This window comes from Leclercia sp. M50 (genome assembly GCF_037150775.1).
Classification (GTDB): Bacteria; Pseudomonadota; Gammaproteobacteria; order Enterobacterales; family Enterobacteriaceae; genus Enterobacter.
On sequence record NZ_JBBCPK010000031.1, the window covers coordinates 1 to 46,674 of the forward strand.

Sequence of the window (46,674 nt, forward strand, 5' to 3'; positions counted from 1 at the left end):
TGAAACGCCGTAGCGCCGATGGTAGTGTGGGGTCTCCCCATGCGAGAGTAGGGAACTGCCAGGCATCAAATCAGGCCGAAAGCCCATCCTCACGGATGGGCTTTTTGCGTTGGGCGTTAGAAAAGCCGGATGGCGGCTTCGCCTTACCCGGCCTAATACGACCTCATCCATTGTTGAATGAACCCGACGATCTCCTCCGCATTATTGATATCCAGGACCGGTACCTGAAGCGACAGTGAAATATCACTGGCCACCGCGATAACATGCTCATCAAGCGTTAACTCATTAACCTCATGTCCGGTATCGCTGCGAAACAGCAGGATCTTTGCCACCGGTTCATGCTTAAAACCCTCTACCAGGACCAGATCCAGCGTCGAATGATCCATCCGGCTGATAAGGTAAGGCAGATCGATGGCCTTTTCATCCGGTGTCTCGGTCATTAAGGCCCAACGCTGGCTGCTGGCGACAAGCGTTTGTGCCGCACCCGCTTTGCGCAGCTCATAGCTGTCCTTGCCGGGTATATCCACATCCATATTGTGATGAGTGTGTTTGATAAGCCCGGGGCGTACACCTCTGGCGCAGAGCGCCGGGATAATGGCTTTTAACAGGGTGGTTTTCCCCGTACCGCTCCAGGCGGCGATCGCTAAAACAGGTATCATTTGTGCCTCTGCATAGTGTCTATCTGCTCGAGAGTATTGATGTTAATAAACGCCTGTTTCATATCGCTAAAATCGACAGAATGTCCGCCAGCTTGTCGCATAAAGACCATCACCCGACGCTCTCCCGCCGCCAGGTAGTTCTTTAATTCCGGAATCAGCTGGCGGTGCATTAGCGCAATGGTTGGATGATCGCGTTCGCCGTCATGCGCCCAGACAATCGCTGACGTTTCCCTGTGTTTAACAAAGCGCTCAGCCAGACAATCGGGGATAAACGGTGTATCGCAGGGGCAAAACAGAAACCACTCGGCATCGCACTGCTGCATAACAGAAAGCATCCCCGCCAGCGGCCCCGGGTAATCAGCCAGCGAGTCGGGATAGACGGGGTGTCCACTTTCCCGATAAACGGCGAGGTTTTTGTTAGCACTGATGGCTAGCGTACTCACTTGTTTACTCAGCTTGTGTGCCACGTGCTGCCATAACGGTGTGCCGTTCAACGTCTGCAGGCCCTTATCGACTCCCCCCATGCGGGATGCCTTGCCGCCGGCTAACACCACACCCGTGATCGTGCTTATCTGGCTCAACAATATCGCCTCTTTTATTGTGGGATTGACCCTGCTAACGTGTCACTCTCAATGAAAGGAGTATTACCATGAAATGTAAACGTCTGAATGAAGTTATTGAACTTCTCCAGCCAGCCTGGCAAAAAGAGCCAGAGCTTAACCTCGTGCAATTCTTACAGAAACTGGCGCAGGAGTCAGGTTATGAAGGCGAACTGGCCGACCTTTCCGATGACATCCTGATCTATCACCTGAAAATGCGCGATTCTGGTAAAGATGCTGTCATTCCCGGTATTCAGAAAGATTACGAAGAGGATTTCAAAACAGCCCTGCTGCGCGCACGTGGCGTAATTAAAGAGTAAAAGCTTGTAAGAGGCGCCACCGTAATCGTCGTTAAATGATATCCTCAATCATTCGTATAATTTCCGGATGATCGGATGAACGACCAGGCCTTTACTTTCCAGACCTTACACCCGGATACCATTATGGATGCTCTGTTTGAGCAGGGCATCCGGGTGGACTCAGGTCTGACCCCATTAAACAGCTATGAAAACCGCGTCTACCAGTTTCAGGATGAGGATCGTCAGCGCTTCGTCGTGAAATTTTATCGCCCGCAGCGCTGGTCAGTCGATCAGATCCAGGAAGAGCATCAGTTCGCCCTCGACCTGGTAGCCGATGACGTTCCCGTTGCCGCACCTCTTCAGTTCAATGGTCAGACGCTACTGTCGCACCAGGGTTTTTATTTTGCCGTTTTCCCAAGCCTCGGTGGCCGGCAATTTGAAGCCGATAATATCGATCAGATGGAATGGGTTGCCCGTTATTTAGGGCGCATACATCAGACGGGTAAGAAAAGCGCCTTTACTTCGCGTCCTACAATCGGCATTGCGGAATATCTGCTCGAACCGCGTCAGATATTTGAAACCTCCACGCTCATCCCCTCAGGGCTGAAAGCTGAATTTCTGGCCGCAACGGATAATTTAATTAACGCCGTCACAGCGCGCTGGGATAACAACGTCAAAACGCTGCGCCTGCACGGTGATTGCCATGCTGGAAATATCCTCTGGCGTGACGGACCATTATTTGTCGACCTCGATGATGCGAGAATGGGACCGGCGATTCAGGATCTCTGGATGCTGCTGAATGGCGATAAGGCTGAGCAGCGGATGCAGCTTGAGACGATTATCGAAGCCTATGAGGAGTTCACCCCTTTTAATTCAGACGAAATTGCATTAATCGAACCTTTACGCGCCATGCGTTTTGTTTATTATCTTGCATGGTTAATCAGGCGTTGGGACGACCCCGCGTTTCCCAGAAACTTCCCGTGGCTTACCGGAGAAGATTACTGGCGTAACCAGATATCCACATTTATTGAACAGGTAAAGGTTCTGCAGGAACCCCCTTTGCAATTAACGCCAATGTATTAATCGAACACATCCAGGAGAGAGTTGATCATGAAAAAAATATGGCTGGCGCTGGCAGGTATGATTCTGGCATTTAGCGCTTCGGCTGCACAGTTCACCGATGGTAAACAGTATATTACCCTCGACAAACCTGTAGCTGGAGAACCTCAGGTACTGGAGTTCTTCTCATTCTATTGCCCGCACTGCTATGAGTTCGAGCAGGTTCTGCATGTTTCCGAAAACGTGAAGAAGAAGCTGCCTGAAGGCACCAAAATGACCAAGTATCACGTTGAGTTCCTTGGCCCGCTGGGCAAAGACTTAACGCAGGCGTGGGCAGTCGCTATGGCCCTGGGCGTGGAAGACAAAATCACTGCACCGATGTTTGAAGCCGTGCAGAAAACCCAGTCTGTACAGACCACTGCCGATATCCGTAAGGTATTCGTTGATGCAGGCGTTAAGGGTGAAGAATACGATGCAGCCTGGAACAGCTTTGTCGTGAAATCTCTCGTGGCACAGCAGGAAAAAGCGGCCGCCGATCTGCAACTGCGTGGTGTTCCAGCCATGTATGTTAACGGTAAGTACCAGCTGAATATGCAGGGGATGGATACCAGCAGCATGGACATCTTCGTGCAGCAGTATGCCGACACCGTGAAGTATCTGGTTGAGAAGAAGTAATAAAGAAAACGCCGGTCAATGACCGGCGTTGTTGTATTGGGCTTTAATCCTGTCGATTAGCGCGTCTTTTTCCGTCCACAACGTATTCAGCCAGAGTTGGAAACGTCGCTTAAAGTTCTTATCGTTAACATAGTCCCCATGTAGTTCTTCTGCCACAGGCACCAGATCAATACGCACCACAATCCGGGTTAACTTGCCGCTGAGCATATCGTAAAACGGCGTCCTGTCGTTCTCCGGATAACAGAGCGTCACGTCCAGTAATTTGTCGAACTGTTGGCCCAGTACGTTAAGCGCCATGGCGATCCCCGCCGCTTTTGGCGGCAGCAGGTTGCTGTACGGTGAGCGGGTTTGCTGCTTTTTCTCTTCGGTAAAGCGAGAGCCTTCCACAAAATTGACGATGGTGGTGGGGTGCGCGCGAAACTTCTCGCAGGAGCGGCGTGTCGTTTCAACATCTTTGCCGCGGCGTTCAGGATGGCGGATCAGATAGCTACGGGAATAGCGCTTCATAAACGGCATATCCAGCGCCCAACAGGCCAGCCCAATAAAGGGTACCCAGGCGAGCTGCTGTTTAAGGAAGTACTTATTCATGGGAATGTGTTTGCGGAACAGTACGCATAACACCACGATATCGGCCCAGCTATGGTGGTTGCAGATAAGCAAATACCAGTTTTTCTTGTTAAGTCCTTCCAGACCCTGAACATCCCATTTCAGATGTGGATTAAGACGCAGAAGCACCGCCAGACCTTCACACCAGCAGTACATCATAACGTTACAGAATGCAGATACGGCACGCCAGACAACGGGGATCGGTAATAGCAGTTTAACTATTCCGGCGATGATGATCGGCACAGAACAGGCGATGGTGACCAGAATAGTTAATGCGATACTTAAGAAGAGGGTGATCGCAGCCAGGAGTCTAGACATGATGAATTTTTTCAGGTAGTTAGCTATGGATGGCGCCTGATAAACAGGCACCGGGCGCTGATTTTACCAGAAAACGGTTAAAGGATGGCGCTTTAACTTGGCGGGCAAGCTGATTTGTATGCGCTGTGGAGAAAAATCCTGTTATGTCGATCCTGCGTGGCTTATATCCACATGGAGTAAATTGTCATCAACCGAAAATATGAGATCGTGATCAAATCATAACTTATTGATTATTAAGTTTAATAATTATCTCATCGATCCTCATTAAGCACATTTAATCCAGGTTACAGAAAATATTCACAAACTTATCCACAGTTTTAATTTGCGAGCGATCCTCAGGATCACAAAATCTTTGGCTGTATTGGCCGTGAAAAACTGATGTTTTCATCCTTCTGTGGCATCCTTTATTCATAAATTACTTAAAGGCACGGACATTATGGTTCAGATCCCCGAAAATCCGCTTATTCTCGTCGACGGCTCGTCTTACCTCTATCGGGCATATCACGCATTTCCTCCGCTGACCAACAGCGCAGGAGAGCCTACGGGCGCAATGTATGGTGTGCTGAACATGCTGCGTAGCCTGATCATGCAGTATCAGCCAAGCCATGCCGCCGTGGTCTTCGATGCGAAAGGCAAAACTTTCCGGGATGAGCTGTTCGAACATTACAAATCTCATCGTCCGCCGATGCCGGACAATCTGCGCGCGCAAATTGAGCCTCTGCATAAGATGGTAAAAGCGATGGGGCTGCCTTTGATGGCCGTCTCGGGCGTTGAAGCGGACGATGTTATCGGTACGCTGGCGCGTGAAGCAGAGAAAATGGGCCGCCCGGTCCTGATCAGCACCGGCGATAAAGACATGGCTCAGCTGGTCACGCCGGGGATCACCCTGATTAACACCATGACCAATACCATTCTTGGGCCGGAAGAGGTCGTCGCTAAGTATGGCGTGCCGCCGGAACTGATCATCGACTTCCTCGCGCTGATGGGTGACTCCTCCGATAACATTCCTGGCGTACCGGGCGTGGGCGAAAAGACGGCCCAGGCGCTGCTGCAAGGTCTGGGCGGGCTGGATACGCTGTATAGCGAGCAGGATAAAATCGCCGGGCTGACCTTCCGCGGTGCCAAAACCATGGCCGCTAAGCTTGAGCAAAACAAAGAGGTGGCCTACCTCTCTTATCAGCTGGCAACCATCAAAACAGACGTCGAACTGGATCTGACCTGTGAACAGCTTGAAGTGCAGCAACCTGCCGTTGAAGAGCTGCTAGGCCTGTTTAAGCAGTACGAGTTCAAACGCTGGATAACCGATGTCGAAGCGGGGAAATGGCTGCAGGCGAAAGGGGCTAAACCAGCAGCTAAGCCAAAAGAGACCCTGGTGATCGATGCAGAAGAGGAGCCGGAAGAAGAAGCCAGCGTGCTCTCTTCTGAGCATTACGAAACCATTCTGGATGAAGCGCAGCTGCAACGCTGGATTGAAAAGCTACAGCAGGCACCGGTATTCGCTTTCGATACCGAAACCGACAGCCTCGATAATGTCTCCGCCAATATGGTGGGCCTGTCATTTGCCACAGAGCCGGGCGTTGCCGCCTATGTGCCGGTTGCCCACGACTATCTGGACGCGCCAGAGCAGCTTACCCGTGAGCGCGTGCTCGAACTCCTTAAGCCGATCCTTGAAGATGAAAAAGCGCTGAAGGTGGGGCAAAACCTGAAGTTCGATCGCGGTATCCTGCAAAACTACGGTATCGAACTGCGCGGCATTGCGTTCGATACCATGCTGGAGTCCTATATCCTCGACAGCGTCGCCGGTCGTCACGATATGGATTCGCTCTCCGACCGCTGGCTGAAGCATAAAACCGTCACCTTTGAGCAGATCGCCGGTAAGGGCAAGAATCAGCTGACCTTTAACCAGATCGCCCTGGAAGAGGCGGGGCACTATGCGGCAGAAGACGCTGACGTCACGCTGCAACTGCATTTAAAGATGTGGCCGAAGCTGCAAAAACACGCCGGGCCGCTGAACGTGTTCCAGAATATCGAGATGCCGCTGGTGCCGGTTCTGTCCCGCATCGAGCGCAATGGCGTGAAAATCGATCCGGCTGTGTTGCACAAGCACTCAGAAGAGATCGCCCTGCGTCTGCACGAGCTGGAACAAAAAGCGCATGAGATCGCCGGCGAGCCCTTTAACCTCTCGTCCACTAAACAGCTGCAGACCATCCTGTTTGAAAAGCAGGGTATCAAGCCGCTGAAGAAAACGCCGGGCGGCGCGCCGTCCACCTCTGAAGAGGTACTTGAGGAGCTGGCGCTGGACTATCCTCTGCCAAAAGTGATCCTTCAGTATCGTGGGCTGGCAAAGCTAAAATCGACCTACACCGATAAGCTGCCGTTGATGATCAACCCAAAAACGGGCCGCGTACACACCTCTTACCATCAGGCGGTAGCGGCTACCGGGCGACTCTCCTCAACCGATCCTAACCTGCAAAACATTCCGGTGCGTAATGAAGAAGGGCGCCGTATCCGTCAGGCGTTTATTGCGCCAGAGGATTACGTCATAGTCTCTGCTGACTATTCACAGATTGAGCTGCGCATCATGGCGCACCTCTCCCGGGATAAAGGGCTGTTGACCGCCTTTGCTGAAGGGCAGGATATTCACCGGGCCACGGCAGCCGAAGTGTTTGGTATGCCGCTGGAGAGCGTCACCGGGGAACAGCGCCGCAGCGCGAAGGCGATCAACTTTGGCCTTATCTACGGCATGAGCGCCTTTGGCCTCTCCCGCCAGCTCAATATTCCGCGCAAAGAGTCGCAGAAGTATATGGATCTCTATTTCGAGCGCTACCCGGGCGTGCTGCAATATATGGAGAACACGCGCGCCCAGGCAAAAGAAAAAGGCTATGTCGAAACCCTGGAAGGGCGTCGCCTCTATCTGCCGGACATCAAATCCAGTAATGCGGCCCGCCGTGCCGGTGCCGAACGTGCGGCAATCAACGCCCCGATGCAGGGGACGGCGGCAGATATCATCAAACGTGCGATGATCGCCGTTGACGCCTGGCTGGAGAAAGAGCAGCCGCGGGTGCGGATGATCATGCAGGTACACGATGAACTGGTGTTTGAGGTGCATAAAGACGATCTGGAGCCGGTCTCGAAAAAGATCCATGAACTGATGGAGAACAGCGTCAAACTGGATGTGCCGTTGCTGGTGGAAGTCGGCCAGGGAGAAAACTGGGATCAGGCTCACTAACGCTTTCTGGGATATGAACACTTTCTGTAAGTAAGCAACATATCCATGAACGTTTTGTGACGATCATTAGAATTCCCTATGTAAAGAATGAAAAAAAACTACAAAAAGTGCTTTGTCTGTAGTTCAAAAAAGGGTAGAGTTATCCACGTAGGGTACAGAGGTAAGATGTTCTATCTTTCAGACCTTTTACTTCACGTAATCGGATTTGGCTGAATATTTTAGCCGCCCCAGTCAGTAATGACTGGGGCGTTTTTTATTGCGGCAAAGATAAGGTCAGCGCAAAAAAAAGCGCGGACATCGCCGCGCCCATCTTTACTCATCCGCTTCTGACGCGGGTTCCAGCTCGCTGTACCAGATATCCAGTTTCTCACGCAGTTTGTCCACGCCTTGCTTCTTCAGCGAAGAAAACGCCTCTACCTGGATATCGCCGTTAAACGCCAGCACGGCTTCACGCACCATATTCACCTGCGCTTTACGCGCGCCGCTGGCCAGCTTGTCGGCTTTAGTGAGCAGTACCAGCACCTGGATCCCGCTCTCTACGGCCCAGTGGATCATCTGCTGATCGAGATCTTTAAGCGGATGACGAATATCCATCAGGACGACCAGGCCCTTCAGACACAGACGTTTTTCAAGATATTCCCCCAGCGCGCGCTGCCACTTGAGTTTCATCTCTTCCGGAACTTCTGCATAGCCGTAGCCTGGTAAATCCACCAGGCGCTTGCCCGGTGCGACTTCAAACAGGTTAATCAGCTGGGTGCGGCCAGGCGTTTTAGAGGTACGCGCCAGGCTTTTCTGATTGGTCAGGGTATTCAGAGCGCTGGATTTCCCCGCGTTGGACCGGCCAGCAAATGCCACTTCAAGACCCGTATCGGCGGGTAAATGGCGAATATCAGGCGCACTGAGGAGAAAATGCGTCTGGTGATAATTCAGGTTGGTCACGTGGTTGTCTCCAGAAATTCGTAACGTTGGGGGGATTATACCTGAACAGAGAGAAAAGGCTTTTCCCATCGGCAACCCGGCTGTAAGTAAAAACCCTGAGCTTTGTGAGAGATCTGCCATTTTTACTATGGGATATTTAAGAAGAATCGCAGCGCATTAAAAAATCAAAACGATTAAAATCAACCTATTAACTTTTAGTCTTAGTCTGAAATACTCGGTAAAAGCGCGTTTGTGGCTTGTGCGTTTAGCCGGAAACGGTAAAGTAGCGTTCAACGGCGAGGATGCCGACAGGAACCAGACTTAAGGATTAGGGTCAGGAGCGCCAGGAGGCGAAGACACAGGAAAGTCAGGAAGACGTACGCCTTGGAGGCGTTACAAAGGGAAATGGAACCTATCACGGACGGTACCTGCTAATGGATAGACAGGGTGAGTCGTAAGCAAACAGGGATTGTCAGACCCGTAATGGGTTGTGAGTCAGGAAAAAAGGCGACAGATTGCTCTGTCGCCTTTTTTCTTTGCTTGCTTTCTGCTAGATTTCGCCGCAATTCTATACTCAAGAAAACGACTTTAAGACAAAACACATGAAAAAACCGACCTCCGCTGCAGGCGCTAAACGTCCTGCTAAAGCACGCCGCAAAACGCGCGAAGAACTGAATCAGGAAGCGCGCGATCGCAAACGCGAGAAAAAACATCGTGGTCATGCTGCGGGTAGCCGCGCGAGTGGCGGTACTTCGGGCGCGTCTGCGAATAACAAGCAGCAGAAAGACCCGCGTATCGGCAGTAAAAAACCGGTTCCATTAGGCGTGACCGATGCCCCGGTCACCAGGCAGCACAAACCGAAGAGCGAGAAACCTATGCTTTCACCGCAGGCTGAGCTGGATTTGCTGGAGAATGATGAGCGCCTGGACGCGCTGCTGGAACGTCTTGAAGAGGGCGAAACCCTGAATGCCGAAGAGCAGTCATGGGTAGATGCCAAACTGGATCGCATCGATGAACTGATGCAGAAGCTTGGCCTCTCTTACGACGATGAAGACGAAGAGGAAGAAGAAGAGAAACAGGAAGACATGATGCGCCTGTTGAAAGGTGGAAACTAACATTTGCACCCGGCAGGTTCTATTGTCCTGCTAATAACCCTTCCGGTTATATGTTATCTGGTGTGGTTATTCGTTAAACTACGGCGGTTGTCGCGGCGACAGAAGTGGCTGCGCACCCGATTCATGGCCCGCACAGGGGGCAGAACGGGCCGCCGTATACGAACGCGACACCAACGGAAGGAGTGAGCATGTCTGTAGCAACCATCGACTGGGATCTGGCCCTGATCCAGAAATATAACTATTCCGGGCCGCGTTATACCTCGTATCCCACTGCGCTGGAGTTTTCCGACGCGTTCGGTCAAACCCAGTTTCAGCAGGCGGTAGCGCGTTACCCTGACCGCCCGCTCTCTCTGTATGTTCATATCCCGTTCTGCCACAAGCTCTGCTATTTCTGTGGCTGCAACAAAATTGTGACCCGCCAGCAGCACAAGGCGGATCACTATCTGGATGCGCTTGAGCAGGAGATCCTGCATCGCGCGCCGCAGTTCGCCGGTCGTCACGTCAGCCAGCTCCACTGGGGCGGCGGTACGCCGACCTACCTGAATAAAGCGCAAATCAGCCGTCTGATGACCCTGCTGCGGAATAACTTCCGCTTCAATGGCGATGCTGAAATCTCTATCGAAGTGGACCCGCGGGAAATCGAGCTGGATGTGCTCGATCATCTGCGTGCCGAAGGGTTTAACCGGCTGAGTATGGGCGTGCAGGACTTTAATAAAGAGGTCCAGCGGCTGGTTAACCGTGAGCAGGATGAAGAGTTCATCTTCGCTCTGTTAAATCATGCCCGGGAGATTGGCTTCACCTCCACCAATATCGATCTGATTTATGGCCTGCCGAAGCAGACGCCAGAAAGTTTCGCCTACACGTTGAAGCGCGTGGCGGAACTCAACCCGGACCGCCTGAGCGTCTTCAACTATGCGCATCTGCCGACGCTGTTTGCTGCCCAACGCAAAATCAAAGATGCCGATCTGCCATCCGCGCAGCAAAAACTGGATATCCTGCAGGAAACCATCACATCGTTAACCCAGACCGGCTACCAGTTCATCGGCATGGATCACTTTGCCCGACCGGATGACGAGCTGGCGATTGCCCAGCGAGAAGGCGTTCTGCATCGTAACTTCCAGGGTTACACCACCCAGGGCGATACGGACCTGCTGGGGATGGGCGTGTCGGCCATCAGCATGATTGGCGACTGCTATGCGCAAAACCAGAAAGAGCTGAAGCTCTACTATCAGCAGGTGGATGAAACCGGCAACGCGCTGTGGCGCGGCATCGCGTTAACCCGCGACGACTGTATTCGCCGGGACGTGATCAAGGCGCTAATCTGTAACTTCCGTCTCGACTTCCGCGCGGTGGAAGCGCAGTGGGATCTCGTTTTTAAAGATTACTTTGCGGAAGACATGAAGCTGCTGGCGCCGCTGGCGAAAGATGGGCTGGTGGAGGTGACGGAGAGTGCGATTGAAGTTACGCCGAAAGGGCGTTTGTTGATTCGTAATATCTGTATGTGCTTCGATGCCTATCTGCGGCAGAAAGCCCGTATGCAGCAGTTCTCGCGGGTGATTTAAGCCGCATTGCCGGGTGGCGGCTTCGCCTTACCCGGCCTACATTTCGCGCTTTCGTAGGCCGGGTAAGCGAAGTGCTAGCTAAAAAACCCCACCAGCGCCGCACACAGCACAGCTGCAATGGCCGTTTGTGGTGTATGTCCCGCTGCTGCGCTGGCTTCAAGGCCGCCAGACAACAAATTCACGATTGATTCCAGCATGATGACCCCCCCTTTTCCGGGCAAGATCATACTCAACTCATCAGTACAGTAAAGCGCAAAATAGCATCACTTTGCGCTTAATTAACTCTCTTTACACAGGGGGGAGGCGATCACTCCATCCCCAGTTCTTTTAACTTACGCGTCAGGGTATTGCGCCCCCAGCCGAGCAGGCGTGCCGCCTCCTGCTTGTGGCCCTGGGTATGGCGCAGCGCGGTGGTCAGCAGCGTGCGCTCCATTTCGGGCTGCGCCTCGGAGAGCAAGTCCTGATGACCGGAGCGCAACGCGCGATCGGCCCATTGCGCCAGCAGTGTCGCCCAGCTGTCGGGCAGGCTCTGGCCGGTGCTGCTTTCCGGAACGTGGGTTTCGAAAAGCTCGGGCGGCAGATCCTGAATCAACACCTCCTGGCCGGCGGCCATCACCGTCAGCCAGCGGCAGGTATTTTCCAGCTGACGCACGTTACCCGGCCAGGCCAGACGCGTCAGCGCCGCTTCGGTTTCCGGGTGCAGCAGCTTGGCTTCCACGCCCAGTTCCCGGGCGGCATCCTGCAGGAAATGACGCGCCAGGCGCGGGATATCTTCCCGGCGCTCACGCAGCGGCGGCAGGTGTACGCGAATGACATTCAGGCGGTGGAACAGGTCTTCACGGAATTTGCCCTCCTGGACGCGCAGCTCCAGGTTCTGGTGGGTGGCGGCGATAATACGCACATCCACTTTGACCGGGGCGTAGCCGCCCACGCGGTAAAACTGGCCGTCCGCCAGCACGCGCAGCAGACGTGTCTGAACGTCGAGAGGCATATCACCGATCTCATCCAGGAACAGCGTCCCGCCGTCGGCCTGCTCAAAGCGGCCCTGACGGATGGTGTTAGCGCCGGTAAAGGCCCCTTTTTCATGGCCGAACAGCTCGGACTCAATCAAATCCTTGGGGATCGCCGCCATATTCAGGGCGATAAACGGGGCTTTGACGCGCGGGCTGTGGCGATGCAGGGCATGCGCGACCAGCTCTTTCCCGGTGCCTGACTCGCCGTTAATCAGCACGCTGATGGAGGAGCGTGACAGGCGACCAATGATGCGAAACACATCCTGCATCGCCGGCGCTTCACCAATGATATCGGTGGTAGGCCCGAAAACCGGGGCATTACGCGGCTGCTGCTGTTCCTGATAGTGGCTAATGGCGCGTTCAACCAGCGCCACCGCTTCGTCAATATCGAACGGTTTTGGCAGATAATCGAACGCCCCCTGCTGGTAGGCGCTGACGGCAGCATCCAGATCGGAGTGGGCGGTCATTATGATGACCGGAAGCATCGGATGACGCTGCTTGATCTGTTTTAACAGCGCGAGCCCATCCATCCCCGGCATACGGATATCGGACAGCAGCACATCCGGGGTTTTGGTGGTGAGTGCATCAAGCACGTCGGCACCGCTCTCAAAAGCGGTGCAGCTTAAACCTGCTCCGGTAAGCGCCCGTTCAAGCACCCAGCGGATGGAGCTATCGTCATCAACTACCCAGACTATCCCTCGTTGCATAACCTAACCCTCTATTTCCTGATTGGCAGGTAAACCGAAAACTCGGTATGACCCGGCCAACTGGTAAATTCAATTTTGCCGGAATGCTGATCTATCAAATTACGGGCAATCGATAAGCCAAGCCCGGTCCCGCCTTCACGGCCGCTGACCATCGGGTAAAACAGCGTGTCCTGTAAATGGGAAGGAATGCCCGGGCCGTTATCTTCCACATCAATGCGGGCCGCCAGACGGTAGCGCGTACCGTGCAGGGTGAGCTGAAAGGCGGTGCGGGTACGCAGAATAATCTCTCCGCCTTCCGCCCCCAGCGCCTGCAGGGCGTTGCGCACGATATTCAGTAAAACTTGTTCAATCTGGTCGGGATCGTGCGGCAGTTCCGGCAGGCTGGGATCGTAATCCCGAATTAACCTGACGTTATCCGGCAGTTCCATCGACACCAGCTTGACGACGCGCTCCGCCACTTTGTGAATGCTTTCAGTGATATGCATCCCGGGTTGCTGCGGTCCCAGCAGGCGATCCACCAGGTTCCGCAGGCGGTCGGCCTGTTCAATGATGACGTTGGTGTATTCCGCCAGCGCCGGGTCGGGCAGGGCTTTGGTGAGCAGCTGCGCTGCGCCGCGCAGGCCGCCGAGCGGATTTTTGATCTCATGGGCGAGGCCGCGCACCAGATCGCGGGCCGCAATCTGCTGAGCATGCTGGAGCTGCTCCTGACTCAGGCGACGCTGGTTATCCATCGGCGCCATCTCCAGCAGAATGAGCCCTTCCGGCAGCCGCTGTGCGGTCAGCGACAGAATATGCGAGCGTCCGTCAATCACCAGCGTCACTTCGTTATCGGTAAAACCTTGCCCCGCCTGCAGACTCTCCTGCATCAGGCCGATATTCAGGGAAAAATAACTCAACAGCTCGGGCAGCGGCGCGCCAAACAGTTTGCGTGAACTTTGCGCCAGTAACTGCTGGGCCGCGGGATTGGCGTAATGCACCGCCAGATCGTCATCGACCAGTAAAATGCTGTTGATAAGAGAATTGAGGATCTGCCCAGCATCGGGCAGCGTGCCAGTTGCCATTCAGCAGTCTCCTGGAGTTGTTTGCACTATTTTAGTGCAGTATAGCGTTTTTACGGCGAAAAACGCGTCAGATCAGCTTGTTGGCGGTGAAAAAAGCCCATCCGAAGATGGGCTGAAAAGTTTCCACGGCAACAAAAAAAACGGCTATCAATCTCGCGCGGAAAAGGCCGCGCGACAGGGATTGAAGATTAGACGCTGTAGTACAGTTCGAACTCAACCGGGTGCGGAGTCATGCGAACGCGGTCGTTCTCTTCCATACGCAGTGCGATGTAAGCATCGATCGCTTCGTCAGTGAACACGCCGCCCGCAGTCAGGAACTCGCGGTCTGCGTCCAGCGCCAGCAGGGCTTCTTCAAGAGAACCGGCAACCTGTGGGATCTCTTTCGCTTCTTCTGGCGGCAGGTCGTACAGGTTTTTGTCCATCGCTTCGCCCGGGTGGATCTTGTTCTTGATACCGTCCAGACCCGCCATCAGCAGTGCTGCGAAGCACAGGTATGGGTTAGCAGCTGGGTCCGGGAAGCGCACTTCGATACGACGTGCTTTCGGAGAAGCTACCACCGGAATACGGATAGAAGCAGAACGGTTACGGGCAGAGTAGGCCAGCATTACTGGCGCTTCGTAGCCTGGGACCAGACGCTTGTAAGAGTTAGTGGTTGGGTTCGCCAGGGCGTTGATCGCTTTAGCGTGTTTGATAACACCACCGATGTAGTGCAGTGCCTGCTCGGACAGACCCGCATACTTGTCGCCAGCGAACAGGTTAGTCCCGTTCTTGGACAGGGACATGTGGCAGTGCATACCGGAACCGTTGTCGCCAAACATTGGTTTTGGCATGAAGGTCGCGGTTTTACCGAAGCGGTGCGCAACGTTGTGAACAACGTATTTGTAGATCTGAATTTCGTCCGCTTTCTTGGTCATGGTGTTGAAACGGGTGGCGATTTCGTTCTGGCCAGCAGTTGCAACTTCATGGTGATGGGCTTCAACAACCAGACCCATCTCTTCCATAATCAGACACATGGTAGAACGGATGTCCTGGGAAGAGTCAACCGGTGGAACCGGGAAGTAACCGCCTTTAACGGCTGGACGGTGACCTTTGTTACCGCCTTCGTATTTGGTGGAGGAGTTCCATGCGCCTTCGATATCATCGATAGCAACGTGGGAACCGGAAGTGGTCGCACCAAAACGGATGTCGTCGAACAGGAAGAACTCTGGCTCTGGCCCGAACAGAACGGTGTCTGCGATGCCGGTGGAGCGCAGATACTCTTCAGCGCGTTTAGCGATAGAGCGTGGGTCGCGGTCGTAACCCTGCAGGGTGCCTGGCTCAAGAATATCGCAACGGATGATCAGGGTAGACTCTTCGAAGAACGGGTCAATGAGGGCAGTAGATGCGTCAGGCATCAGAACCATGTCGGATTCGTTGATACCTTTCCAGCCACCAATGGAGGAGCCGTCAAACATTTTGCCTTCTTCAAAGAATTCGGCATTCACCTGATGAGCAGGAATAGTGACGTGCTGTTCTTTACCTTTGGTATCGGTGAAGCGCAGATCAACAAACTTCACTTCATGTTCGTTCAGCATCGTCAAAACGTGTTCAGCGGACATACTTAACTCTCCAGATTGGTCATTGTCGTCGTGGTAACGAGGTCTTCAAATTCTGTATAAGGCAGGCGGTGGTGCCTTTTGTTGCCGTATTTTTTATAAAGCGAAATCTGTGCCAACTTTTAAAACACCCCAAAAAGGCGCTATCATGCGCACCGTAGTGCAAAAGGGCTGCACCACGGTGGTTTTGTTGCACCATTATAGTGCTTCAATGTGAACATTGAGCACCATATTGGTGCAATTTACGTTAAAGTGCCCTTTTACCGCTCCGTGAAAGCGATCACAAAGCATCTCTGCGATACTTGTTTGCGGGGGATGTTTGTGATCCTGTTTTGTAGTGCGATTAATCCGTGTACAATAACGCGCTATTTCTAATGCCTGAGGCAAAGTTGTGATCGAAAATCTGCGTAATATCGCCATCATCGCGCACGTTGACCATGGTAAAACTACCCTGGTTGATAAGCTGCTGCAGCAATCCGGTACGTTCGATGCGCGTGCCGAAACTCAAGAACGCGTGATGGACTCCAACGATTTGGAGAAAGAGCGTGGGATTACCATCCTCGCTAAAAACACCGCGATCAAATGGAATGACTACCGTATCAACATCGTTGATACCCCAGGGCACGCCGACTTCGGTGGTGAAGTTGAGCGCGTGATGTCCATGGTGGATTCCGTGCTGCTGGTGGTTGACGCATTTGACGGCCCAATGCCGCAGACGCGCTTCGTAACCAAAAAAGCATTCGCCCATGGCCTGAAGCCAATCGTGGTAATCAACAAAGTTGACCGTCCTGGCGCGCGTCCTGACTGGGTTGTTGATCAGGTCTTCGACCTGTTCGTTAACCTGGATGCGACCGACGAACAGCTGGACTTCCCGATCGTTTATGCGTCTGCGCTGAACGGTATCGCTGGTCTGGACCACGAAGACATGGCTGAAGACATGACCCCGCTGTACCAGGCGATTGTTGACCATGTTCCGGCACCAAACGTCGATCTCGACGGTACCCTGCAGATGCAGATCTCTCAGCTGGACTACAACAACTACGTTGGTGTAATCGGCATTGGTCGTATCAAGCGCGGTAAAGTGAAGCCAAACCAGCAGGTCACTATCATCGATAGCGAAGGTAAAACCCGTAACGGTAAAGTCGGTAAAGTGCTGACTCACCTGGGCCTTGAGCGTATCGAGAGCGACATTGCGGAAGCTGGCGACATCATCGCTATCACCGGTCTGGGCGAGCTGAACATCTCTGACACCATCTGCGACCCGCAGAATGTGGAAGCGCTGCCAGCGCTGTCTGTTGATGAGCCGACCGTAACCATGTTCTTCAACGTCAACACCTCTCCGTTCTGTGGTAAAGAAGGTAAGTTCGTTACCTCCCGTCAGATCCTTGACCGCCTGAACAAAGAGCTGGTGCACAACGTTGCGCTGCGCGTTGAAGAAACCGAAGACGCTGATGCATTCCGCGTTTCTGGTCGTGGTGAGCTGCACCTGTCTGTTCTGATCGAAAACATGCGTCGTGAAGGTTTCGAAATGGCGGTTTCCCGTCCGAAAGTTATCTTCCGTGAAATCGATGGCCGTAAACAAGAGCCATTCGAGAACGTGACGCTGGACGTTGAAGAGCAGCATCAGGGTTCTGTAATGCAGGCTCTGGGTGAGCGTAAAGGCGACCTGAAAAACATGAATCCAGATGGCAAAGGCCGCGTACGTCTCGACTACGTGATCCCAAGCCGTGGCCTGATCGGCTTCCGTTCTGAGTTCATGACCATGACTTCCGGTACCGGTCTGCTGTACTCTACCTTCAGCCACTACGACGACGTTCGTCCGGGTGAAGTGGGTCAGCGTAACAACGGCGTTCTGATCTCCAACGGTCAGGGTAAAGCGGTTGCGTTCGCCCTGTTCAGCCTGCAGGATCGCGGTAAGCTGTTCCTGGGTCACGGTGCAGAAGTTTACGAAGGCCAGATCATCGGCATTCACAGCCGTTCTAACGACCTGACGGTAAACTGCCTGACCGGTAAGAAACTGACCAACATGCGTGCGTCCGGTACTGACGAAGCAACGGTTCTGGTTCCACCGGTTAAGATGACGCTGGAGCAGGCTCTGGAATTCATCGATGACGACGAACTGGTAGAAGTAACACCACAGTCTATCCGTATCCGTAAACGTCACCTGACTGAAAACGATCGTAAACGTGCAATGCGCGGTTCAAAAGAAGATTAATACAGTCAGTCTGTAGGCCGGGTAAGCGCATGCGCCTCCCGGCAGGTAAAAAGCCGCTGAGCGATCAGCGGCTTTTTTATTAGAACGCGTACCGCACGCCCAAACGGATTCGGTACTGCTCGCGGTTGTAATCATTCCATCTGTCCAGCCACTGGAGTTCGAGGTACGGCAGCCAGTTTCTGTCGATTTTATAGCTGAACTTGTTCGTTATTTCCCAGTGGTGATCTTTGCCATTCTTACTGTGGTAATCATTTACCCGCTGGAAAAAGTGCGGCTCAAAGGTGTAGAAAAACGCATCCGTCACTTTAAAATTCCAGTAGTTAGCAAACTCGTGCGTGTCGTTCTTATCCATCTGCCCGTTATAGTCCGGCGTATCGTAATTGTTGTGGTTATAGCGATAGCGGAACGTCAGATTGAACCCATCCGTAAATTTGTAGTTGGTATCTAAATAAACAGCGCCACCCGACCCTGCGCTGCTGTCGTTAATTAAACCGCCTGGCTGGAAAGTGAGTTTGTCGGTGGGTTTAAAGAGCGGATACCACCCCTCTATTTCGTTATAGCTGTGCTTAAGCTCATCCCATCTCCCCACGTTATAAGCGTTGGTGAACATCAGCCCCGCGCCCATATCGAAGTTATAGCCGGCTCGCAGGATCACCTCATGTAGCTCGGAGGCCGTATTGTATGCTTCTCGTGTTTCGACATACGCCCCGGCAAATACCGGGCAGGAGACAGACGACACGATCAGTACAGTAATGATTCTTTTCATAACTTATCCATGTATCAGATAAAGAAAGGCCACCCCTCCCATAGAGAGGGAAGGGATTAATGGCCGGATTTATTGTTATAAAGTGACTGCTGACGCTTTATCGTTGGTGGTTATCTCAGGGGTATTCGCTGATGGTTTTTTTCGTTTTGCAATCTCCTCAATAATAAAGGCGAAGCGCGCTTCGTTGAGTTTATAAAAGAGTCCCATCGTGATGGCGGCGATAATCGCCAGGCCGCAGGGCCAGAGAAAAATAAGCTGGCGCAGCCCCAGCAGCGTGCCTGCGCTCTGCACCGCATGGGGCACGTAACCGATCTGGGTCAGCATAATGCCAGGCAAGAAACCGGCGAGGGCCGCGGAGATTTTGCGCGAGAAGGTATAGCCGGTATAAACCGACCCTTCGGCGCGAATGCCGGTTTTCCACTCGCCATAATCAACGGTATCCGGCACCAGGGCCCAGTTCAGGCTGTTGACGAAAGCGGTGCCGAAAAAGGCCATACAGGAAAAGAGCACAAACAGCAGGGAGTTGCTCCCCCAGAAGAAGTTCAGCACGTCGCCCACCGCCCATAGCGTCAGCCCGCCCAGGTAAACCGGTTTTTTGCCGAAACGCTTAACCGCGCCGGGCACCAGAAACACGCCGACCAGAATACAGCCCATGCTGAAAAAGCCCATCCACGACAGCAGGTGCAGATCGTTCAGCACGTACTGGGTGTAATAGACCTGAATCGCCAGCTTGATGTTAAAGGCGGCAAGGGTACAGAGGTTGGCGATGCATAAGACCAGCAGCGGCGGGTTGCGGAAAATCGCGCAGAACGATTTCAGAATGCCGGGTTTATGGTGATCGGGTGTGACCTCCACATAGCGCTCTTTCACGCCGCTATAGCACCACCACATGCAGAACAGCCCGCCGGTGACAAACACCAGAGCGGCAACCAGATAGCCGAGGGAGGGCTGGCTGACGAACAGCGCCTGAATGGGCATAAAGCCGACGGTGCAGAGCAACAACCCCACCGTTGCGCCGCCCTGACGCCACGCCGCCAGCTGCGCGCGCTCGTTCGGGTTTTTGGTGATGGCCGGGACCATCGCACCGTAGGCGCAGTTCATCAGGCTATAGCAGAGGCCGAACATCATAAAGAGCACGGTGGCGATAGCCGTTTTCACCGTCAGGCTAAAGTCGTTAGCCATAAACTGCGCCGCGGCAACCAGCGCAACGGGTACCGAAGCATAGAGAATAAAGGGCCGGAATTTTCCCCGTGCGCCGATATTTCGCCGGGAGTCCACCAGCACGCCGGTCAGCATGTCGGTAAAGGCGGTAAAGAACTTCGCCACCAAAAAAATAATGCCACCATAGAACGCGGGCATGCCCAGTTCGTCGGTGTAAAACTTCAGCAGATAGAGCGTGCCGATACAGAGCATCAGATTCGAGCCAAAATCGCCCATCCCGTAGGCGCACTTCTCTCGCAGGCTCAATTTCAGGGTTAACGGATCAGTGTTATGTGTCATGGTCGATCCTCAGAGCGCCCATAGGGCGCTCCATCTCGTCATTTATGCCGTACGTTTACGCAGTTCGATCTCTTCCACGATGCGCACATACATCTTTTCGTTGAGGTTGTAGAAACAGCCCATCGCCACAATGGTGATGACTGCCAGCAGGCTGGGGTAGATAAATATCAGCTGCCGCAGCCCTTCAACGGTCCCGGCGGATTGCACCACGTTGGGCACATAGCCGATCTGGGTAAGCATCATCCCCGGGAAGAAGCCCGCCAGTGCCTGGGATACCTTCCTGAAGAAGGTAAAGCCGGTGTAAACCGTCCCCTCAGAGCGCACGCCGGTGCGCCACTCGCCATATTCCACGGTATCGGACACCAGCGCCCAGTTCAGGCTGTTCACAAATGCGGAGCCAAAGAAGGCCAGACAGGAGAACGCCACAAAGCTCACCGAGCCACCGCCGAAGAAGTAGTTGAGCAGATCGCCCGCCACCCAAATCATCAGCCCGCTGATATAGACCTTTTTCTTGCCGAAGCGCCGCACCGCGCCGGGCATCATAAAGACGCCGATAAAAATACAGCCCATGCTGAAGAAGCCCATGTATGACAGCAGGATCGGGTCGTTCAGCACGTACTGCGTGTAGTAGACCTGAATGGCGAGCTTGACGTTAAAGGCACCCAGCGTGCAGAGGTTGGCGATGCAGAGAATAAACAGCGGACGGTTCCCGGCGATGGCGCGAAACGACTGCAACAGTCCCGGTTTTTGCGCCGGATTAGCAGGCTGCGTCTCGACGTAACGCTCGGTCACGCCCTTATAGCACCACCACATAAAGAACAGCCCGAACAGCGAGAAAAGGGTGGCGGCAAAGATATAGCCAAGCTGGTCATTGCCCTCAATCAGGTTCATTACCGGGACAAAACCGACGGTACAGAGCAGCAGGCCAAGCGTGGCACCGCCCTGACGCCAGGCGGCCAGCGAGGCGCGCTCGTCCGGGTTTTTGGTAATGGCGGGCACCATCGCGCCGTAAGAGCAGTTCATCATGCTGAAGAACAGGCCGTACAGCATGAAGAGCACCGTCGCCATCACCGTTTTACCGGTGATTTCAAACGGCGTGCCGACGAAGTTGGCAATCGCCAGCAGCGTCACCGGGAAGGCGGCATACAGTACGAACGGGCGGAATTTTCCTTTCGGGCCGATCTTGCGCCGGGCGTCGAGCATGATCCCGGTGCCCATATCGGTGAAGGCGGTAAAGAACTTGGCAATCAGGAAGATGATCCCGCCGTAGGTCCCCGGCAGGCCCAGCACATCGGTGTAGAACTTCAGCAGATAGAGCGTGCCGATATCCAGCAGGATGTTAGAGCCGAGATCGCCCATCCCGTAGGCGAGTTTTTCTTTAAACGGCAGGCGTAGGGTTGCCGGATCAGAAGTATGTTGACTCATTATTGTTCTCCGTCTGCCCGCAGGTCTCCCTGCGGGCGAGCCTTATCAGATATGACGTAAGGTGCTAAACAGATCTGCCCATTCGCTTTGCTGGCGATAGAAGACCGGCGGTTTGCCGAGTGGGGCCTCAACGGTCACATCACCGCCCTGGCAGGTTTCACCCGTCCACGCATTGACCCAGCTGTCCTGCGGCAGATAGAGCGACCAGTCATGGCGGCCCTCTTCATACACGGGCGCCACCAGCAGATCGCGGCCAAACAGATACTGGTATTTCAGCGTGTAGGCGCGCGCGTCCTCTTCATAGTGCAGGAACAGCGGGCGCATCACCGGCAGGCCGCTTTTCGCGTTCTGCGCGACGGCAGCTTTGATATAGGGCTTCAGGGTGGTGAAGACGGTGGTCATACGCGCAAAGTGGGCGATGGTTTCGGCGTCGCCGTCGAACTGCCAGTTGTCGCCAGGACGGTTGCCTTCGTGGGTACGCATCATCGGCGTAAAGGCGCTGAAATCGCACCAGCGCAGCAGCAGCTCTTTGCTGCGTTTCATCTCGAACAGGGTGGTATAGCCGCCGATGTCGCTGTGGTGCAGCCCGTGGCCGGTCATCGCCAGAGACAGCGCAGCAGGTACGACGGACGCCAGACCGTCGTCCAGGCTCCAGTCGACGTTCTGATCCCCCGCCCACATCATCACCGAGTGCTTCTGGCTGCCGGTGTAACCTGCGCGCATAAAGAACAGGATCTCCCCAAGCTTGCTGGTCTCCTCCAGCGCCTCGTAGTTACATTTCGCCCACAGGGCAGGCCAGGCGTTATGCATGATCTCCGCGCTGACGCCGTTGTGCAGGAAGGTATCGGTTGGCAGATATTCCCCAAAATCGGCCATCCAGCCGCCGCAGCCCAGCTCGATCAGGTTCTTTTTGATCACCTCTTTGTACCAACCGTAGGCTTCCGGGTTGGTCAGGTCGATTACGCCCGCGTAGAACTCGCCGAACTCGACGTGGTACTCCTTGCCGTCGGCATTTTTGGTCAGATAGCCGCGTTTTGCCGCCTCTTCGCAGAGATCTTTGTCGCTGGCGACGTAGGGGTTGATATAGGAGAGGAACTGTACCCCTTCCTGTTTCCACTGCGCAATACGCTCATCAAGCTGCGGATAGAGCTCGCTGTTCCACTTCCAGTTCCACATCACGCGTTTGCCGAAGGAGGTCATGCGGATGCCGGACCAGTCCTGCGCCCAGATGCCGTTCACCTTCACGCCACCTTCGCGCATGAGGTCAAGCTTCTGCTGGCACACGTCGGTGCCGCCCTGAATACCCAGCGTCACCCCGTCGTAAACCCAGTCCGGCAGCTCCGGCTGACGCCCCAGCAGGCCGGTGAGTTTTTCCAGCAGATCGACATAGGTTTCTGCGCAGTCGAAGCGCAGCGTGGCGTTATCTTCCCAGAACGCCAGCTCGTGGAAGTCTGGCGCACTGAAGTCGAAGTTCATGTAGCAGCTGTTATCCACGTGGCAGTAGTACTTCTGGGTGCTCACAAAGGTGGGTTGCGGGAAGAAGGTCCAGTAGTAATCCCCGCCCGCGTTCTCTTTGCAGTCGGCCTGCCAGGTCACGTAAGTCTGCTTATTGCGGCCCACCCCCTGTTCGCTGGTCCACAGCGGGAACGGCTTGCCGCGCAGGTCGAAGTAGGAGAACTGCTCCCCGCAGCCGTAGATATGATCTTCAGGCTGGGCCGCCAGCCGCAGCCAGATGCGGTTATGGTGGGTGGCATCGTTTTTGAGCTTTAACGTCAGGCGGCCTTCCGTATCAAGATCCACCAGCAGCGTGGCGCTTACCGCATCGCCACGGGTGAAGCGGATCGCCCAGCCCGCCTTTTGCTGCGTGACGGTCGCGTCGGTCAGGGCAATCTTTTCGTTGAGCTTATCCTGAATGCTGAAATTGCCGCGGAACATCTCAATATCGGCAACGCCTGCGCCGATCCACAGGCAGGGGGCGTCGGGCGAATGGGATAAAATCAGGCGATCCTGCCAGTGCAGGGTGAAACCGCGATCGTGAGTTTTCAAATTAATATTGTGTAGGGTACGCATAAGATCTCCGTTTTTATTATTTGGCCTGGCTATCCAGTAAGCCGGCGGCAACGGCTGGGGCTAACCCTGGCGCCAGCGGTAAGCGCGGGATCACCAGGCAGTGCAGCAGATGGTAAATATCCTGCTTGCCGTCCCAGACCTTAGTAGTCACTTCGTTATTGGCATCCAGCTCCTGCCACCAGGAGCCGTTCTCGTAATCCATCAGGTATTTGATGCAGTAATCCCACCATTTCTGATACCAGGCTTCGTACTGCGCCTCGCCGGTCACGGTATAGAGGGCATAGGCCGTGCCCATCGCTTCGACGATCGGCCAGCGCACGCGTTCGCGCACAATAGGCTTACCATCCCAGCCGACGGAGTAGACGAAGCCGTCGGCCCCGTCCGGCGCCCAGGCATCGCGGATGGTGGCGTGGAACAGTCCTTTTGCATCCTCCAGCAGCCACGCCGGCGGAGTTTCAAAGCGGGCTTCCAGCGCGGCGCGCAGATGCAGCATCAGACGGCCCCACTCAATCCAGTGTCCCGGCGTACCGCCGTAGGCGCGGAAACGGTGGGCAGGGTTATCGATGTTGTAGTCGCGGATCGGGTTCCAGTTGGTGTCAAAATGCTCGTTAACGCGATACTTACCCTTGCGCGCCACGTCGTGAATAATCACCGAGGCGATGCGCAGGGCGCGGTCGAGCCATTTGCGATCGTGAGTGACGTCATAGACGATCAGGAAGGCTTCCACGGCGTGCATATTGGCGTTGCCGCCACGGTAATCTTCCGTTTTGCTGAAGGCTTCGTCCCAGGATTCCAGGCACATCTGCTCCTGTTCGCTCCAGAAGTAGCGCTCAATCACCTCGATGGCGTCGTCCAGCAGCTTGCGCGCCTGCGGGTGTCCGGTGGTAACGGCGCTCGCCGCGCCGAGCAGCACGAAGAAGTGCTGATAGCCCTGCTTGGAGGCATCCATCACCCCTTCATCGTTAACGCAGGCGTACCAGCCGCCATGCTGTTTGTCGCGCAGCGGGCCGTTCAGGGCATTGATGCCGTGCTCAACCAGGGCGTATGCACCCGGGCGCCCCATATTGGCGGCCACCGCGTAGACGTGCAGCATACGGGCGGTGATCCACAGATGCGTGCCCATATCGCTGCGAACCTGGCCGTTATTGCCCAGCCAGCCAAAGCCGGTGGGAACGGCGGCGTTTTTGCCGAAGTCGAGAATGCGGTCGGTCTCTTGTTCGAGCCAGCGGTTATGGCTCAGGGTGTTAAACCATTTCATATTCGGGTCCTCTCTTAACGGCGGGCCATCATTTCGTCGACGATCTCGCCCAGACGCTGTAGTTTTGGTACAGAAATATCGCGGAGCATCAGCCCGGTGTCCGGCAGGCCAATCACCGATGACCAGACGGCGCGACCGGCTAAAAAGCCTGACGCGCCCGCCTGCATCGCCACGCTTACGGCACGCGGGAAGAGCTTGTCGTCCACGCCGGAGGAGAGGATGACCCAGGGCATGTTGATCTGTTCGTTGAGCTTCTGCGAGGCCGCCAGCAGCGCCTGCTGCGTGCCTTTGCCAAACAGCGGCATCTCCACTTTGTAGAGATCGGCACCGCTGTCTCCCAGCTCTTTGGCCGCGTCGATAATCGCCTGCTCGCGGTTAAACGCGGCACCGCGGCGCGGCGGACGCACCACCGGCTCGATAATGCTCAACAGACCGTTGTCGTGACACAGCGTGTTGAACGCCTTCACCATCTCCAGACGCTGCTGCGGATCTTCGTCGCTGCGCCACAGCACCAGCAGCTTCAGCGCCTTGCCGCCATCGCGTTTGACCGCCTGCGCGTCGACGTTCTTGTCGATCACCACGCTGTCGACAGGAATACCGTTCCCCGGAATAAACTCGTCAGCGGCCACAATCATCGCGCAGCTTTTCGCAACCGCCTGCTGCTCCACGATCTGGCGATAGCAGAACTGCTGGTCGACGAGGATCGCGGAGGCGTATGGCGACAGAATTTTCGCCGCGTTAACCTTAAAATCCGTCAGATGCTGGTCCGTGACCGGCACCGGCGCGCCTGCCGCAGCAAACATCAGGCGCATCGCTTCGCGCTGATCGACGGCCAGCATGGCAAAACCGCCGGAAGGTCGGGTGATATCTTTCAGGGTGTACATCGTCATTCCTCAGTCCTTTCGTATCAGTGTGATTTTTTCAGCCCGGCGGATGCGCGAACCTGTTCGAGAATGGCTGTCCAGTCTTCGCGCCCACGCCCGGCGGCGCGGGCCTGGTTGTAAACTTCGCGGGAGGCGGCGCCCAGCGGCATCGGAACGTGGAGCTGGTTGGCCACGTCCAGGGCGATCCCCAGATCTTTATGTGCAAGGTCGATCATGAAGGCGGGAGAAAGATCCCCTTTCAGCACCTTGTTCGGCCAGGAGGTGGTGAAGTGGCCTTTGCCCGCAGGGGTGCCGTTCATTACCTTCAGCGCCACGTCAAAGGAGAGGCCGAGGGCTTCACACAGCACGGCCGCCTCGGCGGAGAGGGCGTTCAGGGCGATACTCATGTAGTTATTGATGAGCTTCACGCGGATGCCCATGCCCGGCCCGCCGGCGTTAATCAGCTCATTGCCCATCGCCATTAAGACGGGGGTGGCGCGCTCAACCTGCTGCGCCGTACCGCCTGCCAGCAGGAGCAGCGTGCCGGCGATGGCGTGGTCTGAGGTGCGCCCGACGGGCACATCCATCAGGCTGAAGCCGCGTTCAGCCATGTCGCGGATCAGGGCGTCGGTTTGCAGGGGATGAATGGTGGACATATCGATCACCAGCGCATTGCGGGATAACCCTTCGCACACGCCGTGCTCGCCGAACAGTACGCTGCGCACCAGATCACCGTTGGGCAGCATGGTGATAACGAATTCGGCGTCCATTGCAGCCTGCGCGGGCGTAGTTGCTGCCTGGGCACCGCTTGCAACCAGCGTCTGAACCGCCTGGGGGTTCACATCAAAGACATGAAGCTGGTGACCTTGCTTCAACAGATTCTTCGCCATTGGCGCGCCCATCTGTCCTAAACCGATAAATGCGATTGCTGACATGCCTCTCTCCTGTCATATCGTGTCAATTTCTGCGCGTTTATGTTGTCTGTTTTTGATCGTATTTGTAATTTATAGTCAAAAAATAGACATGGGTCACTTTTTAAACATTTGGTGAAATTAAAATGAGAGCAACAGAAAACGCAGAAGGAATCACCATGACTCGCATCGTTTGTGTCGGCATCACCGTGCTGGATCGCATCTGGTATCTCGATGATTTACCGAAGGAAGGTGGGAAATATGTCGCAAAAAATTATACGGAAGTGGGCGGCGGCCCGGCAGCAACCGCGGCGGTGGCGGCGGCAAAGCTGGGCGCGGAAGTGGATTTTATTGGCCGGGTGGGGGACGACGATACCGGGACAAGATTGCTCACGGAGCTGGAATCCCTGGGGGTGAATACCCGCTATACGCGCGTCGTGAAAGGTGCTCGCTCGTCCCAGTCCGCCGTGCTGGTGGATGCAGGTGGGGAACGCGTTATTGCCAACTATCCCAGCCCGGATCTCCCTGCTTCGGCAGACTGGCTGCATGAAATCGACTTTTCTCAGTGGGATGTCGTATTAGCAGACGTGCGCTGGCATGAGGGGGCCAGAGAGGCGTTTACCCTTGCCCGCCAGCAGGGCGTGCCGACCCTGCTTGATGCGGATGTCACCCCGCAGGATATCGCGGAGCTGATTACCTTAAGCGATCACGCAGCCTTCTCTGCGCCGGGACTGCGGCGTTTAACGCAGCGGGAGGAAGTCGAAGAGGCGCTGAAAAAAGCACAAACGCTCACAAATGGACATGTTTATGTCACCCAGGGGCGAGACGGTTGCTTCTGGCTGGAGAACGGCGCGCTATGTCATCAGCCGGGCTTTGAGGTAGAGGTGGTTGATACCACCGGGGCGGGGGATGTTTTCCACGGTGCGCTGGCGGTTGGCCTGGGGCAAAAGCGATCCCCGCTGGAAGCGGTACGCTTCGCCAGCGCTGTTGCAGCACTGAAATGCACGAAGCCTGGCGGACGGGCTGGTATACCTGACTGTGATCAAACCCGCTCTTTTTTGTCACTTTTTGTATAAAATGCGGGGCGTGATGGTTTTCAGAGGACAGCCCATGAGCCTTACCGAACTGACCGGCAACCCGCGTCACGATCAGCTGCTAACGCTGATTGCCGACCGTGGCTATATGAACATTGATGAACTGGCGCAACTGCTGGATGTCTCCACGCAAACGGTGCGCCGGGATATTCGCAAGCTGAGTCAGCAGGGGCTGATTACGCGTCATCATGGCGGCGCGGGCAGGGCATCCAGCGTAGTTAACACCGCCTTCGAGCAGCGCGAAGTCTCCATGACCGAAGAGAAGCGGGCGATAGCCGAAGCCATTGCCGACTACATTCCCGATGGCTCAACCATCTTTATCACTATCGGGACGACCGTGGAGCACGTTGCCCGGGCGCTGCTTAACCATAATCATCTGCGCATCATCACCAACAGCCTGCGGGTGGCGCACATTCTTTATAAGAATCCACGTTTTGAGGTGATGGTCCCCGGCGGCACGCTGCGCCCGCACAATGGAGGCATTATCGGGCCTGCCGCCACGGCGTTCATCTCTGGCTTTCGCGCAGATTATCTGGTGACCAGCGTCGGCGCGATCGAGCAAGACGGCGCGATGATGGAGTTCGATGTCAATGAAGCCAGCGTGGTGAAAACCATGATGGCCCACGCCCGACATATCTTACTGGCGGCCGATCATACGAAATATCACGCCTCTGCTGCGGTTGAAATTGGTAACGTGGCGCAGGCGACGGCGCTCTTTACTGACGAGCTACCCGGCTCCGCGCTGCAAACGCACCTTAAATCGAGCAAAGTTGAAGTCATTGAAGTCAATTCAAACGACGAACAGCAGGCGGGTTAACCCTCTTCCGGTCCGACGGTGAGCGTCGGGCCGTTCCTTTCTTTAAGCTGAAGCTGGCGCATAGCCAAACATCTCCTTTCCCGCTACAGTTACTTTTCACGGCAAACAAGGAGAGAGAAATGCTCTATATCTTTGATTTAGGAAACGTAATTGTCGATATCGACTTCAATCGCGTGCTGGGCGCCTGGAGTAATTTCAGTCGCGTGCCGCTGGCGACGCTTAAACAAAGTTTTACGATGGGCGAGGCTTTTCATCAGCATGAGCGCGGTGAGATTTCGGATGAAGTTTTTGCCGAAAAGCTCTGCCATGAGATGGCCCTCCCCCTCAGTTACGAGCAATTTTCCCATGGATGGCAGGCGGTCTTTGTCGGTATCCGCCCTGAAGTGATTGCCATCATGCACAAACTGCGCGAGCAGGGGCATCGGGTGGTGGTACTTTCCAACACCAATCGTCTGCACACCACCTTCTGGCCAGAAGAGTATCCCGAAGTGAAAGCGGCTGCGGACAAGATCTATCTCTCTCAGGAGATGGGAATGCGTAAGCCGGAGGCGCGCATCTATCAGGCCGTTCTGCAGGCGGAAGGATTCTCTGCCGCCGATGCCGTCTTTTTTGACGATAACGTCGATAATATAGAGGGAGCTAACCAGGCAGGTATCACATCAATTCTGGTGACCGGAAAAGAGACGATACCGAACTACTTTGCGAAGCAGTTATGCTAAAAAACGTTCATCAAAAAGCCAGCCACCACACCAGGCCGCTGCGTGCGTGGCTAAAACTTCTCTGGCACCGCATTGATGAGGACAACATGACCACGCTGGCAGGTAACCTTGCCTATGTGTCGTTGCTCTCTCTGGTGCCGCTGGTAGCGGTCATCTTTGCGCTTTTCGCCGCCTTTCCGATGTTTTCGGATGTCAGCCTGCAGTTGCGGCATTTTGTCTTTGCCAACTTTATGCCGGCAACCGGGGATGTCATCCAGAACTACATTGAGCAGTTTGTTGCTAACTCCAGCAAGATGACGGCGGTCGGGGCGGTGGGCCTTATTGTCACTGCGCTGTTGCTGATGTATGCCATTGATAGTGCCCTGAACACTATCTGGCGCAGCACCCGCGCACGGCCTAAAGTTTACTCGTTTGCGGTCTACTGGATGATCCTGACCCTGGGGCCATTACTGGCTGGAGCCAGTCTGGCGATCAGTTCCTATCTGCTCTCTTTGCGTTGGGCCAGCGATCTCAACAGCGTGATTGACGATGTGCTGCGGATCTTTCCGCTGTTCCTCTCCTGGCTCGCTTTCTGGCTGCTATACAGTATTGTGCCTACGACGCGCGTGCCTAACCGGGATGCGATGGTGGGCGCGCTGGTTGCCGCTCTGCTGTTTGAACTGGGCAAGAAAGGATTCGCGCTTTACATCACCATGTTCCCCTCCTATCAACTGATTTACGGCGTGCTGGCGGTGATCCCCATTTTGTTCCTCTGGGTTTACTGGACGTGGTGTATCGTCTTGCTTGGCGCGGAAATTACTGTCACTCTCGGGGTATACCGCGAGCTAAAAAAAGCAGCAGAAGCCGAAAAACAACGAGAAGCAGACCAACCATGATTGCATTGATTCAGCGCGTAACCCGTGCCAGCGTCACCGTGGAGGGGGAAGTGACGGGTGAAATTGGTCCGGGACTTTTAGTCCTGTTAGGTGTCGAAAGGGATGACGACGAGCAAAAAGCCAACCGCTTATGCGAACGCGTGTTGGGTTACCGCATCTTCAGCGATGCGGATGGCAAGATGAACCTTAACGTCCAGCAGGCGGGTGGCAGCGTGCTGGTGGTGTCACAGTTTACGCTGGCGGCTGATACCGAGCGCGGCATGCGCCCCGGCTTTTCTAAAGGGGCGGCGCCGGATCGGGCAGAAGCGCTCTATGAATACTTTGTTGAGCGTTGCCGCCAGCAAGAGATGCATACACAGACCGGACGATTCGCTGCGGATATGCAGGTTTCGCTGGTAAATGATGGCCCTGTCACTTTCTGGCTCCAGATATGAGTGAGCTGACGGTATGGCCGCGGGTAACCAGAGAGAGTACAGCTATGTATCACCTTCGAGTACCGCAAACGGAAGAAGAGTTAGCGCTTTACTACCAGTTCCGCTGGGAGATGTTACGTAAGCCATTACATCAGCCGAAAGGGTCGGAACGCGACGCCTGGGACGCGATGGCGCATCACCAGATGGTGATGGATGAAGAGGGCAATCTTGTCGCGGTTGGGCGGCTCTATATCAATGCCGATAATGAAGCCTCTATCCGCTTTATGGCGGTGCACCCTTCCGTACAGGATAAAGGTCTGGGCACATTAATGGCGATGACGCTGGAGTCCGTAGCCCGCCAGGAGGGTGTTAAGCGCGTCACCTGTAGCGCGCGCGAAGACGCGGTAGAGTTTTTTGCCAAGCTGGGTTTCATAAACCAGGGCGAAATCACCACCCCGCAAACCACCCCGATTCGTCATTTTTTGATGATCAAACCCATCGCCTCGCTGGATGATATTCTGCACCGCGCCGACTGGTGTGGTCAGCTACAGCAGGCCTGGTATCAGCACATCCCCCTGAGCGAAAAGATGGGGGTGCGCATTCAGCAGTACACCGGGCAAAAATTTATCACCACCATGCCGGAGATCGGCAACCAGAACCCGCACCACACCCTGTTTGCCGGCAGCCTCTTCTCGCTGGCGACGCTCACCGGTTGGGGGCTTATCTGGCTCATGCTGCGCGAGCGCCATCTTGGCGGCACCATCATTCTGGCCGACGCCCATATTCGCTACAGCGCGCCAATCAGCGGCAAGCCGAGCGCAGTCGCCGACCTGGGTGCCCTGGGTGGCGATCTCGACCGCCTGGCGCGAGGCCGCAAGGCACGTGTGCAGATGCAGGTCGAACTGTTCGGCGATGAAACACCGGGCGCGGTGTTTGAGGGGACCTATATCGTTCTTCCTGCGAAGCCGTATGGCGCGTATGAAGAGGGCGGGAACGAGGAGGAGTAGTGTCCGGGTTCTGGAAGACGACTCGCAAAAGCGCTCGCCATTTTCAAATTGTTCTTTAACCCTGGATTCGCTAAGCGTACTTTGCCTGAAAATTAATCGCGGGTGATATACTAAGGTGATATATGAGCGTTTTGGCGGAACTTGATATGGGCAGAATACTTATCGATTTGTCTGATGACATGATTCAACGGTTGGATAACCTCAAGCAGCTAAGAAATCAGCCGCGTGCTGAACTGCTGCGGGAAGCCATAGAGCTGTATCTCGACCAGCAGAGTTTGTCTGTTATCCGCGATGCGCTTGGCCTGTGGGGAGACAAGAAAGAAGACGGGCTGGAGTATGAGCGTAAGCTACGCGAGGAGTGGTAATTGTGGAACACATGGCAGTGTTTGATACCAATATTCTCATCGATCTCTTTAACAATCGTGTTGAAGCGGCGGATACGATCGATCGTACCGCAGCGCATCGTGCTATCAGCTTAATTACCTGGATGGAAGTCATGGTTGGGGCTCGCAGGCACGGCCATGAGGCGAAAACGGCGGCAGTTATGGGCGCTTTTGAGATTATCGATATTACGCGTGAGATTGCTGAAAGAAGTGTATTGCTCCGCGAGAAGCATGGGATGAAACTTCCTGATGCCATTATTCTGGCCACAGCTCAGAGCAGAAACTGCCCGTTAATTTCACGCAATACCAAAGATTTTGCAGGTATAGCAGGGGTGGTTTCGCCCTATCAACTGTAGGCCGGGCAAGCTTGCGCCGCCCGGCACTCTCACAGGAGATTACTCCCCTTCACCCGGGAACAGGAACGGGTTAATAGAGCTGCGGGCAAAGCCCTCCTGCTCCATTTTGGCGTCCAGTATCAGCGTGGCAAGATCGTCGGCGACGGCCTCCACTTTCGGGTCTTTTTCTTGATACAAAATCTTCAGGTAGGTGCCGCAGTCGCCGCAGCTTTCGGCTTTCACCGCGGACTGTTCATTTTCCAGCGACCAGTAGTGCAGATCGCGGGTCTGTTCACAGTTGCTGCACTTCACGCGCACTACGTGCCACTCGGTTTCACACAGGTTGCAGTGCAGGTAGCGCAACCCCTGAGTGGTCCCAATTTGCACCATGCTGGAGACCGGCATTGAACCGCACACCGGGCAGAACTGGCGGGCTTCACCATATTCAGCGCGGGCTTTACCTGGGATGAGGCTCGCCATTTGCGCCCAGTAGAGCGACAGGGCAGCCCAGATGAACGGGGCTTTATCGCTGCTGACCGAGGCAAAATCAGAGGCAAACAGCGCGCTCGCCATCTGCTCCAGCTCCTGCTCGGAGGCTTTCTCAAGATTCTCGATCACCGCCAGCGCCGGGCCGCTCATCTCAGGCTTCAGCTCGGCAATCAGGGAGTGCAGCAGCTTATGCCAGTGCTTGTCGCGCGGCAGAACGTGGATATCCAGCGGCGGTTTGCCCTGCTCGCTCGCCTCTTTAATGCGCGCGGTCAGGTCCATCTGCAGCGGATGGTCGTACAGCACCACTTCCTGGGCGTGGGCGATCAGCGCCGCAAAGCGCAGATAGTCGCCAAGCGGGTTGCTCTCAGCCAGCTCACGCAAGCGTTCCGCGCGGCGGTTGTAGAGGTTTTTTAGTCTGGGGAACAGTAACGGCGGAATCACTTCCGCCGTGCGTTTCTCGCTCGAACCCAGCTCATCTTGCGGGATTATGCGAATACTCATTCAGTTTTCTTTTCCGTTGTCTTTCGGACTTCGCGGTACCAGCGCGGGTGATGTTTCTTCGCCCACGTTTTGGTAACCCAGCCCTCCACCATCGCGGTAATGGTGCCTTTCACCCAGAGGGCGGCGTAGATATGCACCATGATAACCACAATTAACGCCACTGCGGCAAATGAATGCAGCATTAACGCAAATCGGATTACCGGGATTGAGAAAGCAGGCGCAAAGTACGGACGCCAGATGATCACGCCGCTCACCAGCAACAGGACCAGGAAGATAATCGCCGCCCAGAATACGCACTTCTGGCCGAAGTTATAACGCCCGGTGTCACCCACTTCCTCGTTGACGACGATCTTACGAATATTCTTCGCCCAAAAGATATCATCCCGATTGATTAGGTTATGGTGCCAGTAACGGAAAAACATGATGATGAACGAGGCAAACATCACCACACCCACGAACGGGTGCAGGATGCGCGCCAGCTGCGGCGTACCCAGGATCTGCATCAGCCAGTTGAAGGAGGGGAAGAAGAACCCCAGCCCGCTTATCGCCGCCAGCATGAAGCAGAAGGCGGTGACCCAGTGGTTGATACGTTCCGGCGCCGTGTAGCGCACGATGGTGTCACGTCTTTTCATTTGCGCACCTCGTCTTTCTCTTCATCCAGGTTGTCCTCTTCCTCTTCCGCACGGTTCGGACCGACACCCACGTAGTGGAAGATGCTCGCGGCGAAGGTGGCAGCAAAGCCCACCGCTGCCAGCGGCTTCCAGATACCTTTCCAGAACTTCACGGTCGCGCTGATCTCCGGGTTCTCCGGCAGGCCGTGGTACAGATTCGGCTTGTCGGCGTGGTGCAGCACGTACATGACGTGCGTACCGCCAACACCGGCCGGATCGTACAGGCCCGCGTTGTCGTAGCCGCGGGTTTTCAGCTCGGCTACGCGCTCACCTGCCAGGGTTTTCATATCCTCTTTGGAGCCAAAGTGGATAGCGCCGGTCGGGCAGGTCTTCACGCACGCCGGCTCCTGGCCGACGTTCACGCGGTCAACGCACAGCGTGCATTTGTAGACGCGGTTGTCTTCCGGGTTCATGCGCGGCACGTCGAACGGGCAGCCGGCGATGCAGTAGCCGCAGCCGATGCACTGCTCGGACTGGAAGTCGACGATGCCGTTGGCATACTGAATGATCGCTCCTTCCGACGGACACGCCTTAAGGCAGCCCGGATCCGCACAGTGCATACAGCCATCTTTGCGGATCAGCCACTCCAGTTTGTCGTTCTGCTCCACTTCCGAGAAGCGCATTACCGTCCAGGACTTGGCGGTCAGGTCGGCGGGGTTATCATAAACCCCGACGTTGTGACCCACTTCGTCACGGATGTCGTTCCACTCTGAACAGGCCACCTGACAAGCTTTACAGCCGATACAGGTGGTTACGTCGATAAGCTTCGCCACTTCCTGCTGGTGGTCCCGCGCCTGGGGCGCGGGGGTGAACCCGTTAGTCGCGGAACGACGAATGATGTCTTGCGATTGATAAGCCATAAGTCGTCTCCGTTACACCTTTTCCACGTTCACGAGGAAGGCCTTAAACTCCGGCGTCTGCGTGTTCGCATCGCCGACGAACGGCGTCAGGGTGTTGGCAATAAACCCTTTCTTCGCCACGCCCTCATAACCCCAGTGAATCGGAATACCGATGGTATCCACCTCCTGACCGTGAACGTTCAGCGTGCGAATACGCTTGGTCACCACTGCCTTGGCCTTGATGTAGCCGCGGTTAGAGGAGACCTTCACGGTGTCGCCATGGGCGATGCCGAGCTTGTTCGCCAGCTTCTCGCCGATCTCCACAAACTGCTCCGGCTGCGCGATGGCGTTCAGCAGCGCGTGCTTGGTCCAGTAGTGGAAGTGCTCGGTCAGACGGTAGGTGGTGCCCACATACGGGAACTTGTCTTTTTTGCCCAACGCCTCGAAATCGCTCTTAAAGATACGGGCGGCCGGGTTAGAGACCACGTTCGGGTGCAGCGGGTTAGTGCCCAGCGGCGTCTCAAACGGCTCGTAGTGTTCCGGGAATGGCCCTTCCGCCATCTTATCGATAGCAAACAGGCGTCCCATCCCTTCAGGCTGCATGATAAACGGCCCGACATCGCTGCCCGGAGGCGCGGTGCTGTAGTCCGGAATATCCACGCCGCCCCACTTCGCGCCGTCCCACTTCAGCAGCTGACGCTTCGGATCCCACGGGTTGCCCTGCGGGTCAGCAGAGGCACGGTTATAGAGAATGCGGCGGTTCAGCGGCCACGACCATGCCCAGCCCAGCGTATTGCCGAGGCCCGACGGGTCGGCGTTATCGCGGTTAGCCATCTGGTTGCCTTTCGGCGTCCAGCTACCGGCAAAGATCCAGCAGCCGCTGGAGGTGGTTCCGTCGTCGCGCAGATGGGCAAAGGTACTCAGCTGATCGCCTTTCTTCGCCAGCACCGCCCCGGTGGCCGGGTCGATAACGTCTGCCAGCGCCTTACCGTTGCTCTCCATCGCCACCTCTTCCGGGGATGGGTTCTCCGGCGTCGAGTAGTTCCAGGTCATGTTCAGCACCGGTTCCGGGTTCGCGCCGCCTTCAGCCGCGTACATCTTACGCAGACGTAAGAAGATACCGGCCAGGATCTCGCCGTCGTTCATGGCGATGCCCGGGGCGTCTGCACCCTTCCAGTGCCACTGCAGCCAGCGGCCGGAGTTAACGATAGAGCCGTTCTCTTCCGCGAAGCAGGTGGACGGCAGGCGGAACACTTCGGTCTGAATCGTCGACGGATCGACGTCGTTCGATTCGCCGTGGTTCTGCCAGAAGGTCGAGGTCTCGGTATTGAGCGGGTCAATGGTGACCAGGAACTTCAGTTTCGACAGGGATGCCACAACCTTGTTCTTGTTCGGGAACGAGGCAACCGGGTTAAAGCCCTGGCAGATATAGCCGTTGACCTGGCCCTGGTGCATCATCTCGAAGTACTGCAGAACGTCGTAGCCTTTGTCCCACTTCGGCAGCCAGTCAAAGCCCCAGCTGTTTTCCGCCTTCGCCTTGTCACCGAAGAAGGCTTTCATCATCGAGACGAAGAACTTCGGATAGTTGCTCCAGTAGTTCACCTGACCTTCAAGCAGCGGTTTTGGCGTGCTGGCCGTCAGGTAGGTTTGGAGATCGGTCTGTTTCTCACTTGGCAGGTTCATGTAACCCGTCAGGCTTTGCGACAGCAGGCCGAGGTCGGTCAGACCCTGAATGTTGGAGTGGCCGCGCAGGGCGTTCACGCCGCCGCCTGCCATCCCCATGTTGCCGAGCAGCAGCTGAACCATCGCCATGGTGCGGATGTTCTGCGCGCCGATGGAGTGTTGCGTCCAGCCGAGCGCGTACAGGAACGAGGCGGTTTTATCGTGAACGCTGGTTTCAGCGATCATCTCGCACACCTTCAGGAAGTCCGCTTTCGGCGTCCCGCAGATGTTTTCGACAACCTCCGGCGTATAGCGGGAAACGTGCTCTTTCAGCAGGTTCCACACGCAGCGCGGGTGTTGCAGGGTGGTGTCGCGCTTCGCAAAGCCATTCTCGTCCAGCTCGTAGTTCCAGCTGGTCTTGTCGTACTTGCGTTTTTCGGCGTCATAACCGCTGAACAGGCCATCTTCGAAGTGGTAATCCTCACGCACGATCAGGCTGGCGTTGGTATAGGCTTCGGTGTATTCGCGGTTATATTTTTCGTTAGTCATCAGGTACAGCAGTACGCCTGACAGGAAAGTGATGTCAGTACCTGAACGAATAGGGGTGTAGAAATCCGCCACCGACGCTGTACGCGTAAAGCGGGGATCGATCACAATCAGTTTCGCACCGTTGTGGATTTTGGCTTCCATCGCCCAGCGGAACCCAACAGGGTGCGCTTCAGCGGCGTTACCGCCCATCACCACAATAAGGTTGGCGTTTTTGATGTCGACCCAGTGGTTGGTCATCGCACCGCGACCAAATGTTGGAGCAAGACTTGCTACCGTTGGTCCGTGTCAGACACGCGCCTGGTTGTCGACCGCGAGCATACCGAGTGCGCGCGTAAATTTCTGGGTTAAATAGCCGGTTTCGTTGCTGGAGGCCGAGGCGCACAGCATGCCGGTGGAGAGCCAGCGGTTTACCGTTACGCCATCTGCATTCTGGGCAATAAAGTTGGCATCGCGATCTTTTTTAATCAGTGTGGCGATGCGGTCAAATGCCTCTTCCCAGCTGATTTGCTGCCATTTATCTGAACCTGGCGCACGATACTCAGGATATTTCAGGCGGCTTTCGGAGTGAATAAAGTCCACCAGACCGGCCCCTTTCGGGCAGAGCGCGCCGCGGTTAACCGGATGATCCGGGTCCCCTTCAATATGGAAAATAGATGCTTTGGCGTTTTTCGCGCCGTCGCCGAGGCTATACATTAACAGCCCACAGCCGACGGAGCAGTATGTACAGGTATTACGGGTTTCGCGGGTGCGCAGCAGTTTATACTGCCGCGTTTCCGCCAGCGCGACGCCGGGCGCAAAGCCCAGCGCTGCTGCCGTGGTGCCTGCCATACCGCCAGCGCAGATCTTAAAGAACTGCCTTCTGCTGACCTGCATGGTCACTCCTTGTTTCGACATTGCTACCCTTCACTCTTCACGCCTGCGCGAATTATTTGGGGTCATTATTGTTTTACTTCACGGTTGATTTTTTGACCGCAAAGTTGAAAATTTGCGTTAAACCCTCATTTCCACGAGGGGTATGCCAGAATACCACAATGTCGGTACGCTTGTTCCAACGGCGTTAAAACAAAGTGAACGTATTATCACGGTGATGATTATAAAATGTGATATTGATCACATGATGCCCCCGAACTGTTACAAACCTGTTCATGCGTCGGGTTTGTCCCTCAGGTAAAGTTGCGCGGACAGAGCGGTAAAAATTGATCCATACTATGCGCCAGGCCGGAAAAGTATGGTGCAATAGCAGGCCTCCCCACGTGGTTGCTCAGGAAATGCGTTGTGTTGAAACAAAATGGTGATACCCACCTTACGTCACTGCCTGCCGGTGTGGCAGAACGCCGGGTACACAGACCCCCTCAGATTAGCCTCCCGACTCCCGATTTTCTGGCGGAAGAGGTGCCCGTCGCGCTGGTTTATAACGGTATCTCCCATGTGGTAATGATGGCCTCCCCCAAAGATTTGGCGCTGTTTGCCATCGGCTTTTCGCTGTCTGAAGGCATCATTGAGCACCCGCGTGAGATCTACGGCATGGAGGTGATATCCGTTTGCAATGGTCTCGAAGTGCAGATTGAGCTCTCCAGCCGTCGTTTTATGGCCCTCAAAGAGCGCCGCCGCGCGCTGGCCGGACGCACCGGCTGCGGCGTCTGTGGCGTGGAGCAGCTTAACGATATTGGCAAGCCCGTGGTGCCGCTGCCGTTCACCCAGCGCTTTAACCTGGCCCACCTCGATCGGGCGCTGGCGCATCTCAACGACGTGCAGCCCATCGGGCAGCTAAGCGGATGTACCCATGCCGCCGCCTGGGTATTACCGAACGGCGAGATTGCGGGCGGGCATGAGGACGTCGGGCGACATGTGGCGCTGGATAAACTGTTGGGCCGTCGGGCCGGGGAAAGAGACGTCTGGCAGCAGGGCGCTGCGCTTGTCTCCAGCCGCGCCAGCTATGAGATGGTGCAGAAGGCCGCTATGTGCGGCGTAGAGATCCTCTTTGCGGTATCCGCAGCCACCACGCTGGCGGTTGAGGTGGCAGAGCGTTGCAACCTGACGCTGGTGGGATTCTGCAAGCCGGGAAGAGCCACGGTCTATACCCATCCGCAGCGTTTGATTGTTGATCAGTAATTTTGAATGAAGTAAGCAAATCCTTCCGCTATCAGTTGTTGGTGATGAGGACTACTATTTATCACATCAAGGCACGGCGCCTTACACCAACAACTTATTGAAAGGGGCACTATCATGAAAAGCATCAAAACTTTTGTCGCTGTTATCGCTCTGGCTACTTCTTTCGGTTCTTTCGCTGCCCAGTCCGTCACCGCCTCCGCCAGCACCATTGAAGGCGCTGAAGCGAAAATTGCCGCTCAGGCTCAGCAGGCAGGCGCCTCCTCTTACACCATTACTCAGGCCTTCTCCGGTAACCGTGTACACATGACCGCTGAACTGAACAAATAAGCACACAGCATCTGTCGAAAGAGCGCCCCCGGGGCGCTTTTTTAGTTTATGCCCGCCAGACGTAATAGCGCCGTCACCACCGCCGCCGCGACAATCACGAAAATCAACGGTACCTTGCGCCAGGCGAGGAACACCGCAAAGGCCACACCCAGCACCCGCGCCATCCCGGCGAAATGTTCCCCTTCATAGAAGGTGGTCGCCAGCGCCACGGAAAAGAGCAATACCGTTGCCGCATCCGAGAGCAGCGCCTGCGAACGTTCAGAGAGGGCTAACCGGCTGCCCAGTTTCGCCCCGCCGAGACGCATCAGATAGGTTCCTGCAGAAAGCAGGGCGATGCCGAGAATAAAGACGGTCATATTTTCCATTATTTCTTCCTCGCCGCGAGACCAAGCAGGGAGAGCAGCACCGGCAGGCCCACCGGCGCAAACGGCACCGCGGCCAGGGACAACGCCGCCCCGCTACAGGCGCGAATCAGCGTGGTGCGGTTTTTAAAGGCGGGCACGACTAAGGCCAGCAAAATGGCCGGGAAGACCGCATCCAGCCCGATGGTCTCCGGCTCCGGCAGCAGTTTGCCGACCATCGCCCCCAGCAGGGTGCCCAGCGGCCAGATGATGGCCACCCCCAGGCCGCAGAGCCAGTAGGCGGCTTTACGCTGTTCCGGCGTTTTTTGCGACAGGCCAAAGACCACGCTTTCGTCATTCATAATGTGACAGCCCAGCAAGCTGGCGCCGGGTTTGCCCACCAGCTCACGCACCGTTACGCCAAACGGTACGTGGCGGGCATTGACCAGCAGCCCGGCGGCGGCCGCGGCAAGGGGATTACCGCCGCTGGCGACAATGCCGATAAACATAAATTCCGAGGCGCCCGCCAGCACCGAAATGGAGAGAACAAACGGCACCCACAGCGGAAAACCGTACGCCATCGCCAGCGAGCCGTAGGACATCCCCACGACGCCCACCGCCAGACAGACCAGGATGATGGCTTTGACCGTGTCGCCATTGAGACAAGAGAACGTGTGCTTCATACAAATTTAGCCATATCGAACGAGTATCCATTATAATGAACGCAATAAGATCGTTTATCAAGATGAACGATTCGTTCGTTTTAACCGTGTATGAGATCGTTTTATGACGCAGCCAATTAGCGTGATCGCCAAAAGTCTGGTGCGAGAGCGCACGCGGACCGGGCTTTCACTGGCGGAGATCGCCCGCCGTGCCGGGATCGCCAAATCCACGCTCTCCCAGCTGGAGTCCGGTAACGGCAACCCCAGCCTCGAAACGTTATGGTCGCTCTGTGTGGCGCTGGATATTCCGTTTGCCCGCCTGCTTGAACCGCAGCAGCCTGCCACCCAGGTGATCCGCCTGGGTGAAGGCACAAAAGTGGTGGCGGAACAGGCAAACTATGAGGCCATTTTACTGGCGGCATGCCCGCCGGGCGCCCGACGCGATATCTATATTTTGATGGCCCAGCCCGGCGCGGACCGTATCTCCCATCCGCACCCGCCGGGTTCGGTTGAGCATATTATTGTGATGAAGGGGCGGGCGCTGATTGGCCTGACCGAATCGCCCGAGGAGCTGGGGCCAGGGGACTATATTTGCTATCCTGCCGACCAGCCGCATCTCTTCAAAGCCCTTGAGCCCGATACGTATGCGCTCATGGTGGCGGAACAAAACTAACCCAAAGACACGGATAATCATGTCGCTTAAAGCCATTGCTAAAGAACTGGGACTGTCGGTAACGACGGTAAGCCGCGCCCTCAACGGCTATTATGACGTTTCCAGCGAGACGCGGGCCCGCGTGGAGGCTGAAGCGCAGCGGCGCGGCTATCGCCCGAATACCTTTGCCCGGCGTCTGAAGATGGGCAAGATCGACGCCGTGGGGCTGGTCTTTCCGGTTCATCCCGTTCCGCTCAATAACAGCGTCTTTATGGACATGGTCGGCGAAATTAGCCACCAATTAGCGCGTCATGAGATCGACTTACTGCTCATTGCCGATGACGATCTGGCAGATAAACACAGCTATATGCGGATGGTGCAGAGCCGTCGTGTGGATGCGCTGATTGTGGCCCATACGCTGGATAACGATCCGCGTCTGGAGCAGTTGCAGGCCGCCGGGTTCCCCTTCCTGGCGCTCGGGCGCAGCCATCTGCCAAAGCCCTATGCCTGGTTCGACTTTGATAACTATGCGGGCACGCATACTGCCACCCAGCATCTGATTGCGCGCGGGCATCAACGCATCGCGTACCTGGGCGAAAGCCACAATCAGGCTTTTATCACTCAGCGCCGTCAGGGCTATCTCGATGCCCTGAAAGAGGCCGGACTCTCCAGCGAATGGCTGCGCACCATGCCGCCTTCACGCCGCGCAGGCTATACCACTACCCAACAACTGCTGGCGCTGGATGCGCCCCCGACAGCGATCGTCACCGATTGCAACACTCACGGCGATGGTGCGGCGATGGCGCTGGCGCAGATGGGACGCTTAACCGGCGAGCATGCCGTGTCGCTGGTGGTGTATGACGGCCTGCCGCAGGACAGCATTGTCGATATCGACGTGGCGGCGGTGATCCAGTCCACCCGTCAGGGCGTGGGTAAGCAGATCGCCGATATGGTGCTGCAACTGATTAATGGCAGCGAAATAAGCCAGCTTCAGGTGTTATGGCAACCGGAATTCTCGCCGGGACAGACGGCATAATTCTCCCTAATTTCTAAACCCGATCACAAATCCGAAACGTTTTGGTTTGTATCCGAAACGTTTCGGATCAACACTCAGGATATCCCGATGACAGGAGATGTCCGATGCAAGAGGCTATTTTACGACTCGCGAGCGAAACGGTGGATGTGGTGATCAAAACTCATCCGTTCGCCGAAATTCTTTACTGGGGGCCACACCTTCGCCACTTTTCGCCGCAAGATGCGGCCACGCTTTCCCGCCCGATTGCTAACGGCCGGCTTGACGTTGACTCGCCGGTGACGCTGATGGCGGAGCTTGCCCACGGCCTGTTTGGCGCGCCGGGCATTGAAGGCCACCGTCAGGGTCTGGATGGTTCGCCACGGTTTCGGACCGTGGCAGTCGCGCAGCAGGGGCAAAGTCTGACCCTCACCGCCGAAGATGAGATCGCTGGCCTGCGTCTGACCAGCGAGATAGCCCTTGATGACAGCGGCGTGCTGGCGGTTCGTCACGGCCTGACTAACCTCAAAAGCCAGCCGTGGCAGGTGGAGCGTCTGGCTGTCACCCTGCCGCTGGCGGAGCGTGCCCGCGAAGTGATGGCCTTTCATGGCCGCTGGATCCGCGAATTTCAGCCGCATCGCCTGCTGCTGGAGCACGACAGCTTTGTGATTGAAAACCGCCGGGGCCGCAGCTCGCACGAGCATTTCCCGGCGCTGATCGGCGGCACGCCGGGCTTTAGCGAAATGCAGGGTGACGTCTGGGGCGTGCATCTGGGCTGGAGCGGCAACCACCGCCTGCGCGCGGAGGCCAAAACCGATGGCCGCCGTTATCTGCAGGCCGAAGCGCTCTACCTGCCGGGGGAAATGGCGGTGGAGGAGGGGAAAACCCTGTGGACGCCACGCCTTTATGCCAGCTACTCCGCGCACGGGCTGAACGGCATGAGCCAGCAGTTCCACCGCTATCTGCGCGCCAACATCATCCGCTTTCCGGAGAACAAACCGCGCCCGGTGCATCTCAACACCTGGGAGGGGATCTACTTTAACCACGACCCGGAATACATCATGCGGATGGCGGATGAAGCGGCCTCGCTGGGGGTGGAGCGCTTTATCATCGACGACGGCTGGTTCAAAGGCCGCAACGACGACCATGCCGCGCTGGGGGACTGGTATCTCGACGAGCAGAAATACCCCAACGGCCTGACGCCGGTGATCAACCACGTCAAAGATCTCGGGATGGAGTTTGGCATCTGGGTTGAGCCAGAGATGATTAACCCGAACTCCGATCTCTGTCGCGCCCACCCGGACTGGGTGCTGGCCCTGCCGGGGTATGAACAGGCCACCGGCCGCCACCAGTGGGTGCTGAACCTCAACATTCCTGCCGCTTTCGACTACCTGCTGGAGCGCATGAGCTGGCTGCTGGGTGAGCATCAGGTTGACTATGTGAAGTGGGACATGAACCGCGAGCTGGTGCAGCCGGGCCATAACGGTAAGGCCGCGGCCGATGCCCAGACCCGCCAGTTCTACCGCCTGCTGGATATCCTGGGCGAGCGCTTCCCGCACGTGGAGTTTGAATCCTGCTCCTCGGGTGGCGGGCGTATTGACTATGAAGTGCTGACCCGCTGCCATCGCTTCTGGGCCTCGGATAACAACGACGCGCTGGAACGTAATACTATCCAGCGTGGCATGAGCTACTTCTTCCCGCCGGAGGTGATGGGCGCGCACATCGGTCATCATAAATGTCACGCCACGTTCCGCCAGCACAGCATCGCCTTCCGGGGCCTGACGGCCCTGTTCGGCCATATGGGGCTGGAGCTGGATCCCCTCGCCGTGGATGAGCAGGAGCGCGAAGGCTACCGGCACTACGCGGCCCTGCATAAGCAGTGGCGCGAGGTGATCCACCACGGCACCCAGTGGCGGGTGGATATGCCGGACAGCACCACCCTGGCGCAGGGAATTGTGAGCGCGGATCAGCGTCAGGGGCTGTTTATTGTCAGCCAGATGGCGATGCCGGACTACACCCTGATGATGCCGCTGCGTATGCCGGGGCTGGCGGCCAACGCCCGGTATCGCATCACGCTGCTCGATCACCCCAATATCCGCCTGACCGGGGAGGGAGGGCACACCATGCGCAAGCTGCCGGCCTGGATGGAGGCGCCGCAAACGGTGAGCGGCGAATGGTTGATGCAGGCGGGGCTGGCCCTGCCGGTTCTGGATCCGGAAACCGCCATTCTGATTGGCGTTGAACGCGTATAAGGGTAACGGGCCGGGCAACCGGCCCTGAGTTGAGGATAAAAATAATGAACACGACTGCCTGTACCCATAAAGACAATCCGAACTTCTGGATCTTCGGGTCGTTCTTCTTTCTCTACTTCTTCATCATGGCCACCTGCTTTCCGTTCCTGCCGATCTGGCTGTCGGATATCATTGGTCTGAATAAAACCCATACCGGGATCGTCTTCTCCTGCATCTCGCTGTTTGCCATCTCGTTCCAGCCGGTGCTGGGGGTGGTGTCGGACAAGCTGGGGCTGAAAAAACATCTGCTGTGGATCATCGCGGTCCTGCTGTTTCTCTTCGCGCCCTTTTTCCTCTACGTCTTCGCCCCGCTGCTGAAGACCAACATCTGGCTCGGGGCGTTAAGCGGTGGGGTCTATATCGGCTTTGTCTTTTCGGCGGGATCGGGTGCCATTGAGGCCTATATTGAGCGCGTAAGCCGCAACAGCTTCTTTGAGTACGGCAAGGCGCGCATGTTTGGCTGCCTCGGCTGGGGGCTGTGCGCCTCGACGGGCGGCATCCTGTTTGGCATCGATCCGTCGTATGTCTTCTGGATGGGCTCCGCCGCGGCGCTGGTCCTGATGCTGCTGCTGGTGGTGGCTAAACCGAAGCCGAACCAGACCGCGCAGGTGATGAACGCCCTTGGCGCAAACCAGCCGCAGATCACCGTCAAAACCGTCATCAACCTGTTCCGCCAGCGCAAAATGTGGATGTTTATTTTGTACGTGATTGGCGTGGCCTGCGTCTATGACGTCTTCGATCAGCAGTTCGCCACCTTCTTTAAAACCTTCTTCGCCACGCCGGAGGAGGGCACGCGTGCGTTCGGTTTTGCGACCACTGCCGGAGAGATTTGCAACGCTATCATCATGTTCTGCTCGCCGTGGATCATAAACCGCATTGGCGCGAAAAATACGCTGCTGATTGCCGGGGTGATCATGGCGACGCGTATTATCGGTTCGTCATTTGCCACCACCGCCGTCGAAGTGGTGGCCCTGAAGATGCTCCACGCGCTGGAAGTCCCGTTCCTGCTGGTGGGGGCGTTCAAGTACATCACGGGGGTGTTCGATACCCGGCTGTCCGCAACCATCTACCTGATTGGCTTCAACTTCGCCAAACAGCTGGCGGCGATTTTTCTCTCCGCCTTTGCCGGGAATATGTATGACCGGATCGGCTTCCAGGATACCTACCTGATGCTGGGCTGTTTTGTGCTGGCGATGACGGTGTTGTCGGCGTTTACGTTGAGCAGTAAGCGGGAGATCGCTGCCGCGAGCGCGGCAGCGTTAACACATCAGGCCAGGTAAAACACCTCTTTCAGCCCGGTGCTCACCGGGCTGTTGTCCGGGTTAGCGGGCATCACCTCCCCCATATATTTCCACCAACGCTGGCAGACATCGGTGTTCGCCACCGCGTTCCAGCGCTCTTCCGATTCGATCTCCACCGTGGCAAACAGCAGGTCGCGGGTCTTATCCAGATAAATGGCGTAATGGTGGGCGCCATGGTCTTTCAGCACCGCTTCCAGCTCGGGCCAGATGGGGTTGTGGCGACGTTCATACTCCTCATGTGCGTCAGGGTTTACCTGCATCACAAAGGCTTTGCGGATCATAATGCCTCCAGATAGAGTTCGCGCACCTCGTCGCGGCTGGCGCTGCGTGGGTTGCAGGGGGCGCAGGGGTCGGCGAGGGCTTTGTCGAGCCAGCCTTCGATGTCGGCTTTGGTGACGCCCAGCTTGCTGAAGCCGGATGGAATACCGACGCGACTGCTCAGGGTGCGAATGGCGTTGATCGCCGCCATGCTGGCCGCTTCGTCGCTCATCTCGCGGGTATCCACGCCCATCGCCTGGGCCACGCGGGCAAAGCGTTCCACGGCGTTCGGGCGGTTAAAGTTTTCGATGATCGGCAGCAGGATGGCGTTGCACACGCCGTGCGGCAGGTTGTGCGTGGCGCCCGGCTGGTGGGCCAGGGCATGCACCAGTCCCAGTCCGGCGCTGTTAAAGGCCATACCTGCCAGATACTGGCCGTAGGCCATCTGCTCGCGCGCCTCCAGGTTATGTCCGTTGTCGACCGCCTCCGGTAGCCAGTGGGCAATCAGGCGAATCGCCTCCAGCGCGTTGGCATCGGTGAGGGGGTGAGCGCCGACGGAGACATAGGCTTCGATGGCGTGGGTCAGGGCGTCCATCCCGGTGGCGGCGGTGACGGAGGCCGGAATATCGAGCATCACGCTGACGTCATCCACGGCGATATCCGGGATGATGTTCGGGTCGATAATCACCTCTTTGACCTGACGGGCAGAGTCGATGATCACCGCATTGCTGGTCATCTCTGCCGCCGTACCTGCGGTGGTGTTGATGGCCACCAGCGGCACGCCGGGGTTGAGCACTTTGCCGACGCCGGAATAAGCGGTAGACGGGCCAGGATTGGCGGTGAGAATTTTAATCGCTTTGGCGGTGTCGATCGGGCTGCCGCCGCCGAAGGCTATGATGTAATCGCACTGCGCATCCTGGAAAGCGGCAAAGCCCTGCTGC

45 protein-coding genes are annotated in these 46,674 nt (G+C 56.1%); 22 read left to right on the forward strand and 23 right to left on the reverse strand.

What is annotated here, in order from left to right; translation table 11 throughout:
• Window positions 1-152: 152 nt before the first annotated feature.
• Both mobB and mobA read right to left on the reverse strand, forming a co-directional pair.
• The gene (mobB, locus tag WFM46_RS09660; RefSeq protein WP_336997537.1) at window positions 153-659 is read right to left on the reverse strand and encodes a molybdopterin-guanine dinucleotide biosynthesis protein MobB; all 507 of its coding nucleotides are present in this window, start codon (window positions 657-659) and stop codon (window positions 153-155) included.
• Window positions 656-1,240, reverse strand: a complete 585-nt coding sequence (gene mobA, locus WFM46_RS09665) for a molybdenum cofactor guanylyltransferase MobA (RefSeq protein WP_336997538.1) — start codon at window positions 1,238-1,240, stop codon at window positions 656-658. The genes mobB and mobA overlap by 4 nt, the downstream gene beginning before the upstream one ends.
• A gap of 68 nt (window positions 1,241-1,308) precedes the next feature.
• On the opposite strand from mobA, the gene WFM46_RS09670 reads away from it, so the two are divergent.
• From WFM46_RS09670 to dsbA, 3 genes are all read left to right on the forward strand, one after another.
• Complete coding sequence (locus tag WFM46_RS09670; protein ID WP_039032193.1) at window positions 1,309-1,578, forward strand: YihD family protein; 270 nt, start codon at window positions 1,309-1,311, stop codon at window positions 1,576-1,578.
• Window positions 1,579-1,653: 75 nt separating this feature from the next.
• A complete protein-coding gene (locus WFM46_RS09675) occupies window positions 1,654-2,640 on the forward strand; it encodes a serine/threonine protein kinase (protein WP_336997539.1) in 987 nt (328 codons plus the stop codon).
• 27 nt (window positions 2,641-2,667) lie between these two features.
• Entirely contained in the window at window positions 2,668-3,291 is a 624-nt protein-coding gene (gene dsbA / locus WFM46_RS09680; RefSeq protein WP_103177586.1) for a thiol:disulfide interchange protein DsbA, read from the forward strand.
• A gap of 15 nt (window positions 3,292-3,306) precedes the next feature.
• Here dsbA and WFM46_RS09685 read toward each other — a convergent pair whose 3' ends face one another.
• On the reverse strand, window positions 3,307-4,215 hold the full coding sequence (locus WFM46_RS09685) for an acyltransferase (RefSeq protein WP_336997540.1): 909 nt from the start codon (window positions 4,213-4,215) through the stop codon (window positions 3,307-3,309).
• Window positions 4,216-4,651: 436 nt separating this feature from the next.
• Here WFM46_RS09685 and polA point away from each other — a divergent pair, with 436 nt between their 5' ends.
• Together polA and WFM46_RS23830 are read left to right on the forward strand one after the other, a co-directional pair.
• Window positions 4,652-7,444: a DNA polymerase I gene (polA, locus tag WFM46_RS09690; protein ID WP_336997541.1), complete on the forward strand. Its 2,793-nt coding sequence runs from the start codon at window positions 4,652-4,654 to the stop codon at window positions 7,442-7,444.
• 165 nt (window positions 7,445-7,609) lie between these two features.
• Entirely contained in the window at window positions 7,610-7,657 is a 48-nt protein-coding gene (locus WFM46_RS23830) for a spot 42 RNA, inhibition of DNA synthesis (RefSeq protein ID WP_071892919.1), read from the forward strand.
• Window positions 7,658-7,756: 99 nt separating this feature from the next.
• Here WFM46_RS23830 and yihA read toward each other — a convergent pair whose 3' ends face one another.
• A complete protein-coding gene (gene yihA / locus WFM46_RS09695) occupies window positions 7,757-8,383 on the reverse strand; it encodes a ribosome biogenesis GTP-binding protein YihA/YsxC (protein WP_103177583.1) in 627 nt (208 codons plus the stop codon).
• A 581-nt stretch (window positions 8,384-8,964) separates the two neighbouring features.
• Here yihA and yihI point away from each other — a divergent pair.
• Both yihI and hemN read left to right on the forward strand, forming a co-directional pair.
• A complete protein-coding gene (yihI, locus tag WFM46_RS09700) occupies window positions 8,965-9,477 on the forward strand; it encodes a Der GTPase-activating protein YihI (protein WP_103177582.1) in 513 nt (170 codons plus the stop codon).
• Window positions 9,478-9,665: 188 nt separating this feature from the next.
• Complete coding sequence (gene hemN / locus WFM46_RS09705; RefSeq protein WP_180210428.1) at window positions 9,666-11,039, forward strand: oxygen-independent coproporphyrinogen III oxidase; 1,374 nt, start codon at window positions 9,666-9,668, stop codon at window positions 11,037-11,039.
• A 74-nt stretch (window positions 11,040-11,113) separates the two neighbouring features.
• On the opposite strand, the gene WFM46_RS09710 is transcribed toward hemN, so the two are convergent.
• The 4 genes from WFM46_RS09710 to glnA all read right to left on the reverse strand — a co-directional run bounded on the left by WFM46_RS09710 (window position 11,114) and on the right by glnA (window position 15,418).
• A complete protein-coding gene (locus WFM46_RS09710) occupies window positions 11,114-11,236 on the reverse strand; it encodes a YshB family small membrane protein (RefSeq protein WP_336997542.1) in 123 nt (40 codons plus the stop codon).
• Window positions 11,237-11,346: 110 nt separating this feature from the next.
• Window positions 11,347-12,759 carry a nitrogen regulation protein NR(I) gene (gene glnG / locus WFM46_RS09715; RefSeq protein WP_103177579.1) on the reverse strand — a complete coding sequence of 471 codons (1,413 nt, stop codon included), beginning with the start codon at window positions 12,757-12,759 and terminating at the stop codon, window positions 11,347-11,349.
• An 11-nt stretch (window positions 12,760-12,770) separates the two neighbouring features.
• Window positions 12,771-13,820, reverse strand: coding sequence for a nitrogen regulation protein NR(II) (gene glnL / locus WFM46_RS09720; RefSeq protein ID WP_214422543.1), 1,050 nt, complete (start codon window positions 13,818-13,820; stop codon window positions 12,771-12,773).
• A gap of 188 nt (window positions 13,821-14,008) precedes the next feature.
• Window positions 14,009-15,418 (reverse strand): glutamate--ammonia ligase, encoded by a 1,410-nt coding sequence (gene glnA, locus WFM46_RS09725; protein WP_103177577.1) that lies wholly within the window; start codon window positions 15,416-15,418, stop codon window positions 14,009-14,011.
• Between the two features lie 388 nt (window positions 15,419-15,806).
• Between glnA and typA the strand changes: the two genes are divergently transcribed.
• On the forward strand, window positions 15,807-17,630 hold the full coding sequence (typA, locus tag WFM46_RS09730) for a ribosome-dependent GTPase TypA (RefSeq protein ID WP_103177576.1): 1,824 nt from the start codon (window positions 15,807-15,809) through the stop codon (window positions 17,628-17,630).
• A gap of 79 nt (window positions 17,631-17,709) precedes the next feature.
• On the opposite strand, the gene ompL is transcribed toward typA, so the two are convergent.
• The 7 genes from ompL to yihU form a co-directional block, all read right to left on the reverse strand.
• Window positions 17,710-18,396, reverse strand: coding sequence for a porin OmpL (gene ompL / locus WFM46_RS09735; RefSeq protein WP_114388326.1), 687 nt, complete (start codon window positions 18,394-18,396; stop codon window positions 17,710-17,712).
• Window positions 18,397-18,471: 75 nt separating this feature from the next.
• Window positions 18,472-19,896 (reverse strand): MFS transporter, encoded by a 1,425-nt coding sequence (locus tag WFM46_RS09740; RefSeq protein ID WP_103177574.1) that lies wholly within the window; start codon window positions 19,894-19,896, stop codon window positions 18,472-18,474.
• Between the two features lie 42 nt (window positions 19,897-19,938).
• Window positions 19,939-21,321, reverse strand: a complete 1,383-nt coding sequence (locus WFM46_RS09745; RefSeq protein WP_103177573.1) for an MFS transporter — start codon at window positions 21,319-21,321, stop codon at window positions 19,939-19,941.
• A 45-nt stretch (window positions 21,322-21,366) separates the two neighbouring features.
• Complete coding sequence (locus tag WFM46_RS09750; protein WP_336997543.1) at window positions 21,367-23,391, reverse strand: alpha-glucosidase; 2,025 nt, start codon at window positions 23,389-23,391, stop codon at window positions 21,367-21,369.
• 16 nt (window positions 23,392-23,407) lie between these two features.
• Entirely contained in the window at window positions 23,408-24,649 is a 1,242-nt protein-coding gene (gene yihS, locus WFM46_RS09755; RefSeq protein WP_336997544.1) for a sulfoquinovose isomerase, read from the reverse strand.
• 14 nt (window positions 24,650-24,663) lie between these two features.
• Complete coding sequence (gene yihT / locus WFM46_RS09760; RefSeq protein ID WP_180210425.1) at window positions 24,664-25,539, reverse strand: sulfofructosephosphate aldolase; 876 nt, start codon at window positions 25,537-25,539, stop codon at window positions 24,664-24,666.
• A 17-nt stretch (window positions 25,540-25,556) separates the two neighbouring features.
• On the reverse strand, window positions 25,557-26,447 hold the full coding sequence (gene yihU, locus WFM46_RS09765) for a sulfolactaldehyde 3-reductase (RefSeq protein WP_336997545.1): 891 nt from the start codon (window positions 26,445-26,447) through the stop codon (window positions 25,557-25,559).
• 155 nt (window positions 26,448-26,602) lie between these two features.
• On the opposite strand from yihU, the gene WFM46_RS09770 reads away from it, so the two are divergent.
• From WFM46_RS09770 to WFM46_RS09805, 8 genes are all read left to right on the forward strand, one after another.
• Complete coding sequence (locus tag WFM46_RS09770) at window positions 26,603-27,499, forward strand: sugar kinase (protein ID WP_336997546.1); 897 nt, start codon at window positions 26,603-26,605, stop codon at window positions 27,497-27,499.
• Between the two features lie 34 nt (window positions 27,500-27,533).
• A complete protein-coding gene (locus tag WFM46_RS09775) occupies window positions 27,534-28,334 on the forward strand; it encodes a DeoR/GlpR family DNA-binding transcription regulator (RefSeq protein ID WP_156655399.1) in 801 nt (266 codons plus the stop codon).
• Window positions 28,335-28,453: 119 nt separating this feature from the next.
• The gene (yihX, locus tag WFM46_RS09780) at window positions 28,454-29,053 is read left to right on the forward strand and encodes a glucose-1-phosphatase (protein WP_180210423.1); all 600 of its coding nucleotides are present in this window, start codon (window positions 28,454-28,456) and stop codon (window positions 29,051-29,053) included.
• A complete protein-coding gene (locus WFM46_RS09785; protein ID WP_114316354.1) occupies window positions 29,047-29,928 on the forward strand; it encodes a virulence factor BrkB family protein in 882 nt (293 codons plus the stop codon). The genes yihX and WFM46_RS09785 overlap by 7 nt, the downstream gene beginning before the upstream one ends.
• Window positions 29,925-30,362, forward strand: coding sequence for a D-aminoacyl-tRNA deacylase (gene dtd / locus WFM46_RS09790; protein WP_336997547.1), 438 nt, complete (start codon window positions 29,925-29,927; stop codon window positions 30,360-30,362). Before WFM46_RS09785 ends, dtd begins: the two co-directional genes overlap by 4 nt.
• Window positions 30,363-30,406: 44 nt before the next feature.
• Window positions 30,407-31,348 (forward strand): fatty acid biosynthesis protein FabY, encoded by a 942-nt coding sequence (gene fabY / locus WFM46_RS09795; RefSeq protein WP_032615389.1) that lies wholly within the window; start codon window positions 30,407-30,409, stop codon window positions 31,346-31,348.
• A gap of 122 nt (window positions 31,349-31,470) precedes the next feature.
• Window positions 31,471-31,713, forward strand: coding sequence for a ribbon-helix-helix protein, CopG family (locus WFM46_RS09800; protein ID WP_180210421.1), 243 nt, complete (start codon window positions 31,471-31,473; stop codon window positions 31,711-31,713).
• Window positions 31,714-31,715: 2 nt separating this feature from the next.
• Window positions 31,716-32,087: a type II toxin-antitoxin system VapC family toxin gene (locus tag WFM46_RS09805; RefSeq protein WP_103825282.1), complete on the forward strand. Its 372-nt coding sequence runs from the start codon at window positions 31,716-31,718 to the stop codon at window positions 32,085-32,087.
• 39 nt (window positions 32,088-32,126) lie between these two features.
• On the opposite strand, the gene fdhE is transcribed toward WFM46_RS09805, so the two are convergent.
• The 4 genes from fdhE to fdnG are packed head-to-tail and all read right to left on the reverse strand — an operon-like array spanning window position 32,127 to window position 37,650.
• Window positions 32,127-33,056, reverse strand: a complete 930-nt coding sequence (gene fdhE, locus WFM46_RS09810; protein ID WP_103825281.1) for a formate dehydrogenase accessory protein FdhE — start codon at window positions 33,054-33,056, stop codon at window positions 32,127-32,129.
• Window positions 33,053-33,688: a formate dehydrogenase cytochrome b556 subunit gene (gene fdoI, locus WFM46_RS09815; RefSeq protein ID WP_103177557.1), complete on the reverse strand. Its 636-nt coding sequence runs from the start codon at window positions 33,686-33,688 to the stop codon at window positions 33,053-33,055. Before fdoI ends, fdhE begins: the two co-directional genes overlap by 4 nt.
• Window positions 33,685-34,587, reverse strand: a complete 903-nt coding sequence (gene fdxH / locus WFM46_RS09820; RefSeq protein WP_103177556.1) for a formate dehydrogenase subunit beta — start codon at window positions 34,585-34,587, stop codon at window positions 33,685-33,687. Before fdxH ends, fdoI begins: the two co-directional genes overlap by 4 nt.
• Window positions 34,588-34,599: 12 nt before the next feature.
• Window positions 34,600-37,650 carry a formate dehydrogenase-N subunit alpha gene (gene fdnG / locus WFM46_RS09825; protein WP_336997548.1) on the reverse strand — a complete coding sequence of 1,017 codons (3,051 nt, stop codon included), beginning with the start codon at window positions 37,648-37,650 and terminating at the stop codon, window positions 34,600-34,602.
• Window positions 37,651-38,052: 402 nt separating this feature from the next.
• Between fdnG and fdhD the strand changes: the two genes are divergently transcribed.
• Complete coding sequence (gene fdhD / locus WFM46_RS09830; protein ID WP_336997549.1) at window positions 38,053-38,889, forward strand: formate dehydrogenase accessory sulfurtransferase FdhD; 837 nt, start codon at window positions 38,053-38,055, stop codon at window positions 38,887-38,889.
• 114 nt (window positions 38,890-39,003) lie between these two features.
• On the forward strand, window positions 39,004-39,216 hold the full coding sequence (locus tag WFM46_RS09835) for a YdgH/BhsA/McbA-like domain containing protein (protein WP_336997550.1): 213 nt from the start codon (window positions 39,004-39,006) through the stop codon (window positions 39,214-39,216).
• A 41-nt stretch (window positions 39,217-39,257) separates the two neighbouring features.
• On the opposite strand, the gene WFM46_RS09840 is transcribed toward WFM46_RS09835, so the two are convergent.
• Both WFM46_RS09840 and WFM46_RS09845 read right to left on the reverse strand, forming a co-directional pair.
• Window positions 39,258-39,581 (reverse strand): AzlD domain-containing protein, encoded by a 324-nt coding sequence (locus WFM46_RS09840; protein ID WP_103825275.1) that lies wholly within the window; start codon window positions 39,579-39,581, stop codon window positions 39,258-39,260.
• Complete coding sequence (locus WFM46_RS09845) at window positions 39,581-40,240, reverse strand: AzlC family ABC transporter permease (protein WP_336997551.1); 660 nt, start codon at window positions 40,238-40,240, stop codon at window positions 39,581-39,583. The genes WFM46_RS09840 and WFM46_RS09845 overlap by 1 nt, the downstream gene beginning before the upstream one ends.
• A 103-nt stretch (window positions 40,241-40,343) precedes the next feature.
• Here WFM46_RS09845 and WFM46_RS09850 point away from each other — a divergent pair, with 103 nt between their 5' ends.
• From WFM46_RS09850 to WFM46_RS09865, 4 genes are all read left to right on the forward strand, one after another.
• Window positions 40,344-40,892 (forward strand): helix-turn-helix domain-containing protein, encoded by a 549-nt coding sequence (locus tag WFM46_RS09850; protein ID WP_103177540.1) that lies wholly within the window; start codon window positions 40,344-40,346, stop codon window positions 40,890-40,892.
• Between the two features lie 19 nt (window positions 40,893-40,911).
• Window positions 40,912-41,907: a LacI family DNA-binding transcriptional regulator gene (locus tag WFM46_RS09855; protein ID WP_103177539.1), complete on the forward strand. Its 996-nt coding sequence runs from the start codon at window positions 40,912-40,914 to the stop codon at window positions 41,905-41,907.
• Window positions 41,908-42,011: 104 nt separating this feature from the next.
• Window positions 42,012-44,135: an alpha-galactosidase gene (locus WFM46_RS09860; protein WP_336997552.1), complete on the forward strand. Its 2,124-nt coding sequence runs from the start codon at window positions 42,012-42,014 to the stop codon at window positions 44,133-44,135.
• Between the two features lie 44 nt (window positions 44,136-44,179).
• Window positions 44,180-45,454, forward strand: a complete 1,275-nt coding sequence (locus WFM46_RS09865) for an MFS transporter (protein WP_336997553.1) — start codon at window positions 44,180-44,182, stop codon at window positions 45,452-45,454.
• Here WFM46_RS09865 and rhaM read toward each other — a convergent pair.
• Together rhaM and WFM46_RS09875 are read right to left on the reverse strand one after the other, a co-directional pair.
• Window positions 45,442-45,756: an L-rhamnose mutarotase gene (gene rhaM, locus WFM46_RS09870; protein ID WP_336997554.1), complete on the reverse strand. Its 315-nt coding sequence runs from the start codon at window positions 45,754-45,756 to the stop codon at window positions 45,442-45,444. The genes WFM46_RS09865 and rhaM overlap by 13 nt on opposite strands.
• Window positions 45,753-46,674, reverse strand: a 922-nt coding sequence (locus WFM46_RS09875; RefSeq protein WP_336997555.1) for an iron-containing alcohol dehydrogenase, incomplete at its 5' end; no start/stop codon positions are given. The genes rhaM and WFM46_RS09875, both read right to left, overlap by 4 nt.

What these genes read in the sequence shown, in the direction of transcription:
- WFM46_RS09865 (WP_336997553.1), top strand. Translation starts at nt 44,180, where the DNA reads ATGAACACGACTGCCTGTACCCATAAAGACAATCCGAACTTCTGGATC.
- WFM46_RS09860 (WP_336997552.1), top strand. Translation starts at nt 42,012, where the DNA reads ATGCAAGAGGCTATTTTACGACTCGCGAGCGAAACGGTGGATGTGGTG.
- WFM46_RS09710 (WP_336997542.1), bottom strand. Translation starts at nt 11,236, where the DNA reads ATGCTGGAATCAATCGTGAATTTGTTGTCTGGCGGCCTTGAAGCCAGC.
- hemN (WP_180210428.1), top strand. Translation starts at nt 9,666, where the DNA reads ATGTCTGTAGCAACCATCGACTGGGATCTGGCCCTGATCCAGAAATAT.
- WFM46_RS09845 (WP_336997551.1), bottom strand. Translation starts at nt 40,240, where the DNA reads ATGAAGCACACGTTCTCTTGTCTCAATGGCGACACGGTCAAAGCCATC.
- mobB (WP_336997537.1), bottom strand. Translation starts at nt 659, where the DNA reads ATGATACCTGTTTTAGCGATCGCCGCCTGGAGCGGTACGGGGAAAACC.
- rhaM (WP_336997554.1), bottom strand. Translation starts at nt 45,756, where the DNA reads ATGATCCGCAAAGCCTTTGTGATGCAGGTAAACCCTGACGCACATGAG.
- yihS (WP_336997544.1), bottom strand. Translation starts at nt 24,649, where the DNA reads ATGAAATGGTTTAACACCCTGAGCCATAACCGCTGGCTCGAACAAGAG.
- WFM46_RS09770 (WP_336997546.1), top strand. Translation starts at nt 26,603, where the DNA reads ATGACTCGCATCGTTTGTGTCGGCATCACCGTGCTGGATCGCATCTGG.
- glnA (WP_103177577.1), bottom strand. Translation starts at nt 15,418, where the DNA reads ATGTCCGCTGAACACGTTTTGACGATGCTGAACGAACATGAAGTGAAG.
- polA (WP_336997541.1), top strand. Translation starts at nt 4,652, where the DNA reads ATGGTTCAGATCCCCGAAAATCCGCTTATTCTCGTCGACGGCTCGTCT.
- WFM46_RS09775 (WP_156655399.1), top strand. Translation starts at nt 27,534, where the DNA reads ATGAGCCTTACCGAACTGACCGGCAACCCGCGTCACGATCAGCTGCTA.
- yihI (WP_103177582.1), top strand. Translation starts at nt 8,965, where the DNA reads ATGAAAAAACCGACCTCCGCTGCAGGCGCTAAACGTCCTGCTAAAGCA.
- WFM46_RS09740 (WP_103177574.1), bottom strand. Translation starts at nt 19,896, where the DNA reads ATGACACATAACACTGATCCGTTAACCCTGAAATTGAGCCTGCGAGAG.
- WFM46_RS09670 (WP_039032193.1), top strand. Translation starts at nt 1,309, where the DNA reads ATGAAATGTAAACGTCTGAATGAAGTTATTGAACTTCTCCAGCCAGCC.
- WFM46_RS09750 (WP_336997543.1), bottom strand. Translation starts at nt 23,391, where the DNA reads ATGCGTACCCTACACAATATTAATTTGAAAACTCACGATCGCGGTTTC.
- ompL (WP_114388326.1), bottom strand. Translation starts at nt 18,396, where the DNA reads ATGAAAAGAATCATTACTGTACTGATCGTGTCGTCTGTCTCCTGCCCG.
- yihX (WP_180210423.1), top strand. Translation starts at nt 28,454, where the DNA reads ATGCTCTATATCTTTGATTTAGGAAACGTAATTGTCGATATCGACTTC.
- WFM46_RS09850 (WP_103177540.1), top strand. Translation starts at nt 40,344, where the DNA reads ATGACGCAGCCAATTAGCGTGATCGCCAAAAGTCTGGTGCGAGAGCGC.
- fdoI (WP_103177557.1), bottom strand. Translation starts at nt 33,688, where the DNA reads ATGAAAAGACGTGACACCATCGTGCGCTACACGGCGCCGGAACGTATC.
- yihT (WP_180210425.1), bottom strand. Translation starts at nt 25,539, where the DNA reads ATGACGATGTACACCCTGAAAGATATCACCCGACCTTCCGGCGGTTTT.
- yihU (WP_336997545.1), bottom strand. Translation starts at nt 26,447, where the DNA reads ATGTCAGCAATCGCATTTATCGGTTTAGGACAGATGGGCGCGCCAATG.
- WFM46_RS09855 (WP_103177539.1), top strand. Translation starts at nt 40,912, where the DNA reads ATGTCGCTTAAAGCCATTGCTAAAGAACTGGGACTGTCGGTAACGACG.
- WFM46_RS09745 (WP_103177573.1), bottom strand. Translation starts at nt 21,321, where the DNA reads ATGAGTCAACATACTTCTGATCCGGCAACCCTACGCCTGCCGTTTAAA.
- WFM46_RS09675 (WP_336997539.1), top strand. Translation starts at nt 1,654, where the DNA reads ATGAACGACCAGGCCTTTACTTTCCAGACCTTACACCCGGATACCATT.
- WFM46_RS09685 (WP_336997540.1), bottom strand. Translation starts at nt 4,215, where the DNA reads ATGTCTAGACTCCTGGCTGCGATCACCCTCTTCTTAAGTATCGCATTA.
- glnL (WP_214422543.1), bottom strand. Translation starts at nt 13,820, where the DNA reads ATGGCAACTGGCACGCTGCCCGATGCTGGGCAGATCCTCAATTCTCTT.
- WFM46_RS09840 (WP_103825275.1), bottom strand. Translation starts at nt 39,581, where the DNA reads ATGGAAAATATGACCGTCTTTATTCTCGGCATCGCCCTGCTTTCTGCA.
- fabY (WP_032615389.1), top strand. Translation starts at nt 30,407, where the DNA reads ATGTATCACCTTCGAGTACCGCAAACGGAAGAAGAGTTAGCGCTTTAC.
- WFM46_RS09800 (WP_180210421.1), top strand. Translation starts at nt 31,471, where the DNA reads ATGAGCGTTTTGGCGGAACTTGATATGGGCAGAATACTTATCGATTTG.
- dsbA (WP_103177586.1), top strand. Translation starts at nt 2,668, where the DNA reads ATGAAAAAAATATGGCTGGCGCTGGCAGGTATGATTCTGGCATTTAGC.
- glnG (WP_103177579.1), bottom strand. Translation starts at nt 12,759, where the DNA reads ATGCAACGAGGGATAGTCTGGGTAGTTGATGACGATAGCTCCATCCGC.
- WFM46_RS09785 (WP_114316354.1), top strand. Translation starts at nt 29,047, where the DNA reads ATGCTAAAAAACGTTCATCAAAAAGCCAGCCACCACACCAGGCCGCTG.
- fdhE (WP_103825281.1), bottom strand. Translation starts at nt 33,056, where the DNA reads ATGAGTATTCGCATAATCCCGCAAGATGAGCTGGGTTCGAGCGAGAAA.
- dtd (WP_336997547.1), top strand. Translation starts at nt 29,925, where the DNA reads ATGATTGCATTGATTCAGCGCGTAACCCGTGCCAGCGTCACCGTGGAG.
- fdxH (WP_103177556.1), bottom strand. Translation starts at nt 34,587, where the DNA reads ATGGCTTATCAATCGCAAGACATCATTCGTCGTTCCGCGACTAACGGG.
- WFM46_RS09835 (WP_336997550.1), top strand. Translation starts at nt 39,004, where the DNA reads ATGAAAAGCATCAAAACTTTTGTCGCTGTTATCGCTCTGGCTACTTCT.